We start from the raw sequence: 48,852 nt of genomic DNA on the forward strand, positions 1-48,852 counted from the left end.
GTCGCCGGGCTGGTGGCCGCGGGCGTGCAGATCGCCCAGGAACCGCCCCGCCAGCGCGTGGTCCACGCCGACGGTGACCGTCACCACCGGGCGCAGCTCCACCACGCCGACGGCGTCGAGGGCGCCGGAGACCGCCTGCCCGTAGGCGCGCACCAGGCCGCCCGCGCCGAGCTTCACCCCGCCGAAGTGGCGGGTGACGACCGCGGCGGTGCCGGTCAGCCCGCGCCGCACCAGCACCTCCAGCATCGGGATCCCCGCCGTCCCGGCCGGCTCGCCGTCGTCGCTGCTCTTGGTGATCTCGCCGTGCTCGCCGACGACGTAGGCGGTGCAGTTGTGGGTGGCGTCGCGGTGCGCCCGCCGGTGCCCGGCGATGAACGCGACCGCCTCGGCCTCGTCGGCGGCGCGGGCGAGCGTGCAGACGAACCGGGACCTGCGGACCTCCAGCTCCACCGAGCCGCCCCGTCTGATCGTGCGCATGGCGTCCGCGAGTCTACGGCCGGGCCCGGACGCCGGTCAGACGAGCTCGATGAGGTCGGCGATGGACGCCACGACGCGGTGCGGGCGGAACGGGAACCGGGCGATCTCGTCCTTGCGGGTGACGCCGGTCAGCACCAGGATCGTCTCCAGCCCGGCCTCCACCCCCGCGACGATGTCGGTGTCCATGCGGTCGCCGATCATCGCGGTGCTCTCGCTGTGCCCGCCGACCACGTTCAGCGCCGTGCGCATCATCAGCGGGTTCGGCTTGCCGACGAAGTAGGGCTCCACGCCCGTCGCCCGGGTGATCATCGCGGCGACGGCGCCGCACGCCGGCAGCGAGCCCTCCGGAGACGGGCCGATCGGGTCGGGGTTGGTCGCCACGAACCGGGCGCCGCCCTCGATCAGCCGGATCGCGCGGGTGATCTGGGAGAAGCTGTAGGTGCGGGTCTCGCCGAGCACCACGTAGTCGGGGTCGATGTCGGTGAGGACGAAGTCCGCCTCGTGCAGCGCCGTCGTCAGTCCCGCCTCGCCGATCACGTAGGCCGAGCCCTCGGGCCGCTGGTCGGCCAGGAAGCGGGCGGTGGCCAGCGCCGAGGTCCAGATCGACTCGGCCGGGACGGCCAGGCCGGCCGCCGCCAGGCGCGCCGACAGGTCCCGCCGGGTGTAGATCGAGTTGTTGGTCAGGATGAGGAACGGCTTTCCGGACGCCGCCAGGCGGCGGACGAACTCCTCGGCGCCGGGGACGGGACGGCCCTCGTGCACGAGGACGCCGTCCATGTCCGACAGCCAGTACTCGATCGGCTTGCGCTCGGTCATGCCCCCATTGTCGCAGGCAGGGATCTTCCCTGGGACCGTCCGCCCGGACCGGTCTCCCCGGGGGCCCGCGGCGCCGGGGCGTTGACCTGCGTGTGACGCGGACCATACATTTTCGGACACGGCGCACCGAATCATGTTCGGCGGACGGGCCGCCCGGCGGTGCGCCCCCACCCCGCGGGAGGCGCGACGTGCAGGACCGGAACGTGCAGGACACCGGGCGGCGGCCGGCGAGCATCGCCGAGGTCAGAGCCGCGATGACGGCGCCGGGGCAGCTGTTCGAGATGGCCGAGGCGCGCATCCGCGGCGTGCGGACCCGCGTGTGGAAGAACGCCCCGGCCACCCTGCGCGACGTCCTGGAGATCTCCCGCCTCCACGGCGACAAGGACTTCCTGGTCTACGGGGACGACCGGCTCACCTTCGCCGAGCACCACGCGCGGGCGGCCGCGTTCGCGCGGCGGCTCGTCGAGCGGTACGGGATCGCCAAGGGCGACCGGGTCGCGATCGCCATGCGCAACTACCCCGAGTGGTCGGTGGCGTTCTTCGGCGCCGCCGTCGCCGGAGCCGTCGTGGTCCCGCTCAACGCCTGGTGGAGCGCGGGGGAACTGGAGTACGGGCTGGCCGACAGCGGCGCCAAGGTCCTGGTCGCCGACGACGAACGCGCCGAGCGGCTCGCCGGCGTGCTGCCGGGCCTGGGCGTGGCGTGCCTGGTCGCGCGGGCGGGCGGCGCCGCGCCCGCGGGCACGGAGGTGTTCGAGGACGTCATCGGCGATCCGACCTCCGCGTCCGCTTCCGAGGCGTCCCCACCCGAGGTGCCGCTGCCCGACGTGCCGCTCGACCCGGAGGACGAGGCCACGATCTTCTACACCTCCGGCACCACCGGACGGCCCAAGGGCGCCCTCGGCACGCACCGCAACATCGCCGGCAACCCCGTCAGCCTCGCCTACGGGATCATGTCGGCCGGGGTGCGCGCCGGCCGCACGGTCGAGGAGCTCGCGGCGCCGCAGCCGCGCGTGACGCTGCTGAGCGTCCCGTTCTTCCACGCCACCGGCTGCCACTCGGTGCTGGTGTCCAGCGCCCTGCAGGGCGGCACCGTGGTGCTGATGTACAAGTGGGACGTCCGCACGGCGCTGGAGCTGATCGAGCGGGAGGGGGTCACCGGGTTCGGCGGCGTCCCGACGATGGCCTGGCAGGTCCTGACCTCCCCCGACTTCGGCGAGTTCGACACCTCCAGCCTCACCGGCGTCAGCTACGGCGGCGCGCCGGCCGCGCCCGCCCTCGTCGACAAGATCAAGGAGCGGCTGCCCGAGCGGATGCCCGGCAACGGCTACGGCCTCACCGAGACCTCCTCGGTCACCACCTACAACGGCGGCGTGAACTACCTGGAGCGGCCCGAGAGCGTCGGCCCGCCCGTCGCGGTCTGCGACGTCAGGGTCGTGGGGCCCGCCGGGGAGGAGCTGCCGACCGGCGAGGTCGGCGAGCTGCTCATCAAGGGGCCCAACGTCATCAAGGGCTACTGGAACAAGCCCGACGCGACCGCCGCGGCGTTCGTGGACGGCTGGTTCCACAGCGGCGATCTGGCCCGCCTGGACGCCGACGGGTTCGTCTACATCGTCGACCGCGCCAAGGACATGCTGATCCGCGGCGGCGAGAACATCTACTGCGCCGAGGTCGAGTCCGCCCTCTACGAGCATCCCGCCGTCGCCGACTGCGCCGTGATCGGCGTCCCCCACCAGGTGCTCGGCGAGGAGGTCGGCGCGGTGGTCGTGCCGCGCCCCGGCGCCGCGGTGTCCGGGCGCGAGCTCCGCGAGTTCCTGGCCGGGCGGATCGCCGCGTTCAAGGTGCCCGCGCACGTGTGGTTCCGGGAGCAGGGCCTGCCCCGCAACCCCGGCGGCAAGATCCTCAAGACCCGGCTGCGCGAGGAGCTGCTCGACCGCCCGCCGGTATCGTGATCTTGTGACGAGCGACGAACCGCGCCCCGCCCACCGCCAGATCGACGCGCCGGGCCTGGCGCCCGGCCCCGGTTACAGCCATGCCGTCTCCGTCGACGTGCCCGGCCGGCTGGTGGTGATCAGCGGCCAGATCCCGCTGGACTCGGCCGGGAACCTGGTCGGCCCCGGTGATCTGGAGGCCCAGACCCGGCAGGTGTTCGCCAATCTGGAGACCGCGCTCACCGCCGCCGGCGCCCGCTGGGAGCACGTCGTGCGGCTCGGCTACTTCCTGCGGGACGCCGGCGGCGCCCCGGTCGTGCGCGCCGTGCGCGCCGAGTTCGTCCCCGAGAAGGTCGCGCCGGCCGCGTCGCTGGTCGAGGTGTCGCGCCTGGTCCGCGACGACCTGCTGGTGGAGATCGAGGCCCTCGCGGTCGTCCCCGCCGGCTGACGGCACCCGGTTCCCGGGCCGGACGCGCGACGGGGCGCCCCCGCCGATGGGGGCGCCCCGTCCACGTGCGGAGAGCGTCAGACGTTCACCCCGAAGTCGGAGGCGATGCCCGACAGGCCCGAGGCGTAGCCCTGGCCCACCGCGCGGAACTTCCACTCGGCACCGTTGCGGTACAGCTCGCCGAACACCATCGCGGTCTCGGTCGAGGCGTCCTCCGACAGGTCATAGCGCGCGATCTCACTGTTGTCGGCCTGGTTCACCACGCGGATGAAGGCGTTGCGGACCTGCCCGAAGCTCTGCTGCCGGTTGTCGGCGTCGTAGATCGACACCGGGAACACGATCTTGGCGATCTCGGCGGGGACCCCGCTCAGGTTCACCTTGATCGCCTCGTCGTCGCCCTCGCCCTCACCGGTGAGGTTGTCGCCGGTGTGCTCGACCGAACCGTCGGGGCTCTTGAGGTTGTTGAAGAACACGAAGTGCTGATCCGACAGGACCTTGTTCTCCGCCGAGCACAGCAGGGCGCTGGCGTCCAGGTCGAAGTCGGTACCGGTCGTGGTCCGCACGTCCCATCCCAGACCAACCACGACGGCGGTCAGTCCGGGGGCCTCCTTGGTCAGCGAGACGTTGCCGCCCTTGCTCAGACTGACTCCCACTGTGTCTACCTCCGTATCGGCTGCGGGCGCCATCACCCGCGTGCGGTCTGTCTAACGAGAACGGTAGTCACCTTGCGCGGGTTCCCCCGCCTCCTTGGCGAATTCGCGGCGTGGCGTGCCGTTTCTTCCCGCGCGCAAGGCCTCAGGCCAGGAACGCGGTGGGCGCGGTGACGGGGGCGGGCAGGTCGAAGGCGGCGGCCAGCTCCGCCGCGCGGGGCGCCAGCTCGTCGCACGTGCGGCGCCGCGCGGCCCACAGCTCGTCCAGGATCCCCGGCGGGACGACCCCCTCGTTGAGCAGGACGGCGGCGCGGCGCTCCAGCCGGTCCAGCGCGTGCAGGCGCAGGACGGGCCCGAGCGCCCGCGGCCCGGCGCCGGCGGCCGCGGCGAGGATCTCCAGGATGATCCGGTCGGCGCAGGCGGTGGCGGTCCGCTCGGCCAGCGCCAGGTTGCCGTTCCAGGCGGTGAAGGCGTCCTGCCCGTCGCGCAGGGCGGCCTCGACCCGTCCGGCGAGCCGGTCGCGCATCCGGCGCTCGGCGTCGCGCGCCAGGAACAGCCACACGCGCGGGGAGTCCAGGTCGCCGTCGTCGGGCGGCCCGAGCTCCGGCTCGGGCGGGACGTAGCGGTCGCGGTCGGCCATCGCGCGCGCGGTGTCGTAGAGGATGAGCTCGTTGTCGCCGCCGGCGTTCTGGTAGGCGTGCGTCAGGCCCCGGTAGGCGTTGAGGCGCTCGACGGCGGCGAACCCGGGGGCTCCGCTGTGCACCCGGCACGCCGACACCGTCTCCTGCGCCTGGACGGTCGCGGCGGCCTTCAGCAGCGCCAGGTCCCGGTCGACCGCCGACCACGGCGCCCACGCGGTCGCCGGACCGCCCGCCGCGTCCGCCGACCCGTTCGGGTCCTCGCCCGCGGCCTCGCCGGGGGGACGCGGGGTGGTGACGTGCGCGGCGACGGCGGTGAGGGCGTAGGCGGACGCCAGCGCGCCCAGCACCGCCTCCTGCTGGTTGCGGTAGTCGGTCAGCGGGCGGCGCGGCGCCAGCCGGCCGAGGGTGGAGCGGCCCGCCGAGTGGGCCAGCAGCATCCCGGCGGACGCCCGGGTGATCGCGGCGGAGGCCGACACGACCGCCCGCCACACCGGCGGGGCGATGCCCATCGACCGGGTGAGCCGCGCCGCCGCGGGTCCGTGCGGGTCGTGGAAGGCCCCGTCGGCGCCGATACCCGCGCCGTCGCGCAGCCACGCCTCGTAGGGGACGCGGACGTCCTCCAGCAGGACGGCGGCGTAGTCGATCTGCAGTCCGGTGGTCTCGGGGGCCGGGACGATCCGCACGCCGGGCGGGACGGCGCCGCCGGGCCCGCGCAGCGGCACTGCGAACACGAAGACGCCGCGCTCCTGGCCGCCGTGGACGAGGGTGGCGTAGACGGCGGCGGTCTTGGGCAGGTCCGGATGGGCGGTGTTGGTGGGGAACTTGGCGGCCTGGACGTCCGGGGTGCTGAGCACGAACCCGCCCGTGGCGGGGTCGTGGCGGGCGACGGTGCGGGGCGACAGGTGGCTGTTGCTGCGTCCCACCTCGGTCATCAGCAGCGTGCCGAACGAGGCCATCGACTCCAGCGACTCGCGCAGCGGCAACGTCTCCCGCTGCCCGGCGCCGAACCGCACGATCGGGCCGAGCGCGAGCGTGTAGTGCAGCAGCATCATGTGGAACAGCGGCGGGTCGGCGATCGCGGCGCGCTCCAGCAGCGCGCACAGCGCCGGCGGGTCGGCCAGCAGCTCGCCGGCCGGCGGCGCCGCCAGCCCGGCGCGGCGGAGCCGCTCGTAGGTGAGCGCGTGCCGGTCGGGCGCGGTGAGCCCGCCGGGGACGGTGAAGAACTCCTCGGGGACGGCCTCCTCCAGCCGCGCGCGTGTCTTGGCGTCGAGAGAAGAGCCGTGCACGAACTGCCGCAGAGCGTCGGCGTCGGTGGTCACGAGGGGTCCTTTCGTTCGCCGGAGGGGGTGACGCCCGGGGCGGCCTTGCCGGTCAGCCCGTGGCGGGGGCGGTCGCGCAGCGGCGCCATCGTCCGCGCGTCCGGCAGGGTCAGCCGCGCGCACTGGCACAGCGCGTTCCCCGCGCCGGCCTCGGTGAACACCGTGGCCCCCGCCGCGTGCACGGCGCGCAGGGCCTCCGGCAGCCGGACGGGTTTGACGATGCAGTCGGCCATGGCGCGGTGCAGGTCGTCGTCGTCGCGGTAGGCGCGGCCGCGGACCGGCGAGTGGACCGTCAATTCCAGGGGCCGCTGCGGGAAGCCGCGGATCATGGCGTACCACTCCTCGTCGGCGCCGGCCATCACGGGATGGTGGGACAGGTAGGGCACCGCGAGCCGCACGGCGTTCACCCCCTCGCCGCGTGCGGCGTCCAGAACGGCGTCCAAGGGCCCGTCGGGTCCGGAGACGACCGTGACCTGCGGGGCGTTCAGGCACGCGACGACCACCTCCGGTTCGCCGGCGGCCTCGATGCAGGCGCGGGTGCGGTCCTCGCCGGCCTCCAGCAGCCCCATGCCGCCGCCTCCGCCGTGACGGGCCAGGACGCCGACGGCGGACACGCCCATGCGTGCGCCGTCGGCGATGGAGAACGCGCCCGCGCACACCAGGGCGGCGATCTCTCCGAAGCTCTGCCCGACCGCGAAGCGGGGATGGACGCCGTGCGCGCGCAGGGCGCGGTCGACGGCGACGGACGCGGCGTAGCCGGCGAGCTGGGCGACGCCGGGGGTGCGTGCCGCCTCCCGGTAGCCTCCCGGATCGTCCATGAGGATCGAGCGCAGGCGCGGCCATCCGTTGGGGGGCAGGCCCTCCTGCACGGCGTCCAGGACGTCGGCGACGGCGCGGGCGGCGCCGGGTCCGGTGCGGGCGAGGGCGGGCAGGTCGGGAACTCCCGCCGAGCCGGTGCCGGGGAACAGGAAGGCGCAGATGTCGTCGGGTTCGAGCTCTTCGGCCGGGAGGAATCGGGGTGCGGGCACGCGGGGTCTCCTTACCTTGAAGGAAGGCTGCCTTTTCCTTTAAGACAACGGCCGCTTAGCTCTCAGTTATGGACCAAAACCCTGAAATGGGATTATTCACTTATGGGATGGGACTGACAACCGCCAGTCCGGTGATGGGGGGAGGACCCGCATGACCGTGCCCGACACGCACCGGCCGGCCCGGGCGGACGACAGCGGAGCGGCGCGGGACGGCGGGCGGGGATGGGCCGTCCGCGGCACCGGCGCCCACCTGCCCCGCGACGTCGTGCACAGCACCGACCTGTCCCGCTCGCTGGGCCTGGAACCGGACTGGATCGAGCGCCGCACCGGGATCCAGAGGCGGCACGTCGTCGCGCCCGGCGAGGCCGCCTCCGACCTGGCGGCGGCCGCCGCCGGCCGGGCGCTGCGCGCCGCCGGGCTCGACGCCGCCGACCTCGGCCTGATCGTGCTCGGCACCTCCACGCCCGACGTGATCGCCCCGTCCACCGCCTGCCGGGTGCAGACGATGCTGGGCGCCCGCCGCGCCGCCGCGTTCGACATCTCCGCCGCCTGCACCGGGTTCGTGTTCGGGCTGCAGACCGCGATCGGCTGGCTGGCCACCCAGCGCGGCGCGCCCCCCTACGCGCTGGTCATCGGCGTCGAGGTCTACTCGCGGTTCCTCGACCCCGACGACCGCGCCACCGCCGCCCTGTTCGGCGACGGCGCCGCCGCCGTGGTCGTCGGGCCCGCCCCGCCCGGGTACGGCATCGGCCCGATCACCCTCGGATCGGACGGCTCGGGCGCCGACGACGTGCTCATCCCCGCGGGCGGCAGCCGGCTGCCCGCCAGCGCCGAGACCCTCGCCGGGCTCGGCCACACCATCCACATGGACGGCCGCGCCGTCCGCGACTTCATCACCGCGATCTTCCCGCGGCTGGTGGCAGAGGCGACCGAGGCCGCCGGTGTCAAGCCCGCCGACCTGGCCCTGGTCGTCCCGCACCAGCCCAACCCGCGGCTGGTCGCCGCGCTCGCCGGGGACGCCGGGCTCGATCCGGAACAGCTGGCGATCGTCGGGTACGAGGTCGGCAACATCGGCGCCGCCAGCATCCCCTACGCCCTGGACCGCGCCGTGCGGACGCAGCGGATCGGCCCCGGCGACCTGGTGCTGCTCGCCGGCTTCGGCGCGGGCCTGACCTGGGGGCACACCCTCATCACCTGGCCACCGCCCTGACCTTTCACACGCCCTGACCCTTCACACGCCCCGGCCGCAGGCGGGCGCGTGACGGCGGACGGCCCGCGAGCCGCAGGGCTCGCGGGCCGTCCGCCGCGCGCGGGCGCCCGGTCAGCGCTTCGGCAGGCGCAGCACCTGGCGGGACTCGGCGCGGCGGTCCCAGGCGACGGCGGCGAACACGACCGCGAACCCGACGGGCAGCAGCGCCCACGCCGGCTCCAGCACGAGCAGCTGGGTGAGGACGGCGCCGCCCATCAGGCCGATCAGCCCGGCCGCGGCGAGCCCCGCCAGCCGCGGGACGACCAGCCCGATCGCGCCGGCGGCCTCGACGGCCCCGGTCACGTACCGCAGCCACTGGCCCCAGCCGATCTCCTCGAACGTCCTGACGGCATCGGCCTGCCCGGCGAACTTCGGCAGTGCCGAGGCGATGAGCAGGAACGCGGCGATCAGGATCTGCGCGCCCCACAGCACTTTGCGCAGCGTGCGGTGGCCCCTGGCGGAGGCGTGGGCACCGGTCGTGCGGGGAGCGGTGGCGGTGGCGCGGGTGGCGGTGGGGGTCTGGGCGCTCATGGCGGCGGTCCTTTCGTGCGCTGTCTCATCGGCCTTCACTGACGCGTCGCACGGCCGGGCGCCGGATCGACATCCCGCCCCAGATTTCTCCAGAGGTTTTTCGCAGTGGTGTCAGCGCAGGTGGGAGGCGGTGGACGCGGCGGCGACGGCGGCCGTGGAGCGCACGAACGCCGCCAGGGCCCGGGACCGAGACGCCTCGGCCCAGGCGAGCACGAGCGTGGTCGGTTCGGCGTCGCGGACCGGTACCGCCGTCAGGTCCTCGCGCAGCAGCCCGCGCATCGACTCGGGCAGCACCGCGACCATCCGGCCGAGCGCGATGAGCTGCATCAGCTGTCCGCCGTCACCGATCACGGGCCCGTCGCCGGGGCCCGCCGCGTGCGGGCGCCGCGGCAGGACCTCGCCCTCCAGGTCGGCCATCGAGACCTCGGCGCGGCCCGCCAGGCGGTGCCCTCTGGCCACCACGACCACCTGCCGCTCCTCCATCAGCTCCTCGGTGGCCAGGCCGGTGACGTCCTGGCGCGGCGCGTACAGGAGCGCGGCGTCGGCGCGGCCGTCGCGCAACGCGTCCGCCGCCCCGTACCCGAACAGCATCTCCACCGGCAGCGCCTCCGGCTCGCGCTCGTAGGCGGCCAGGATCTCCGGCAGGAGGCCGCCGCCGTCCCCGCCTGGCTTCATCGCCAGGACCAGCCGGGGCCCGGCGGCGCCGGCGCGCCGCGTCCGGCGGACCGCCGCGGCGACGGCGTCCAGCGCGGCGCCGCCCTCGGCCAGCAGGGTCTCCCCCGCCGGAGTGAGCGTCACCCGGCGGCTCGTGCGCTCCAGCAGCCGCACGCCCAGGCGCCGCTCCAGCCGGCCGATCGCCCGCGACAGCGGCGGCTGCGCGATGCCGAGCCCCTCGGCCGCCCGGCCGAAGTGCAGCTCCCGCGCCACCGCCAGGAAGTAGGCCAGCTCCCGCGTCTCCACCACGTCCATACCTCCAGGGTATTGATGGCGGCGCGATCGGTGTTGGCCCCCGCGCCCCCGCCGGTGGTGGGCTTCAGAACATGAGCGCCAGTCCTGACCGCACCACTTCCCACCAGACCACGTCCCACCAGACCAATTCCCACCGCACCACTTCTCACGGCACCAGGACCGCCCTGGTGACCGGGGCCAACAAGGGCATCGGCCGCGCCATCGCCGAAGGCCTCGCCGAACGCGGCATGACCGTGCTGATCGGGGCCCGCGACCCCGGCCTTGGCGAGAAGGCGGCCGCGTCGCTGCGCGAGGCCGGGCACGATGCCCGCGCCGTCGCCCTCGACGTCTCCGACCCGGCCGCGGTCGAGGCGGCGGCCCGCGCGATCGCCGCGTCCCCCGGCCGCCTGGACGTGCTGGTCAACAACGCCGGCATCTCCGGCGGCGCGCTGCACCTCCCGGACGAGGCCGACATGGACGCCGTGCGCCGCGTGTTCGACACCAACCTGTTCGGCGTAATGCGGGTGACCAACGCGATGCTGCCGCTGCTGCGCCGGGCGCCCGCGGCGCGGATCGTCAACATCTCCAGCGGCACGTCCTCGATGGCCGCCATGACCGACCCGGGCCACTACTTCTGGGACGTGCCGGGCTCGGCCGCCTACCCGGCGTCCAAGGCGGCGCTGAACATGCTGACGATCCAGTACGCCAAGCGGCTGCGGCAGGAGGGGATCCTGGTCAACGCCGCCGCGCCCGGTGCGTGCGCGACCGACTTCGCCGTGGACTTCACCCGCGCGAGCGGCCGGACCATCACCCGCACCGCCGCGCAGGGCGCCGCCGTCGCGATCCGGCTCGCCACCCTGGACGGCGACGGCCCCACCGGCGGGTTCTTCGACGACGACGGCCCCGTCCCCTGGTGACGAGCCGGGCGCTACGGCGGATGGGGCCTCAGGCGTCGCGGGGGTGGCGGGCGCGCACGGCGTCGACGCACCGGTCCCGTGACACCGGTCCCGCGAACCGCAGGCGGTCGTAGGCGGTGAACGGCGGCTCCAGCGCGTCGAGCTCGTCGACCAGGGCGTGCAGTCGCCGCGTCCACGCCGGTGTGCCGGCGTCCGGCTCGGTCGGCGCCGCCTCGATCGCGGTGACCAGGGCGTCCTTGCACTGGATGTTGCGGGGCGTCACCGAGCGCAGGCACACGTACTGCCCGTCCAGGTAGGCGGCCCACTCCTCCCTGGCGGTGGTCTGGTCGTCCCAGTGAGCCAGGAACCAGCCCTCCAGCGCGTCGGGGCCTCCGGCCTGCTCGGCGAGGCCGAACAGGTCCGACGGCACCATCTCCACGCCGTCGGAGCGCAGGTAGCCGGGCAGGGGCAGCCTGCCCGCCAGCATCAGCCGCCGCACCTGGTCGGCGTCGCGGCCGGTGGCGCGGCACAGGGCCTCCAGGTCGGTGAACCAGGCGGTGACGTAGGCGTCGTCGTCGGCGGTCATCGGGTGGTCGCCGTTGACCTCCCGGAACCGCGCCGCCAGCCGCGCCTTCACTTCGGGGTCGCTCATGCGCGGACGCTAACCCGGGGTCGTTTCGGCATTCGCCGAAACATGACCGCACGGCGTCTACCAGGGGGACAGCACGAGCGCCTGCACGGCCAGCGCGGTCACCGCCTGCGCCGCCAGCCACGCCCGCACCCGGGGGCGGTCGACGGCGGCGGCGGCCGTCAGCCAGGCGGCGAACGGGACCCAGATCCGCTCGACCTCGCCGCGCGTGACGCCGGAGGCGTCCAGGACCAGCACGGCGAGCAGCGCCGCACCCGCCAGCACCGCCACCGCCGCCGCAGGCTCGACCGCACGGGACCGCGCCCCCCGCCCCGGCGCTTCCCGCCTCAGCACATCCCGCCACAGGGCGCCGCGGCCCAGTTGTGCCAGCGTGCGCGGCAGCGCGTGCGCCACCGCCGGGCCCGTCAGCAGGCCCAGCACCGCCAGGTTCGCGAACACGAAGTAGGCGTAGGAGCGCTGCGCGGATCCGCGGCTGAGCAGGTAGGTGTCCAGGGTGGCGCGGACGCCGTCGGGCCACCAGAACCCCAGCAGCGTGAACGCGGCCGGGATCACCACCAGCCCGGCGGCGGCGGCCGCGAGCACCCGCGCCCGGGGACGGCCCAGCATCACGACCGCGAGCGGCACCGCGAGCAGAGGCAGCAGCCCGTAGCTCAGATACGGCAGGCAGCCGAGCAGCAGCCCGCCCGCCGCAGCCTGGACGAGCGCCCGGTCGCCCGCGCCGCGCGCGGCGAGCGCGAGCAGGGCCGTGCCCCAGGCCGCGACGGCCAGGAAGAACGCGTCCATCGCCGTCGCGATCCACACCGCCAGCGGCGCCAGCGCCAGGAACGGCACCGCGGCCCGCGCCGTCCGCTCCCCCGCCAGGCACCGCACCGTCACCGCGATCGCCGCCGCCGCCGACGTCCCGGCCGCGATGATGAACGCCGCCGCCCACCCGGTGCCGCCCAGACCGGCCTTCTCCAGCGCCCACAGCACCAGCATCGGCAGCGGCGGATGCCCCCGCACGTGCGTGGTGTAGCCGCCGAGCCGCTCGGTGAAGGTCTGCAGCCAGGCCAGCGGATCGGGGCGCACCTGCGCCAGGCCAGCCGGGTACTCGGTCGGGGCGTCCAGCGGCCGGGCGAGCGCGTCCCATCCGTCGGAGACGGCCAGGGCCACCGTCCACGCGGCGGCGGCCGCCCACGCGACCGGCGGCAGCGCCCGCCACGGCAGCCGGGCCGCGAGCGCGGGCAGCGCCGCCACGGCCAGGGCCGCCACGGCGGCGGCGGGCAGGAGCCGCCACGTCGGCGGCCACCCCCGCGCCCGCGCGTGGAGCGGCGGCAGCGGGTCCTCGGTGGCCAGACCGGCGCGCCGCAGGTACCAGCCCACGGCGAACGCCGCCGCGATCCCGGCCGCCCACACCGCGACGGCGACCCACCCCGGCCATCCGCGTCGCGCCGGCCTCCCGGCCGCCTTCTCCCGGCCGTGCGCCTCGGTGAGCGTCACCGCCGCGCCTCCTTCCGGGAGTGGCGCGGGGCGCGCGTCGCCCCACCGCGCCCGGATGCGCGCCCGGCCCCGCGGCGTGCGGTGACCGCGCGGACCACGAGGGCGCAGGCCGCCGCGGCGGCGATGACGCCCAGCACGATCCCCAGGTTGCGGCCGTAGGGCAGCGGAAGCCGCGACGGCTCGTCGGCGCGGCGCCCATAGCCCAGCACGACGGGGATGGCGACCACGGTCACGCAGGCGCCGATGACCAGGGCGGCGCGCACGATGCGCCGGCCGGCGGGCACGAGGCCGGTGAGCGTCCCCGCGGCGAGCACCGCCGGGACCAGGACGGCGTCGTGCAGGACGGCCGCCCCGGCGAACCACTTCGCCCACTGGGCGAGGGGGACCTGGTCCACGATCCCGCGCAGCCCGACGGCGATGAGCGCCAGGCCGGCCGTGTACGCCGCCGCCTTCGAGGCGGTCCCGGCGTTCACGACACCACCAGCCCTTGGATCCACTTGGTCTGCATGACTCCGGGCCGGTTCGGGGCGATGAGGCGGCAGGGGTAGCCGTGGTCGAGGGCGAGAGGCGCCCCGTTCATGCCGAGGGCCAGCAGCGTCAGCGGGTCGTGCCAGTGCGGCGGGGCGACCTGCGAGGTCCGGTAGAGGCCCTGGCGTTCCAGCGACTCGACCCGCACCTGCGCGTCGTCGTCGACACCGGCCAGGCGCAGGACGTCGCGCAGCCGCACGCCCCGCCAGGACGCCTCCACGCTCCAGCCCTCCACGCAGGAGATGGGCAGCCGCGCGGTGTGCTGCGGCAGCGCGCGCAGGTCGGCCAGGGACAGGGTGACCTCCCGCGCGACCCGGCCGGTGACGGTGAGGCGCCAGCGGGGGTCCTGGGCCTGGACGGTGACGCCGGTCGCGGCGGCCGACTTGTTGACCGGGACGTCCTGCGGCCCGGTGCCGGGGCGGCGGGGCGCCAGCACCGCCAGCGGCGCCAGCGGTGTGACCGCCTCCCCCACCGTGGTGAGCGCGACGACGCCGCTCGCGCCGGCGACGGTGAGCAGGAAGCCGCGGCGTCCGACGCCGTCCTGGGGGCGGGTCATCACGGTGCGGCGCGCCTTGGCCCACTGGTCGGCGATGTGGATGACCAGCGCGCCGACCAGGATGTAGGCCGTCCAGTAGTGCGCGGTGGTGAAGTAGAACCGGAACGCGTACCAGTAGGCGACGTTCAGCACCCCGGTGACGAACTGGAACAGCGCCGCGCCGACCAGGACGAACACCAGCAGCCGCTGGGCGCCGTGGACGAGCGAGCGGACCGGAGGCCACTGCCACAGCCGCGGGTAGACCGTCCACAGCTTGGCGAGCAGCAGCGGGACGGTCGCCAGCCCGCCGATGACGTGCACGCCCTGGGTGACCCGGTACAGGTTCACCGGCCGCGACGGCCACAGCATCCACCCGGCGGGCTGTTGCATGAAGTGGCTCACCAGTCCGGTCCCGAAGGAGACCAGGACGCTGACGCCCAGGGCGATGCCGAGCCAGGAGGCGACCCGCTCGTCGTGCAGGCGGCTGGTGAACCGTCCCGGGATCCCGCGCAGCACGGCGGTGGGCGCGGGCGGCCTGTACCGGTCGAGTGCGGGTCTCATGGGCGCGCGTCCCCGGAACGCAGGGTGACGAACCACCGGTCGGCGTCCTCCCAGGACTCGGTGACGGTCGCGGCGCACCTGGCGGCCAGCCCGGCGACGGCGTCGGCGGACACGTGCGCCCAGGCGAACCATTCGCCGACCGACCGGTCCGAGCGCAGCCGCAGCCGCAGCGGCTCGACCCGGGAGGACGAGCCGGGCGGCCCGACCTCCGCGAGCACCTGCCCGCCGGGCGCCAGCAGCGCCAGGACGCGGCGCAGCAGTACGGCGGGGTCGCCGCCGATGCCGATGTTGCCGTCGGCGAGCAGCACGGTGCGCCAGCGCCCGGCGCCGGGCACGCGGCCGAACACGTCGCGGCACAGGGCCGGACCGCCCGCCGCGACGGTCAGCGCGACCGCGGAGGGGGCCAGGTCGATGCCGAGCACCGGCAGGCCGCGGCGGGCCAGCGCCACCGTCAGCCGGCCCGGTCCCGAGCCGACGTCCAGGGTGGCGCCGGCGCAGCGGTCCAGCAGCCCGCCGTCGCCGGGCCGCACGGCCAGCCAGTCGTGCACCGGCAGCGGCCGGCGGCGCCCGTCGGCGTGCTCGATCTCCACCGGGGCGCGTCCCCGCAGCGCCTCCTCGTACAGTTCGCCGATCATGCCGGGACGGTCCGGTGACCGAGGGCCCCTACGGCGGCGGCGAACAGGCCGCCCGGCGCGGCCGCGGCGACGGCCGCGGCGTCGGCGGGGGTGTCGACGTCGGTGAGTTCGGGCAGCGTCGCGATCCGCAGGCCGGCGGCGCGCAGCCGCGCGAGCTGGACCGCGCCGGTGTCGGGGCGCGACATCGGGACGCCGCGCAGCAGCGCCGCGGCGGGGCGGCGCAGCCCGAGCAGCCAGAACCCGCCGTCGCGGGCGGGTCCGAACACCGCGTCGCGGCGGCCGAGCGCACGCCGGGCGCGGTCGAGGAGCGCGGGGGTGACCTGGGGGGTGTCCATGCCGATCAGGACCAGCGGGCGGCCCGTGTAGGCGTCGGCGAAGGCGTGGGCGAGGCGTTCGTCCAGGCCGCCGCCGCGCTGGGCGATGACGGTGAAGCCGTCCGGCAGCCACGGCCCGGGGTCGCCGGCGAGCGCGAGGATCCGCCGGCGGGCCGGTGCGGCGGCGACGGCGGCGAGGGTGTCGCGCAGGGACGCCTCGGCGAGCACGGCGGCCTCGGCGGGGGTGTAGGCGGGCGTCAGGCGGGTCTTGACCCGCCCGGGGACGGGCTGCTTGGCGATGACGAGGAGGTCGGCGTCACCGGGCGTGGGTGCGCCGGTCATCGGGCGACCTCCGCCAGGACGCGGCGCATGTCGCGGACGGCGCGGACCGTCCCGCCGAGGGTCCCGGTCACCTTCGAGGCGCCGGTGCGCGGCCGGTAGGGCACGTCGATCTCTCCGATCCGCCACCCGCCGCGGGCGGCGTGCAGCACCATTTCCAGGGGGTAGCCGAACCGGCGGTCCCGCAGGCCGAGGCCGAGCAGGGCGTCGCGGCGGGCGGCGCGCATCGGCCCGAGGTCGCGCAGCCGGGTCCCGGCGCGCCGGTTCAGCGACCGGGCCAGCACGGCGTTGCCCAGCCGGGCGTGCGGCGGCCACGCGCCCGGCCCGGTCGGCCGCCGCCGCCCCAGCACCAGACCCGGCGGCGACGGGCTCGGCGGCGACAGGCTCCGGCCGCCGGATTCCAGGTCGCCGAGGGCGGCGACCAGGCGGGGCAGGTCGGCGGGGTCCAGCGAGGCGTCGGCGTCCATCACGCACACCACCTCGGTCCGGGCGGCCTGCAGCCCGGCATGGCAGGCGGCGCCGAAGCCGCGCTGCGGCGCCGCGACGACGCGGGCGCCGTGCTCGGCGGCCACGCGCGCGGAGCCGTCGGTGGAGGCGTTGTCGACCACCAGGGCCCGGAACCCCTCGGGCATCCGGTCCAGCACCCAGGGCAACGCCTCGGCCTCGTTCAGGCACGGGAGAACCACATCGATCACAGCTCAGACGCTACTTTCGGTGACAGGGCGGCGACCCTTACGAACTGGTGACGTGCGGCCGGGCGAACTCGGCCATGCCCTCGGCGAACGGCACCGCCGGGCGGAAACCGAGCTCGCGCCGGGCGCGGTCGGGCCGGGCGACGATGTGGCGGACGTCCCCGAGCCGGTAGTCCCCGGTGACGCGGGGCCGGGGGCCGCCGAACGCGTCGGCGAGGGCGCCGGCCATCTCGCCGATGGTGCGGGGATCGCCGCTGGCGATGTTGTAGGCGCGCAGGCCGCCGGGCTCGGGCGGCCCGTCCGCGGCCCGCTCCAGCGCCAGCACGCCGGCGCGGGCGACGTCGCGGACGTGGACGAAGTCGCGGCGCTGCGCGCCGTCCTCGAACACCAGCGGCGCCCGCCCGTCCATCAACCGGGACCGGAAGATCGCCGCGACGCCGGCGTAGGGGGTGTCGCGCGGCATCCGCGGTCCGTAGACGTTGTGGTAGCGCAGCGCGGCGACGGTCCCGCCGGCCGCGCGCGCCCAGGACGCGGCCAGGTGCTCCTGGGCGAGCTTGGTGTCGGCGTAGGCGTTGCGGGGGCCGGGCGGGGTCTCCTCGCCGACGGCGCCGGGGGCGAGCGGCTCCCCGCACGCCGGGCACGGCGGCTCGAACCGCCCGGCGCGCAGCGCGTCCTCCGGCCGGGGCCCGGGGCGGACGAGGCCGTGGACGGCGCAGGTGTAGGCGCCCTCGCCGTAGACGACCATCGAGGAGGCCAGTACCAGGACGCCGACGCCGGCGCGCGCCATCTCGGCCAGCAGCACGGCGGTGCCCTGCACGTTGACGGAGGTGTAGTCGGGCAGGTCGGACACGTCCACGCCGAGGCCGACCTTGGCGGCCTGGTGGCAGACGGCGTCGACGCCCTCCAGCCGGCGCGCGACCGCGGCGGCGTCGCGGACGTCGGCGGGCGGGTCGCCGAGCCCGTCGGGGCGCGTGTCGAGCCCGCGTACGCGGTGGCCGGCGGAGGTCAGTGCCTCGGCGATGTGCGAGCCGATGAACCCGGCCGACCCGGTGAGCAGTACGTTCATGCGCACGAACGTAGGGCGCGCGGTGCGGCCGGGACCGCCCGGACGGGCCGGTCAAGATACCTTGTTCGAACCTTGTAAGAACTTCACCCGGCGGCGGGGACGAGCGGGGCGAGCAGCCCGACGGCCTTGTCGACGTCGGCCTCGGTGGTGCTGAGGTGGAACGCGCAGCGCAGCCGCCCGGCGCGCACGGTGGCGACGACGCCGTTGCGGCGCAGCAGGTCGGCGGCGCCGTCCGGGACGGGCACCGACACGATGGCCGAGTCGCCCTGGGGGAGGCCGAGCCCGGCGGCGAACCGGCGCGCCAGCGCGACGTCGTGGTCGTGGATCGCGGGGATCCCGACCTGTTCCAGCAGGTCCAGTGCGGGGGCCTGCGCGACCCAGCACTGCCACGCCGGGGACAGGTCCAGGCGGCGGGCGCCGTCGGCCAGTCGCAGCGGCAGCCCGTAGATGGAGTCCCAGATGTCGGCGCCGGCGTACCAGCCGGCGCCGATGGCGGGCAGGGTGTCCAGGGCCTCGCGGGTGCCGGTCAGGAAGCAGGTCCCGCGCGGGCCGAGCAGCCATTTGTAGCCGCCGGCGACCAGCCAGTCGACGCGGTCGGCGGGCAGCGGCAGCCATCCGGCGGCCTGGGTGGCGTCCAGCAGGACGCGGGCCCCGTGCGCGCGGGCCGCTTCGATGATCTCCTCCATGGGGGCGATGCGGCCGTCGGCGGACTGCACCGCCGACACCGCGACCAGCCCGGTGCCCGCGCCGATGCGCTCGGCGATCCGCTCCAGCGGCACCGACCGGACGCTCAGGTCCGGGCGGGCGGCGAACGGGAACAGCAGCGAGGTGAAGTCGCCGTCGGCGACGACCACCTCGGCGCCGGCGGGCAGTGATGCCGCGACCAGCCCGGTGAAGTAGGACACCTGCGGGCCGCACGCGACCCGATCCGCCGGGACGCCGAGCAGCCGCGCGAACGCCTCCCGGGACCGGGTGACCGCCGCGTCCAGGTCGCCGCGTTCCAGCAGCCCGGCGGCCCGGTCGTGCTCGGCGGCGAGCATCGCCTCGTGCGCGGCGCGCGGCGGCAGCCCGTAGGTGGCGGTGTTGAGGAAGGCGACGCCGGCGCCGAACTCGCGCTGCGCCTCTGGCAGGGAAAGGGTCATGCCCCCGATCGTGGAGCACCGGCGCGCCATAGCACAAAGTACTGATTTCTTGGCGTCCCATCAGCAGCGTTGATACCTTGCGGCGATGCTGGACCTGCACCGGGGCCGGATCCTGCGCGAGGTGGCGCGGCTCGGGTCGATGACCGCCGCCGCCCGCTCCCTGGCCTACACCCAGCCCGCGGTGTCGCATCACATCGCCCGCCTGGAGGCCGAGGTCGGCACCCCTCTGGTGGTCCGGCACGGCCGGGGCGTGCGGCTGACCGAGGCGGGCCGGGTCCTGGTCGAGCACGTCGAGGACGTGCTGGCCCGCATGGGCGACGCCGAGGAGCGGATCGCCGCGATCGCCGGGCTGCGCGCCGGCCGGGTGCGGGCCGCGGTGTTCCCCACGGCGGCGGGCGGGCTGATGCCCGACGCCCTGGCCCGGCTGCGGGCCCGCGCGCCGGGGGTGTCGGTGACGCTGGTGGACGCCGAGCCGCCCGAGGCGCTGGCGCTGCTGCGGGCCGGGGAGGCCGACGTCGCGGTGGTGTTCCGGCACGTGTCCATGCCGCCCGAGACCGACGCGCGGTTCCGGGAGGTCGTGCTGTGCGAGGACCCGTTGCGGCTGCTGGTTCCGGCGGCGCATCCGCTGGCGTCGGCGGAGCCGCCGCGGCTGGAGGACCTGGCCGGGGAGACGTGGGCGTCGGGCTGCGCGCGGTGCCGCGACCATCTGCGGTGGGCGTGCGCGCGCGCCGGGTTCGTCCCCGACATCGCGTTCGCCACCGAGGACCATGTCGCGATCCAGCGCCTGGTCGCGCGGGGCCTGGCCGTGACGACGCTGCCGGGGCTGGCGCTCGGCCTGCACACCGAGCCTGGCGTGGCGTTCCCCGACGTGCGCGACGTCGGCAGCCGCCGCATCAGTGCGGTCGTCGCGGCGGGTCCGCGGCCGCCCGCGGTGGCGGCGCTGCTGGACGAACTGGCCGCCGCCCCCGGCGCAACGGGTTAGGGCGGGCGAAGGCTGGGACGGGGCGGGGGCGGCTGGGAGAGGTGGCGGTGCGGGTCGGTGAGGCGGCTCGCGGCGGCCGGCACGGCCTCGGCCAGGGCGGGCATCCGGTCGTCGCCGAACCGCACCGAGGGGCCCTGCAGCGCGACGGCCGCGAACACGCGCCCTCCGCCGTCGCGGATCGGCGCGGCCACGGTGGGGGGCGTGCGATAGTGGGGCGCGTGGCCCCCGACACCCCGGTACGCGCGCCCCGTCCCCGCAAGGCCCGAACGGCGGGCGGGAAGGTGCGGGGCCCCTCGCCGTCGCTGACGGTCCGGCACGGGATCGGGTTCACGCGGAACCCGTGCGCGAGCCTGCTGCGCCTGCACGCCGAGGCGGGCCCGGTCGCGGTCGTCGGGACGCGCCGGATGCCGTTCGTGCACCTGTTCGGCCCCGACGCCAACGCGTTCGTGTTCGCCAACTCGGGCCTGTTCCGCTGGCGGGAGGCGTTCGACCTGCTGGTGCCGGTGAACGGGGAGACCGCGCTGATCGTCAGCGACGGCGCCGACCACCGGCGGCGGCGCCGGCTCGTCCAGCCGGCCTTCCATCACCGGCGCGTCGCCGGGTACGTGGCGCGGATGGCGGCCAACACCGACGCGGCGCTGGAGTCCTGGCGCCCCGGCCGGACGCTGGACGCCTACGCCGAGCTGCGCGGGGTGATCCGCCGCAGCACGGTGGAGGTGCTGTTCGGCGACCGGCTCGCCGCCGACAGCGAGGTGATCGGGCGGCGCCTGCAGGTCGCGCTCGCGGCCGTCGACCGCAACTTCGTGCTGCAGATGGTGCTGCGGTCGGTGCCCAACCCCTACATGCGGCGCGTCGCGGAGTCGCGCGCGCTCGTCACCCGGCGGGTGGACGAGGAGATCGAACGGCGGCTGCGCGAGGGCGGCGAGTACGACGACGTGCTGGGCATGCTGCTGGCCTCGCGCGACGAGGACGGCGCGGGCCTGACCCGCCAGGAGCTCCAGGACCAGGTCATCAGCCTCATCTCGGCCGGCTACGACACCACCAGCGCCGCGATGGCGTGGGCGGTGCACGCGCTGCTGGCCCATCCGGAGGCCGAGGAGCGGGCGCGGCGGGAGGTGGCCGAGGTGGTCGGCGACCGGCCGGTCGAGGCCGCCGACCTGCCCGCGCTGGAGTACCTGGACGGGGTGGTGAACGAGACGCTGCGGCTGTTCCCGCCGGCCGTGCTCAGCGCCCGCGTCCCCGTCGAGGACTTCTCCTACGGCGGGTACCGGGTCCCGGCGGGGGCGATGGTGTTCTACTCGCCGTTCGTCACCCACCGGATGCCGGAGGTGTGGCCGCAGGCGGGGCGGTTCCGGCCCGAGCGGTGGGACCGGTCCTCGGCGCTGTACCGTCCCACCACGCCCGCGACGTACCTGCCGTTCGGCGGCGGCCCGCACCGCTGCATCGGCTCGACGCTGGCGACGGTGGAGATCAAGACGATGCTGGCGTGCCTGCTGCGCCGCACGCGGCTGTCCCTGGTCTCCCCCGCCGCCACGCCGACGAGCGTGACCGCGATGCGCCCGCGCGGCGGCGTGCCGGTGCGGGTGCTCGGCTAGTGCGGCGCCCGGCTAGTTCTGGCGGAGGCAGACGCAGAAGGGGTGCCCGGCCGGGTCGGTCAGGACGCGCCAGCGGTCGCCGCCGGGCTGGAAGTCGGGCCTGGCGCCGCCGAGGCCGGTGACGGTCTCCTCGGCCTTGTCCAGGTCGTCGACGTAGAAGTCGAGGTGGAACTGCTGGGGGCGCTCCCCCTCGGGCCAGGTGGGCGGCCGGTGCCCGGCGACGCCCTGGAAGTAGACGTCCAGGCCGTTGGACAGCTTGACGGCGGAGGCCTCGGGCGTGTCGTAGGTGACCTCGCCTCCGGTCACCGCCGCGTAGAACGCGGCGAGCACGGGGGGTTCCGGGCAGTCGAGGGTGACGGCGACGAACTCGGCGATTCCGGGCATCTATCGGCTCCTTCGTGATCGGTGTGCCCCCAGGTTCCCAGGGGAAGCTGACATCTTCTGTCAGGTACCGGAGAACGCGTCGGCATTGCGCTCGCACCAGGCGGCGAAGGTACGGGGCGGGCGGCCGAGCAGCCGCTCCACGGTGTCGGTGCGGATGGCGGCGTCGCCGGCGCGCATGCGCGCGTACCAGTCGACGAGGCCGTCGGCGAGCGCGGGGGGCGCGCCACCGGGGAAGCGGGCCCGCACGGCCTCCTCCGGGGTCCGCGCCGGGCGGGCCTCGATCCCGCGCCCGGCGGCCGCGGCGATCATCTCGACCTGCTCGGCGACCGTGAGCAGCTCGCCGCCGGTGAGGGCGTAGGTCCGGCCCTGGTGGCCGTCCTCGGTGAGGACGGCGGCGGCGACGGCCGCGAGGTCGGCGGTGTCGACCGGCGCGAACCGCCCCGGGCCGGTCGGGTCCAGGACGTACCCGCCGCCCCGGACGGTCGCCGCCCACTCCAGCGCGTTGGCCATGAAGGCGCCGGCCCGCAGGATCGTGAAGGGGATGCCGGACGCGCGGACGACCTCCTCCCGCTCGTGGTGCCAGCGGCCCATGGCGGGCACCGGGTCGCCGACCACGGTCAGGGACGACAGGTGCACGATGTGCCGGACCCCGGCGTCGCGGGCGGCGGCGACGGCGTTCGCGGTGTGCTCCAGGCCGATGCCGGTCGGGAGCAGGAACAGCCGGTCCGCGCCGGCGAACGCGGGCGGCAGCGTGGCGGCGTCGCCGAGGTCGGCGACGACCCGCTCGGCGGCGGGCAGGCCGGCGGCCCGCGCGGGGTCGCGGACGAGCAAGCGGAACCGCGCGCCGCGGCCGGCCAGCTCGCGGGCGAGGTCGCCTCCGATGTTCCCGGTGGCGCCGGTGACCAGTAGCATGAGCCCTCCATAATCGTTTGCCGTCTATCGATGTTCGCGGCTGAACGTTAGCCGGTAAATGATTAGCCGTCAATCGATCTGCTGCGAGGGACCCCGCGATGCCCGACTTCCTGGACCTGCACAGCCGGACGTCCAAGGCGCTGCGAGCCGCGGCGGAGAACGGGATGCGGCGGCACGGCCTGCACTACGGGCAGGACTTCCTGCTGCGCGCGCTGTGGGAGCGCGACGGCCGCACGCCCGGCGAGATCGCCGCGGCGCTGCACGTCACCACCCCGACCGTCGTCAAGGCCGCCACCCGGATGTCGGCCGCGGGCCTGCTCGTCCGCCGGCGGGACGAGCGGGACAACCGCCTGGTCCGGCTGTGGCTCACCGACGCCGGGCGCGCCCTGCGCGAACCGGTCGAGGCCGAGCGCCGCGCGCTGGAGGAGACCGTCACCGCCGGTCTCACCGCCGCCGAGCGCGCGCACCTGATGAGCGCCCTGGAGAAGATCCACCGCGCCGCGGCGGCACTGCCGGCCGACGAGACCTGACCGGGCCCCGGCCGGGCGGCCGGCGCCCGGGGGTCACCGGGCGGCGCGGGCCAGGCGGTCCGCCATGGCCGCCACGCGGTCGCGCAGCTCGGCCGGCTCGCGGATCTCGAAGTCGATGTCGAGGTAGGCGATGCGCAGCGCCGTCCACTCCAGGGAGTCGGCGGAGGTGCGCAGCACGCAGCTGCGGTCGTCGATCGGCTCGACCTCGACCTCGGTCACGCGGAACCGGTCGGCCAGTTCCCGCGCGGACGCGTGCACGAGCAGCACCGCCCGCGTCGCCGGCCGCGATCCCGCCATGAAGCGGGTGACGAACTCGGCCGTGTCGGCGGCGGGCAGCTCGCGCGGCGGGCACCGCACGCCGGTCGGGAGCGGGCCCGACACGCGGTCGACGCGGAAGATCCGCCAGTCGTCGCGGACGGCGTCGAACGCGACCAGGTACCAGCGCCGCCCCGCCGACACCAGGCCGTGCGGCTCGACCAGGCGCCGGGTCTCCTCGTCGCCGGCGTCGCGGTAGGCGAAGCGGACGCGCTCGTGGTCGCGGCACGCCGCGGCCAGCACCGTCAGGGTCTCGGGGGCGGCGACCGGCCCGGCCGGCGGGGAGCCCAGGGTGGTGGTCGCGGCGTGCAGGGCGGTGACGCGGCGCCGCAGCCGCGCGGGCAGGACCTGTTCGAGTTTGGCCAGCGCGCGCACGGACGCCTCGGCGATGCCCTCGACCGCTCCCCCGGTGGCGGCGCGCAGCCCGACGGCGATCGCGACGGCCTCCTCGTCGTCCAGCAGCAGCGGCGGCATCGCGGCCCCGGCCTCCAGGACGTAGCCGCCAGCCGCGCCGAGCGTGGCGTGCACCGGGTAGCCGAGGCCGCGCAGCCGCTCGATGTCGCGGCGGACGGTCCGGGGGCTGACGGCCAGGCGCGCGCACAGTTCCGGCCCGCTCCACTCCCGGCGGGTTTGCAGCAGCGACAGCAGCCGCAGCAGGCGTTCGGACGACATGCTCCCAGTATGCGGCCAATGCGGCCAGAATCTGGCCTCTTTGCCGCCTAGCGTTGCGGCCATGAACGGGGACCACATCGTCATCACCGGCGCCAGGAACAACAACCTCAAGGACGTCTCGCTGCGCATCCCCAAGAACCGGCTCGTGGTGTTCACCGGGGTGTCGGGGTCGGGCAAGTCGTCGATCGTGTTCGGGACGGTCGCGGCGGAGTCGCAGCGGCAGCTGAACGAGACGCTCAGCTGGTTCGCCCGCGACCGGATGCCCCGCCACGAGCGGCCCGACGCCGACGTCATCGACCGCCTCGCGCCCGCGGTCGTGGTCGACCAGCGGCCGATCGGCGGCAACGCCCGCTCCACGGTCGGCACCATCACCGACATCTCCCCCGTCCTGCGGCTCATGTTCTCCCGGCACGGCACGCCCAGCGCCGGGGAGGCCGCCGCCTACTCCTTCAACGACCCGCGCGGCATGTGCCCCGAATGCGACGGCCTCGGGCACGTCGCGCGCGTGGACCTTGACCGGTTCCTGGACACCGGGCGGTCGCTGAACGAGGGCGCGGTCGACTTCCCGCCGTTCGGCGTGGGGACGTTCGTGTGGCAGCTGTACGCCGAGTCGGGCCTGTTCGACCCGGACAAGCCGCTGCGGGACTTCACCTCCGAGGAGTGGGACCTGCTCCTGCACGGCAAGGGGTTCCGGGTGCAGCGCCGCAACCGGACCGGGTCGATGGGCCACAACGCCTACGAGGGCATGATCGAGCGGTTCCACCGCCTCTACCTCAGGCGGGACCTGGCGTCCCTGCCGCCCAAGGTGCGTGACGCGGCCCGCCGCGTGGTGCGCGAGGACACCTGCCCGGCCTGCGCAGGCGCGCGGCTCAACGAGGCGGCGCTGGCCTCGCGCATCGGCGGGCGCGGCATCGCTGAGATGTCCCGGATGGAGATCGGCGACCTGGTCGCCGCGCTCGCTGAGATCACCGACCCGGTCGCCGAGCGGGTCGCCGGGGAGGCCGTCGCGCGGCTGCGGCGGGTGGCGGACATCGGCCTGTCCTACCTGTCCCTGGACCGGCCGACCCGGACGCTGTCGGGCGGGGAGGCGCAGCGGCTCAAGGTCGTCCGGCACCTGGGGTCCAGCCTGACCGGGATGACCTACATCTTCGACGAGCCCAGCGCGGGCCTGCACCCCCGCGACGTCGACCGGCTGAACGGCCTGCTGCTGCGGCTGCGCGACAAGGGCAACACCGTGCTGGTGGTCGAGCACGACCCGGCCGTGATCGCCGTCGCCGACCACGTGGTCGACATGGGGCCCGGCGCGGGCGTGCGCGGCGGCGAGGTCGTGTTCACCGGGACGGTCGCGGGGCTGCGCGCGGCCGCGACGCCGACCGGGCGGGCGCTGGGCCGCACGGCGCCGGTCAAGGCCGCGTTCCGGGAGCCGGGCGGATGGCTGTCGGTGACCGGCGCACGCACCCACAACCTCAAGGACGTGACGGTGCGGTTCCCCACGGGCGTGCTCACGGCGGTCACCGGTGTGGCCGGGTCGGGCAAGAGCACCCTGGTCATGGAGGAGTTCGCCGCCCGGAACCCCGGCGCGGTCGTGGTGGACCAGTCGGCGATCGCGGCGTCGCGCCGCTCCAGCCCCGCCACCTTCGTCGGCGTGATGGACCCGCTGCGCCGGCTGTTCGCGCGGGTGAGCGGCGCCGGCGCCGCGCTGTTCAGCCACAACTCCAAGGGCGCGTGCCCCGGATGCGACGGCAACGGCGTCATCGTCACCGACCTGGCGTTCATGGACCCGGTCACCACCACGTGCGAGGCGTGCCGGGGCGGCCGCTACCGTCCGGAGGTCCTCGCGCACACCCTGCGCGGCCGCACGATCGTGGACGTCCTGGCGATGACCGCCGAGGAGGCCCTGGCCTTCTTCGCCGAGCCCGCCGGCTCGACCGGTACCGCCTGCGAGGACGCCGACCCGGCCGGACGCGCGATCGCCGCGCGGTTGCGCGCCCTCAACGACGTGGGGCTCGGCTACATGACGCTCGGGCGGCCGCTGGGCTCGCTGTCGGGCGGTGAGCGCCAGCGCATCAAGCTGGCGACCCGGCTGCACCGCGCCGGCACGGTCTACGTGCTGGACGAGCCCACGACGGGCCTGCACATGTCCGACGTCGGCTCGCTGCTGGCGCTGCTGGACCGGCTGGTGGACGACGGCGGGACCGTCATCGTCGTCGAGCACGACCCGCAGGTCGTCAAGCACGCCGACTGGGTGGTCGACCTCGGACCCGGCGGGGGCCGGCACGGCGGCGAGGTCGTGTTCGCCGGCACTCCCGCCGAGCTGCTGGAGTCGCCGGCCTCTGTCACGGCGGAGTTCCTGCGCCGCGGCCTGCCCGAGCCGGCCGCGGCCCGCCGCTAGTTGTCGGGGGCCAGGCGGGCGGGGAACCCGCCGGTCGCGATCGGCCCCCACCGCTCGACGGTGACGCGGATCAGGGACTTGTCCTGGCGGCGCATCGCCTCCCGGTACTCGTCCCAGTCGGGGTGCTCCCCGGCGATGCAGCGGTAGTAGTCGACGAGCGCGTCGGCGGCCTCGGGCATGTCGATGACCTCGGCGGTGCCGTCGACCTGCACGTAGGGGCCGTTGAAGTCGTCGGACAGCACGCACACCGACACCCGCGGGTCGCGGCGGGCGTTGCGTGCCTTGACCCGCTCGGGGTAGGTGGAGATGACGATGCGGCCCTGGCCGTCGACGCCGCAGGTCACCGGCGACATCTGGGGCCGGCCGTCGGCGCGGGCGGTGGACAGCAGAGCGTGGTGGCGGGGACGCAGGAACTCCAGCAGTTCGGAGCGGTCGACGCGGTTCGCGGTGGCGATCGAAGGAGCCATGGACGCAACTCTAGGAACCGGGCACCGATGAGTTCCCCGCCGCCACGCCGTCCACCCCTGCGGATGCTTCCGCAGGGCGGTTCACGAAGGAGGGGTGACGATGAGCGACCGCGATCCCGTCGAGGCGCGCGACCTCGACATCTACGGCGCCGGCGAGCTGGCGTGGGACGGCGTGCGCGACGCGCTGAGGGCGGCGCTGCCGAAGGCCGGGACGCCGGTGTTCCTCGGCACGGTCCGCCCGGACGGGCGCCCGCACTCGGCGGGCGTCGGCGCGCTGTGGCACGACGGGGACCTGTACGTCGTCAGCGGGCCCGGTACGCGCAAGTCCCGCAACCTGGCGGCGAACCCGGCGTGCACGGTGTCGGTCCGCACCCCGGTCGGGGACGTGGTGCTGGAGGGCGAGGCGGAGCGCGTCACCGACCCGCCGGTCCTGGAGGCGGTCGCGGCCGGGTACCGGGACGGCGGATGGCCCGCGCAGGTGGAGGGTGAGGCGTTCACCGCGCCCTACAGCGCGCAGAGCGCGGGGCCGCCGCCGTGGCACGTCTACCGGATCACCTTCCACACGGTGTTCACGGTGGGGACGGTGGAGCCGTACGGCGCGATGCGGTGGAGTTTCGCGCACTGACCACCCGCGCCGATCGAGCGGTGCGCGGACGGTCGGGGCCTGTGCCGACTTTGGTCTACGGGCGGTGGCCGTTCGGGCGTCGATCTCCGGTGTGGCCGCCGGTGAGACTGGCGGCATGTCAGGGGGTATATCGCTGAGCGGCGCGCCCGTCGGCCGCTGGAGGCTCGTCCACGGCGGCCGCAGGCTGGAGGTCGAGACCGAGCGTGCGGGCTGGGACCACGCGGCGCGCCTGTACGCCGATGGTGAGCGGCTGGCGGAGGCGACGGGGTTCCCGAAGGTCACACTGCCCTTCGGGGAACTGGAGGTGGTGGCCGCGTTCGACGCCATGGGCCTGGTGACCGGGCAGGCCGCCCGCTGTGTGCTGCGCGTGCCCGAGGCGGGCGAGGACGCAGAGGAGGCCGAAGAGAGGACCTCCGGGGAGACGGCGGCGGTCAGGGAGCCGGTGGCGTTCGAGCCTCCGGCGGGGACGCGGGCGGCGAGGCGGGAGGCGTTCGCGCAGGCGCATCCGGAGCTGTACGCCTCCCGCCATATCGCGGCGGCGGTGGGCAGGGTGCTGTTCCCGCTCCTGGGGTTGGGCGTCCTGGTGAAGCTGCTGCTGGCGCTGGTCCCGTGGCCGAAGGTGGCGCTTCCCGACGTGGATCTGCCGTCGGCGCCCTGGCCGGACGTCCCGTGGCCGGACGTCCCATGGCCCGATCTGCCGGAGGTGTCGGCGCCGTCGTGGGCGCGCACGCTGCTGGCGGCGGCGAAGGTCGCGGTGCCGGTCCTGATCGCGGTGGGCGTGGCGGCCAAGGAGGTCGAGCGGCGCAAGCGGTCAGCCGCTCAGCAGGGCGAACAGGCCGGCGCAGGTGAGCGCGACCATGACGGCCGCGATGGGCGGCTGCCCCCGCGCGGCCGGGCCGGGGCCGCGCAGGGCGAGGTCGTGCGCGGCGATGGTGCCGGCGATGTGGCCGAGGACGATGGCGTTGACCTGGACCTGCGCGATGAGGGTGGGTCCGGCGAGGTCGTAGTCGACACGGTTGCCGGTGGAGCCGAGCAGGTCCAGTCCCGTCCCGAAGGGGTCGCTGGCGAGGATGAACGTGGTCTGGCCCTCCAGGACGAAGAACGAGAAGTAGTGGGCGAGGGTGTAGCCGAGGGCGATCGGCAGCAGGGTCGCGGCGAACCGCGCGGGCCCGGACCGGGTGTGCGGGGCGGCGGGGTCCTGGCCGGTCAGCCGTGCGCTGAGCCGCAGCGCCGCGACGTACAGCAGCGCGACGGCGCCGACGGCGGCGGCCAGGCCTAGGGTGCCGGCGGGGACGCTGGAGGGGTCGACGTTGTCGCGCCAGTAGGTGGTGCGGGTGATGCCGTCGAATCCGGTGGAGCCGATCAGGACGCAGGCGGTCGCGGTGAGGCCGGGTTCGGGGTCGCCCTTCATCAGGCCGGTGAGCGGGGTGCGCAGGACGAGGGCGCCGTCGCCGCGCCGCCCGATCGGGCACAGGCGGGCCAGGAGGCTGGAGTAGGCCTCGAAGCCGTCCCCGCGGGTGAACCAGTCGCGGCCGAACCACCAGGCCGGGGCCAGGTTGAAGGCGGCGTAGGCGAGGATGAGGGCGCCGACCAGGCGCGGGTCGGAGCGGTGCGGGGCGACCAGTTCCAGCCAGACGAACCCGGTGAGCCAGGCGGCGGCGGGCCAGTAGCCGAGCCGGGCGGGCAGGGCGCTCCGCCCCGACGGCGGCGTGCGGGTGGCGCGGCAGAGCGCGGCGTGCAGGGTCCGCAGCGGGTTGACGCGCCGCCACACGGGCCCGAGCAGGACGCTGGCGGGGACCAGTCCCACCCAGAACGTCACGAACAGCGCCCACGGCGCGAGGTTGCGGGCGTCGGAGCCGGGTCCGCCGAACGCGACGGCGACGACCAGGGCGGCCGCGGCCAGCGCGAGGGCGCGTCCCGCCGTGGTGAGGGCGGGCGCGTCCAGCGCGCGGGCGAGGGCGGGGGGCAGCGGACGCCCGGCGTCCGGGTGGAGCCGGGGCCGTTTCCACGCGGCGGTGAGGGCGAGGAAGGAGGCCGCGACGGCGAGGCCGCCGCCGGCGATGGCGGCGACGGCGTCCAGCGGCAGGTCGGTGCGGCCGCCGAGCCCGTGGGCGAGCACGTGCACGGGTCACCCGACCTGGAGTTCGAGCACGCGGGCGCCGGAGTGGTGCAGCTCGGCCTCGAACACGCCCGGGGTGTCGGCGGTGAACCGCAGGGTGGCCGCCTTCCCGGGCCGAAGCTCCAGCTCGCGGTCGTAGCCGTGCAGGTGGAACTCGTCGGCGGTGTCGCCGGTGACGGTGATCTCGACGGCGGCGCCGCGCGGGACCTTCACGCGGCGGTGCGCGGTGTGCGCCTTCCCGCCGGTCACGGTCACGGCGATCCGGACGGCGGAGGGCCCGGACGCGGCCGGTGCGCTTCCCCGCGCGGGGGGCGGGGCGCTGGACTGCGCGCCCGGCGGGGTCCTGGACGCGGGCTCGCCGCAGGCGGCCGCCGCGGTCAGCGCCGTCGTGGCGGTGATCAGCGCCGCGATCGTTCTCGTTCGTGTCCGCCGCCGCATGTCTCCCCTTCCGTTCCGGTGGTGCACACCACAAATTGTGACACTAGACAATGACACATTGGGAAGTGGCATACTCCGGGGAGGGGTTCGTCCCCGTCGATACAGGGACGTCCCGGTTCGTGCGTCAAGGGAGCAGCGGTGTTGGAGCACGTGACGGGCATGAGCGCGACGATCAGCGGCGCGGGCGTCGCGGCGCGGCTCGCCGAGGCGCCGGCCAAGCCGGCGGGCGGCGCGGCGCTCGACCAGATCCTCATCGCCTCAGGTGCCGCCGCCGTGCTGACGGCGGCGCTGCTGGTGCTCGGTTGGGGGCACCGCAGCGGCCGCGTCGCGGTGCTGGCGCGGGCGGCGGGCCTGGCGACGCGCGGCCCGGGCCGCGGCACCCCGGGGTGGGCGGCGCTGCCGATCCCGGTCGCGATGGTGTCGCTGCTGGTCGCGCTCCTCGGAATGTACTGGGACATCTCGCTGCACATCTCGCACGGCCGGGACGAGGGGCCGCTGGCCAACATCGCCCACTACCCCATCCTGATCGGGCTGTTCGGCATCTTCACCGCCGGGGTCCTGGCCGTCGTGCTGCCCAAGGGGGAGCACCCCGGGCCCGCGTCGGTGCGGATCACCCGGGACTGGCACGCCCCGGCGGGCGGCGTGCTGCTGGCCGGCGCCGGCTTCTACGCGCTGCTGGGGTTCCCCCTCGACGACGTGTGGCACCGCATCTTCGGGCAGGACGTGACGCTGTGGGGGCCGACGCACCTGATGCTGATCGGCGGGGCGGGGCTGTCGCTGGTGGCGATGATGGTGCTGGAGCGGGAGGGCCGCCGGGCCTGCGGGGACGCCGGGCAGCCGCCGGGGTGGCTGAGGTACGTGCGGCGCTGCATGCACGCGGGCGGGCTGCTGATCGGGCTGTCGGTGTTCCAGGCCGAGTACGACTTCGGGGTGCCGCAGTTCCGGCTCGTCCACCAGCCGCTGCTGATCGCGCTGGCGGCGGGCTGCGCGCTGGTCGCGGCGCGGCTGTGGGCCGGGCGCGGCGGCGCGGTGTTCGCCGTGGTGTTCTACATGGTGGTGCGCGGTGGGGTGTCGGTCCTGGTCGGCGGGGTGATCGGGGAGCTGTGGGCGGCGGTGCCGCTGTACTTCGCCGAGGCGGTGTGCGTGGAGGTCGCGGCGCTGGTGCTGGCGCGGCGGCCGCTGGCGCTGGGCGCGGTGTCGGGGGTGCTGATCGGCACGGTCGGGTTCGGCGCCGAGTACGCCTACGGGCAGGTGGCGTTCCGGCTGCCGTGGACGCCGGACATCGTGGCCGAGGGCATGGCGATGGCCGTGGTGGGCGGTGTCGCGGGCGGCGTGTGCGGGGCGCTGCTGGCCGAGGGGCTGCACGGGCGGACACCGCGCCCGGCGGTGGCGCGCGGGCTCTTCGCGGCGGCGATCCTGGCGGTGGCGGCGGCGGTCGCCAACGGCCTGGTCGTCTCGGTCCCGCAGGGCCGCACGGCGACGGTCACCCTCACCGGCGTCCGCGGCGACGCCGCGCACCGCACCGCCGACGCGCGCGTCGAGTTCTCCCCCGCGACCGCCGTCGACGGCCCGGCCTGGGTGACGGTGACGGGCTGGCAGGGGCAGGGCCTGCACGTCGACCGCCTGGTGAAGGTGCGCGAGGGCGTCTACCGGACGAGCGAGCCGATGCCGCTGCACGGCGAGTGGAAGACGCTGGTGCGCGTCCATGACGGGCGGACGCTGGCGGGCGTCCCGGTCTACCTGCCCGAGGACCCGGCGATCGGCGCGAAGGAGCTGCCCGCCCCGCCGCGCTTCACCCGGGACCTGCGGGGCGAGCGGACGATCCTGCAGCGGGAGCTGAAGACCGACGTGCCGGGCTGGCTGTGGGCGGCGTGCTCGGCGGTGGTGCTGCTGTGCACGCTGGCGCTGGTGCTGTCGCTGGGCTGGGGCGTGGCGCGGATCGCGCGGCGGCTCCCGGACCGTCCCGGGCCTGCCGGGGCCGCCCGGGACGGGTCGCGCGCGAAGGCGGGCGCATGACGGCGCAGGGGGTGCTGGCGTCCCATCCGATCATCACGGCGGTGCCGTTCTTCGTGCCGACGTTCGTGGTGGTCGCGGTGATCGTCTTCGTGGTGTGGCGGGACCGCCGCCGCGGCGGGGACCCGCCGGAGGACCCGCCGGACGCCCCGTAGACTCTGCGGTCATGAGCGACCGTCCGTCTCCCGTCCCGTACCTGTCCGAGCTGTTCTCGTTGGAGGGCAGGGTCGCGGTGGTGACGGGCGGCAGTTCGGGGATCGGCCGGGCGATCGCCGGGGCGCTCGCGCGGGCCGGGGCCTCGGTGGTGGTCGTGGCGCGGCGGGAGGCCGAGCTGGCGGCGACCGTCGGGGAGCTGGAGGGGCACGGCTGCCGGGCCGCGCGGGTGAGCGCCGACCTGGGGTCGCGCGAGGCGGTGGCCGAGGCCGCCGAGGCCGCGGCGGCGGCGTTCGGCGAGCCCGACATCCTGGTGAACGCGGCGGGGGTGAACCTGCGGCCGCCGATGGACGAGCTCGGCACCGACGTGTGGGACACCACGATGGCGGTGAACCTGGAGGCGCCGTTCCTGCTCGGGCAGCGGTTCGGGCCGGGGATGGCCGAGCGCGGCTTCGGCCGGCTGATCCACATCGCCTCGCAGCAGGCGTTCCGGGCGTCGGTGACCAGCGGCGCCTACGGGGTGTCCAAGGCGGGGCTGGTGGCGCTGGCCCGCTCGCAGGCCGAGGCGTGGTCGAGCCGCGGCGTCACCGCCAACGCGCTGGTGCCGGGTTTCGTGATGACGCCGCTGAACGCGCGCCTGTCGTCGGACCCGGCGAAGGTGCGGGCGCTCGCCGAGCGGACGCTGGCCGGCCGCAACGGCCTGGCCGAGGACTTCGCCGGCGCGGCGGTGTTCCTGGCGTCGCCGTCGTCGGCCTACGTCACCGGCCAGTCGATCTTCGTCGACGGCGGGTTCTCCGCCCACTAGGGCGCGTGCCAGACCGGTTCGGGGCTCTCCCGGACGCGGCCGTCGGCGTGGAAGACCAGGTAGCGGTCGAAGTCGGCGGCGAACCAGCGGTCGTGGGTGACGGCCAGCACGGTGCCGGCGTAGCCGTCCAGGGCGTCCTGCAGGGCTTGGGCGCCGGCCAGGTCGAGGTTGTCTGTGGGCTCGTCCAGGAGCAGCAGCGTGCAGCCCGACAGTTCCAGCAGCAGGATCTGCAGGCGGGCCTGCTGGCCGCCGGACAGGGTGTGGAACGGGCGGCGCCCGGCGGGTGCGAGTTCGTAGCGGGCCAGGGCGCGCATGGCGTCGTTGAGGGTGCACGCGTGCTCGGTCATGATGATCTCGGCGGGGGTGCGGCCGTGCAGGTCGGGGCGGGCGTGGGTCTGGACGAAGAGGCCGGGGACGACGCGGGCGCCGAGCCGGGCCCGGCCGCGGTGGGGCACCTGCGGTGCGGGCGGCCCGGCGAGCAGGCGCAGGAACTGGGACTTGCCGGAGCCGTTGGAGCCGAGCACCGCGACCCGCTCCCCGTACCGGACCTCCAGGTCGAACGGGTGCATCAGCCCGGTCAGTTCGAGGCCCTCGCAGACGAGGGCGCGTTTGCCGGTCCGGCCGCCGCGCAGCCGCATCCGGACGCGCTGCTCGGGCGGCGCGCTCGGCGGCGGCCCGGCCTGCTCGAAGCGGGCCAGCCGGGTGCGCGCCGCCTGGTAGGAGGAGGCCACGGCGTCGTTGTTCGCCGATCTCTGCCGGAGCGTGTGCACGAGGCGCCGCAGGCGGGCGTGCTCCTCGTCCCAGCGGCGGCGGCGTTCGTCGAGGCGGGCGGCCCGGTCGCGGCGCGCGGCGGCGTAGGCGGCGAACCCGCCGCCGTGCACCCAGGCGGTGCGGGCCTCGACGGTGATGACGCGGTCGGCCGCCCGGGCCAGCAGCCACCGGTCGTGGGAGACCAGCAGCACCGTCTTGGCGGTGGCCCGCAGTCGTTCCTCCAGCCACTCCTTGCCCGGGACGTCCAGGTAGTTGTCCGGCTCGTCCAGGAGCAGGACCTGGTCGGGGCCGCGCAGCAGCGCCTCCAGCATCAGCCGCTTCTGCTCCCCGCCCGACAGGGTGGCGGCCCCGCGGTCGCGGACCCGGTCGTAGGGCAGGCCGAGCGCCGCGGTGGTGCAGGCGTCCCACACGACCTCGATGTCGTATCCGCCCGCGTCGGTGTAGTCGTTGATCGCCTCGGCGTAGGCGAGCTGGCCGGCCTCGTCCCGTCCGAGCGCCTCTTCGGCCGCCGCCAGGGCCGCGGCGGCCGCGCGGACCCGGCCCGGGGCCACCGACAGCAGCAGTTCGGTGACGGTGCGGTCGCCGGGGATGAACTGCCGCATCACGCCGAGCCCGCCGGAGTGGGCGACGGTGCCGGCGGACGGCGGGATCTCTCCCGCGATGAGGCGCAGAAGGGTGCTCTTGCCCGCTCCGTTCGGGCCGACGAGGGCCGCCTTCGCGCCCTCCCCGACGCGGAAGGAGACCCCGTCGAGCAGGGGCCTCCCGTCCGGCAGGGCGTAGGTCACCTCGCTCACCTCGATATGGCCCATGGCCGTCCCTCCCGAACGTCGACCCGGTACCGGATCAATGGTCTAGTACTCGAACAACGTACTAGACTGGTCGGCATGGGATCGACTGACGCCGAACGCATCTGGTTCCGGGACTCCAGGCCCCGTCGCGAGGGGCCCCCGCTGAGCCGGGAGCGCATCGTGGCCGAGGCGGTGTCCCTGCTGGACGAGGAGGGCATCGGCCGGCTGACGATGCGGCGTCTGGCCGACCGGCTGGGCACCGGCTCCACGACGCTGTACTGGCATGTGCGGACCAAGGACGACGTGCTCGACCTGGCGCTGGACACGGTGTTCGGGGAGGCCCGGCTACCGGGCGCCCCGTCCGGGGACTGGCGCGCGGACGTCACCGCGCTGATCGGCGGGTGGCGGGCGGCGATGCTGCGCCACCCGTGGGCGGCCGCCCTTCTGGGCCGTCCGCTGATGGGCCCGAACGTGCTGGAGCGCACCGAGTTCCTGCACGCGGCGCTCGTCAGGGCGGGGCTGACCGGGCCGGAACTGACCGCGGCCGCCTACGGCGTGGCCAATTACGTCATCGGGTCGTCGATGATGCAGGCCGCGTGGCAGGGGCGCGACGAGGCGGCCGTCCGGCGGGCCGCCGACGACCACCTGAAGCAGCGGAGCGACCGGTACCCGGTCCTGGCCGAGCACGGCCATGTCAGCGGCAACGACTGGGACGCCACCTTCGCCCACGGCCTGGCCTACCTGCTGGACGGCATCGCCGCCCGGCTGCGCGACTCGCGTCCGTGAGCGCCCGGCGCCCCTCGCCGTGCCGAAGCCGCGGCTTCGCGGGCCCGGGTCCGGGTGCGGATGCGGGGCGCGGGGGTCAGGGCCACAGGCCGGTGGCGTGGACGGCGGCGGCGGGGTCGGCGGCATGCACGATGCCGCCGACGGGCCGTCCGTCCTCGTCGTGGACGCGCCAGCCGCCGAGCTGCACGACGGGGACGCGGCCCGCGCGCATGGCCAGGGCGATCTCCGACAGGGTCCCCCAGGAGCCGCCGACGGCGATGACGGCGTCGGCGGCGTTGACGATGACGTTGTTGCGGGCCTGGCCGAGGCCGGTGGGGACGGCGGCGGTGAGGTCGGGGCCGGCGGCGGCGCGGTCGGCGGCGGGCAGGATCCCGACCACGATGCCGCCGGCGGTGCGGGCACCCGCGGCCGCGGCGGCCATCACGCCGCCGTGCCCGCCGCACACGACCACCGCGCCGCGCCCGGCGAGGATCCGGCCGGTCTCGTAGGCGAGGTCCCACTGGCGTTCGGTGCACTCGCCCGGCCCGCACACCGCCACCTGCACGGCCATCGCGGCGCTACCCGGCGCCGTGCCGGGCGGCGATCCGGTCGATCGTCGCGGCGAGGTCGAAGTCCTTGCCGGTGAGGCCGCCGGCGCTGTGGGTGGACAGGGCGAAGGTCAGGGTGCGCCAGCGGATGTCGATGTCGGGGTGGTGGTCGGCGTCCTCGGCGGCGCGGGCGACGTCGGCGACCACCTCGATCCCGGCCGGGAACGAGGGCGCGGTGACCTGCCTGCGGATCTGGTCGCCGTCCCGGCTCCAGGCGGGCAGGCCGCGCAGGCGGTCGGCGACTTCGGCGGCGTCGAGCGTGTCGGCCATCGGGTCACTCCCTGTTCGCTGGTGCCGTTCTCCTCCTTCCCTTCCCGCCGCGGGGCGCCCGGTCACCCCGCGGCGGGGGTCAGGTCGTACAGGACGGTGCCGCCGACGGTGGCGGGGGTGTAGTGCGCGGCGACCCATGCGCTGATCTGCTGGGCGGCGTCGCTGCCGCTTCCGGCACTGCGTCCCCGGCCGCCTCCCTGGCCGCGGTCTCCGCCGACGAAGTAGTGGATCTCGCCTTGGCGGGCGAGGCGCTGGAACTCGGCGAGGGTGGGGGCGGGGTCGGTGCCGTTGAACCCGCCGACGGCCATCACGGGCCGGCCGGTGGCGAGCTGGTAGCCGGCGGCGGTGTTGGATCCGACGGCGGCGGCGGCCCAGGTGTGGGAGGCGGAGCCGGTGGTGAGGGCGGAGGTGACGGCGGCGTCGGGGGTTCCGGCGTTCAGGAGCCCGCCCGGTCCCCCGCCCGGTCCTGCGCCCCCTGGTCCCCCGCCGCCTCCGGGACCGCCGGGCATGCGTCCGGTGGTGCCGGGGCCCTGGGGCGGGGGCCCGCCGGGACCGCGGGTCCAGCCGCCGGGTCCGGCGCGTCCGGGACGCCGGCCAGGGCCGCCGCGTCCGGGGCCGAACCCGGTGGAGGTGGCGGGGCCGGCGGTGACGATGGCGCCGGTGTGCGGGGTGCGGGCGGTCTCGGCGGCGTAGGCGGCGGGCCCGGCGAGGCAGGCCAGGACCGCCAGGGCGGCGACCCCGGCCAGGACGGGGCCGCGCAGCAGCCGCACGGCCGCCAGTCCCGCGGCGGCCAGGAGCCCGGCGGCCGCTACCGCGGGCGCGAGCCAGGGATGCCAGTCCGGCGACCGGCCGAGCAGCACGTAGGCCCACAGGGCGGTGAGGGCGACGGTCGCCGCCAGGACCGCGGCGGCGCCGGGGGCCCGGCGGCGTTCCCACAGCAGCGCTGCCCCCATGCCGGTGAGCGCGGCGATCGCGGGTGCGAGCGCGACGGTGTAGTACTCGTGGAAGATGCCCTGCATCCAGCTGAAGACCGCGGCGGTGAGCAGGAGCCATCCGCCCCACAGCGCCAGGGCGGCGCGGGCGGGGTCGGTGCGGGGCGCGCGCCGCGTGGCCCACAGCCCGGCGGCGAGCAGGACGAGCGCGGCGGGCAGCAGCCAGGAGATCTGGCCGCCGATGACGGGCCCGAACATGCGGCCCCATCCGGCGTCCTGGTCGAGGTTGCCGAGGCCGCCGGTCTCCTCGCCGTTGAGGCGTCCGAGCCCGTTGTAGCCGAGGGCCAGTTCCAGGACGGAGTCGTGCTGCGACCCGCCGATGTAGGGGCGGGCGGAGGCGGGCACCAGCGCGACGGCCGCGACCCACCACCCGGCCGAGGCCAGCAGCACTCCCCCGGCGGCGGCCAGCTGCCACAGCCGCCGCCGCCGGGGCGTGGGTGCGGCGAGCAGGTAGACCAGCGCGAACACCGGGACGACCAGGAACGCCTGGAGCATCTTGGCCAGGAACCCGGTCCCGGTGCAGGCGGCGGCGAGCAGCAGCCAGGGGGTGCTCGCGCTCTCCTGGGCGCGCAGCGCGGCGTAGGCGCCGAGGGTCAGCAGCAGCACGAGCAGGGCGTCGGGGTTGTTGAACCGGAACATCAGCGCGGCCACCGGCGTCAGCGCGAGCGCGGCGCCGGCGAGCAGGGCCGCCCAGGCGGGGAAGCGGCGGCGGACGGCCGCGTGCAGGACCGCGACGGTCGCCACGCCCATGAGCGCCTGCGGGACGAGGATGCTCCAGGTGTTGACGCCGAACACGCGGGCGGCCAGGGCCATCGGCCACAGCGCGGCGGGGGGTTTGTCGACGGTGATGGCGTTGGCGGCGTCGGAGGAGCCGAAGAAGAACGCCTTCCAGCTGGTGGCGCCGGCCTGGACGGCGGCGGAGTAGAACGCGTTGGCCCATCCGGACGCGCCGAGTCCCCAGAGGTAGGCGACGCCGGTGGCGGTGAGCAGGGCCAGCAGCGCGGGCCGGGCCCAGGCGGGGTCGGTGGCGGGGCCGCGCAGCAGCCGCCGCGGGAGACCGCCCCACCGACGCGGGGTGCGGGGCGCGGGCGGGGCGGTCGGGATCGTGGTGGTCATGTGCGTGTTCCCTGTTCAGCCGAGCTTGTACAGCCGGGCGCCGGTGGAGCCTCCGGCGGCGGTGCCGGTGGGGCCGCCGTAGGCGCTCGCGTCGACGGGGGTCGCGTTCTTCTGGACCCAGGCGGTGACGGCGGTGTCGCCGCCGCCGGGGCCCATGCGGCCGCCGAGCAGGATGTAGCGGAGCCTGCCCTCCTTGACGTACTGCTGGAGCTTGGCGACGGTCATGGCGGGGTCGCTGCCGGTGAAGCCGCCCATGGCGATGACGGGGCGACCGGTCCGCAGGATGATCGAGGAGGCCTCCTGGGCGCTGGAGACGGCGAGCAGCCAGGTGGCGCCGCCCTGGTTCTTCTCCAGGTAGGCGATCATCTGGGTGTCGACGCCGCCGCCGGGCCCGCCGCCGAATCCGCCGCGCGCGCCGGCCCCGCCGGGTCGCTGCTGCCCGCGTCCGCCCGCGGCCCGTCCGTCCGGGGCCTGCCCGTTCTGGCCGCCGGCCTGCCACGGCGGCATCTGCCCTCCGGGCGCCTGCCCTCCGGGCGTTTGGCCAGTGGGCGCTTGTCCGCCGGGGGCCTGGCCGCCGGACATGGCGGGGGGTGTGCCGCGGCCGCCGGGGAAGGCGCCGGGCGGGCCGAAGCCGCCGCCGGACGCGGGCCCGGCCAGGGGGTTGGTGCCGTTGGAGGTGGTGGAGGCGGCCGAGACGGCGTAGGCGCCGGGGCCCGCCAGGCCCGCGGTCACGGCGAGGGCCAGGCCCGCGATGGTGGCGCGCGTCCCGGCACGGCCGGAGATCTGTCCCGCGATCAGGGTGGCGACCGCCAGGACGGTGGCGGCGGCGACGGCCCACCGCAGCCACGGGTTCCAGGACGGGGTGCGGTCCAGCAGGACGAACGCCCACGCGCCGGTGACGGCGACGCCTGCGGGCAGCGCCCACGCCCAGGCCCGCGACCTGCGGTGGGCGCCGGTCAGCAGGACGGCTCCGGCGCCGGTGAGCGCGGCGATCGCGGGGGCCATGGCGGTGGAGTAGTAGGGGTGGAAGGTGCCCTGGGCGAAGCTGAACACCACGTAGTGGACGGCGAGCCATCCGCCCCACAGCAGCAGCGCCGCGCGGGCGGTGTCGGTGCGGGGGCGGCGGCGCAGCAGGACGAGGCCGGCGGCCAGGGCGAGGACGGCGAACGGGATGAGCCAGGAGATCTGGCCGCCGAGGATGTCGTTGAACAGCCGCCCGGCGCCGGACCGGCCGCCGAAGCCGCCGCCTCCTCCGGGGCCGCCGCGCCCGCCGGGGCCGTCGCCCTGGCCGAGGATGCGGCCGAGGCCGTTGTAGCCGACGACCAGGTCCCAGGCGGTGCCGTCGGTGCTGCCGCCGATGTAGGGGCGGGAGCGGGCGGGGATGGCGTCGACCAGCAGCGTCCACCAGAGGGAGGACGCGGCCAGGACGGCCCCGGCGGCGAGCAGGTGCCCGACGCGGCGCGCCAGGCCGGGCCGCGCGGCGACCAGGTAGGCCAGGGCCAGCGCGGGGACGACCAGGAACGCCTGCAGCATCTTGGTGTTGAAGCCGCATCCGACGAGGAACGCCGAGAGCAGCAGGGGCCGCAGCCGGCCGGTGTCGACGGCGCGCTGGCAGGCCCAGGCGGCGGCGACCAGGAACAGCATCAGGAGGGTGTCGGGGTTGTTGTCGCGGTTGATCGCGACGGTGATCGGGGTGAGGGCCAGGACGGCGGCGGCGGTGAGCGCGGCGGCGTGCCCGAAGGCGCGGCGGACCGTCGCGTGCAGCACGGCGACGGCGGCGACGCCGGCGGCGACCTGCGGGAGCAGCAGGCTCCAGGTCCCGAATCCGAGGACGCGGGCGGACAGGCCCATGGCCCACAGCGCCATGGGCGGTTTGTCGACGGTGATGTAGGAGCCGGCGTCCAGGGAGCCGAAGAAGAAAGCCTTCCAGCTCTGGGTGCCGCTCTTGACGGCGGCGGAGTAGTAGGCGTTGGCGTCGCCGGCGGCCGACAGCCCCCACGCGTACAGGGCGGCGGCGGCGATCAGGACGGCCCACAGGGCGGGGCGCGCCCAGCGGGGGTCGCCGTCCGCGCCGAGGAGCAGCCGGCGGGCGCGGCCGCGGGGCGCGGCGTGCCCGGTGTCGGGCGGCGGGGCGAGGGTGGAGGTCATGCCGTGGTCCCTCCGGTGCGGTCGGCGGCGGATGCGGGTGCGGCGGCGGGCCCCGGGGCGGGTCCTGCGGCGGTTTGGGCGGGGTGGTGGTCGAGGCGGCGCGGGTGGAAGATCCAGGCGCGCATGAGCAGGAACCGCACGAGGGTGGCCAGGGCGTTGGCGGTGACGAGCGCGGCGACCTCGACGGCGCGTCCGGCGCCGGGCGCGGCGGTGTGCAGCAGCGCCAGGCCGCCGGTGCTGAGGGCCAGGCCGAGCAGGAACGCGGCGCCGCCTTCGAGTTGCTGGCGCAGCGCGCGGCGGTTGCCGGTGACGCCGAAGGTGAAGCGGCGGTTGGCGGCGGTGTTGCCGACGGTGGTGATCACCAGGGAGAGCGCGTTGGCCCACAGCGGCCCGAGGAAGAGGCGCAGCAGGACGAACAGGATGAGCTGGGCGAGGGTGCTGAGGACGCCGATGACGGCGAAGGCGGGCAGCTGGCGGGCCATGCCGGCGGGGAGCGCTTCGGCGGCCCGGCCCGTGGCCGCGGCGGGGCCGGGGCGTCCGCCGACGGGGGCGCGGAACGCGCCGGTGAGCATGCGGCGGGCGACGCGGGCCATGCCGCGCAGGTCGTCGCGGGCGGTGCGCAGGACGTCGACGCGGCTGTCGGGGTCGTCGACCCAGTCGACGGGGACCTCGTGGATGCGCAGCCCGTTGCGTTCGGCGAGCAGCAGCAGCTCGGTGTCGAAGAACCACTCCTCGTCCTCGACCGAGGGCAGCAGCGCCTGCACGATCTCGGTGCGGGCGGCCTTGAAGCCGCACTGGGCGTCGGTGAAGCGGGCGGCCAGGGCGGTGCGCAGCAGCAGGTTGTAGCAGCGGGAGATGATCTCGCGGCGGGGGCCGCGCACGACGGCGGAGCCGCGGGTCAGGCGGGAGCCGATGGCCAGGTCGCTGTGCCCGGAGATGAGGGGGGCGACCAGCGGCAGGAACGCGTCCAGGTCGGTGGACAGGTCGACGTCCATGTAGGCGACGACGTCGGCGTCGCTGGTCCCCCACACGTGGCGCAGGGCCCGGCCGCGGCCCTTGTCGCGGAGGCGGACGGCGCGGACGCGGGGGTGGCGGGCGGCCAGGTCGCGGGCGATCGGCCAGGTGGCGTCGGTGCTGGCGTTGTCGGCGACGGTGATGCGGAAGGGGTAGGGGAGGGTGTCGGCGAGGTAGGCGTGCAGGCGTTCGACGCTGGCGGACAGGACGCGTTCCTCGTTGTGGACGGGGACGACCACCTCGACGAGCCGTCCCCGTCCGCCGTGGTCGTGCGGCGGCGGGGGCGGCGCGGCGGGCGTGCCCGGTTCGGTGATGAGGTGACTCATGGAACCGAGGTTCGGGCGCCGGTGTGGGAGGGCGGTGAGCCGTGTCTTAACGCCGCATGAGAAACCCGCCGGGCCCCGCCGGGAGGGGCGTTCAGTCGCCGGGGGCGGGGGCGCCGGGCAGGTGGACGCGGGCGAGGGTGCCGCCGCCGGGGGCGGGTCGCAGGGCGACGCTTCCGCCGCATTCGGCGACGACGCGCGCGACGATGGACAGCCCGAGCCCGGAGCCGGGCAGGCTGCGGGCCGACGGGGAGCGCCAGAACCGTTCGAACACGTGCGGCAGGTCGGCGGCGGGGATGCCGGGTCCGTGGTCGCGGACGGTGAGCTCGCCGCCGTCGAGGGCGACGGTGACGGTGCCGCCGGGCGGGCTGAACTTCACGGCGTTGTCCAGGAGGTTGACGATGGCGCGTTCCAGTGAGGCGGGGTCGCCGTGGACGTGCCAGGGCCGGGCGTCGCAGGTGATGGTGAGGCCGGGGCCGCGCAGGCGGGCGCGTTCGACGGCGCGGTCGAGGACCTCGTGCAGGGCGACGGTCTCGCGGACGGGCGCGGTGTCGGCGGGCCGGGCGAGCTCCAGCAGGTCGCCGACGAGGCTGGACAGTTCCCGCATCTGCGCCCTGACGCTGGCCAGCAGGTTGCGGCGGGTCTCCTCGGGCAGGTCGCGGCCGGCGGCCTCGGCGCGCAGCAGCAGGTCGATGTTGGTGCGCAGGCTGGTGAGGGGGGTGCGCAGCTCGTGCCCGGCGTCGGCGATGAGCTGCTGCTGGCGTTCGCGGGAGGCGGCCAGGGCGGCGGTCATGGTGTTGAAGGAGCGGCTGAGCCGGGCGATCTCGTCGGTGCCCTCCTCGGGGATGCGGGTGTCCAGGTCCTCGGTGCGGGCGATGTGCTCGACGGCGCCGGTGAGCTCGTCCACGGGCCGCAGCGACGCGCGGGCGATCATGAGGCCGGCGGCGGCGGACACCAGGACGCCGAGGGCGGTGACGGCGGTGAGCAGCAGCGCCAGGTTGTCCAGGGGGCCCTGGACCTCGTCGAGGGAGATGGCGTAGGACACGGCGGCGGGGGTGCCGTCGGGCAGCCGGAACGAGCGGGTGAGGATCCGGACGTCGTCCTCGGTCCCGGAGGCGGTGACTCCGGTGCCGTCGTGGTAGGCGTGGTCGCGTTCGCCGCGGGCGACCTGCACGTCCTCGGCGGTTACCTTCAGCGCGCCGGCGCCGGGGACGGTGCAGCGCCGCCCGTCGGCGCGGACCAGCTGCATGATCTCGTAGGGGCCTGGCGGCGGGTTCTGGGCACCGGTGCCGGTGGGCTCGGACGGGCAGGCGGCCAGGATCGCCTCGGGGCGGCGCGGCAGGCGGGGGCCGTGGAAGGGCGGCTGCCCGTCGCGGTAGCCGTCCCGGGCGCCGGGCGGGCCGCCCGACACCGCGCCGAGGCGGCGGTCCAGCTCGCGGTACAGCTGGTTGCGGGTCAGCAGCCAGCCGGCGCTGGCGCAGGCGGCGACGGCGAGCGCGACGGCCGCGGCGGTGAGCAGCGCCATGCGGGCGCGCAGCGTGAGCCGCCGGGTGAGCCGCCGCGCGACCGGCGCGCGGGTGCTCACGGGGACGCCGCCGGGCGCAGCACGTACCCGACGCCGCGGACGGTGTGCACCAGCCGCGGCAGCCCGCCCGCCTCGGTCTTGCGCCGCAGGTACATCACGTACACGTCCAGGGAGTTGGAGGCGGGTTCGAAGTCGAATCCCCAGACGGTCTCCAGGATCTGCTCGCGGGTGAGGACCTGGCGGGGGTGGGTGAGGAACATCTCCAGCAGCATGTACTCGGTGCGGGTCAGTTCCAGGGGGCGTCCGGCGCGGGCGACCTCGCGGGTGAGGGTGTTCATGCGCAGGTCGTCGAAGGTCAGGACCTCGCCGGGGACGTCGCCGGGGCCGCCGGGGTGGGCGGCGGGGGCGGCCATGGCGGCGCGGCGCAGCAGGGCGCGGACGCGGGCGAGCAGTTCGTCGAGGTCGAACGGTTTGGCGAGGTAGTCGTCGGCGCCGGCGTCCAGTCCGGTGACGCGGTCGCCGACCATGTCGCGGGCGGTGAGCATGAGCACCGGCATGGTGGCGCCGAGGGCGCGCAGCCGCCGGCAGGTGGTCAGGCCGTCCATGCGGGGCATGAGCACGTCCAGCACGACCAGGTCGGGGGTCTCGCGCTCGACCTGGTCCAGGGCGGTGACGCCGTCGGCGGCGCCGGTGACGCGGTAGCCCTCGAACTCCAGGCTGCTGGTCAGCGACTCGCGGACGGCCGGTTCGTCGTCGACCACGAGGATCCGCGGGGGCGGTGTGTCCTGCGCGCCGGGTTCCATGTACTCACGGTAAACAGCCCCGGTGGGCGGCCCGGCCACCGGTGGCGGTTTCTCATGGTTCTTTCAGAATCTTCTGAGGGGCGGTTCAGCGTTCGCGGTCGGAGGGCGCGCCGCCGGTCTCTGCGGTGTCAACGTTGTCCGGGGTGTCGTCGGTGGCCTCGGCCCACGCGTCACCGGCGCCGGCGGGCCCGGCGGCCCCGGCGGCCCCGGCGGCCCCGGCGGGCCCGGTGGGCCCGGTGGGCTCGGTGGGCTCGGTGGGCTCGGTGGCGGGCTCGACGGTGGCCTCGATGACGACGGCGGCCGGGTCGGCGGGGCCGGACGGGGCGGGGCGGGTGGCGGTGGTCCAGGTGGTCTTGGCAACGTCGACGACGACGTCGCGGGACACCTCGACGATGAGGCCGCGCAGGGTGTCGCGCAGGGCGAGCTTGAGGGCGTCGCGGAGCAGTTCGCGAAGGACGGCCTCGACGGCGGCGGTGGCGGCGCGGGCGGCCAGGTCGCGGGCGGTGCGGGCCAGGGCGCTGCCGGCGGCGGCGGTGAGCAGGCCGGCGGCGGTGCGGGCGGCGCCGCGCACGGCGGGGTCGCGGCCGGCGCGGGCGGCCAGGTCCGCCAGCGGTGCCAGGTCGGCGGCGGCGCCGGTGGTCCCGGCGGCGTCGCGGGCGGTGTCGCGCAGGGCGGCGGCCAGGTCGCGGGCGGCCTGCTCGGCGGTCTGGCGGACGACGCGGGCGACGACGTCGCGGCCGGCGGCCATGAGGGCGTCCACGGCGGCGTCGGCGACGGTGTCGACGGCGGCGTCCACGACCATCCGGGTGGCGGCCTGCACGACGGGAGCCGCGGCGGTGCGGCCGGCGACGTCCAGGGCGGTGGCGGTGGCGGCGCGGGCGAGGGGGCTCTGGGCGGCCAGGCGGCGCGCGGCGGCGGCCATGGGGTGGCGGGCGGCCTGCTCGGCGAGGGTCATCGCGGCGGTGGCGGCCTCGAACGCGCCGGCGGTGGCGGGGTTGGCCGCGGCGGCGGCGCGGGCCTCGGTGACGGCGCGTTCGGCGGCGGCTCGGGCGGCCTTGACGGCGGCGTCCCGCGCGGCCTGCTCGGCGGCCCTCATCACCGGCGTCCCCGACACCTGCGCCAGGATGCGGTCGGCGGCGAGCGCCGCCGCGCCGCGGGCGGCGTCGCGGACCGGTTCGCTCGCGGTGGCGATCCGCGCGGCGGCCGGGGCCAGGCCGTCCCAGATCTCCTGCACCCGCCGGGCGGCGGCCCGGTCGACGCGGTCGAGCCCGGTCGGCCGTTCGTCGTTGTCGTCCACGGTCACGCCCCCTCATCGCGGTCCCGCCCCCAAATCACCATAACTGCCGAACAGTGCCGCCAGTTCCGGCCACCGCGCCGCGATCCGCCGCCGCCCCGGGCAGGGGCGCGCCCCGGGCGGTGCGGTCAGCGGCCGCAGGACGGGCAGGGGGTGCGGGTGCGACGGGCGTAGGCGCGTGCGGCGGCGGCCATCCCGGCGCCCCAGGCGAAGTAGGCGGGGACGGCGACCCAGAAGAACGCCTCGGGCAGGTCGAGGCCCCCTTCGGGCGGGAACGGGTTGCGGCCGTGGAGCCGCTCCCAGGCCATCTGCAGCAGCATCAGCCCGAAGTAGACGACCAGGCCGCCGGAGATCGCGGCGCCGGGCCACAGCACCAGCCGCCGGGGAACGCCGCGCCCGGACAGGCCGGGGACCCGGCGCGGCCAGGTCCGTCCGAAGGGGTGGACCAGGGCGAGGGGCAGCAGGCAGCCGCCGAGCACGAACCCGGCCTCGAACAGCACCGCCGAGGCGCCGCCCGACAGCGGCGACTCGGCGAACCCGACGACGGCCTGGGCGGCGATGCGGGTGAGGCATCCGGCGACGGCGAGGTAGGCGGCCCCGTACGCCCAGGCGGGCGTGCGGGGCAGGGCGCCGGCCGCGGCCGCGGGACGCGCGCAGGCGGCGCAGGCCGGTCCGGTGCGGGTGCGGGCGGTGTGGGCGCGGGCGGACAGGGCCGTCAGGACCCCGGCGGTGACGGCCGCGGCCCGCGACAGCGCGCCGAGCGGGTAGAACCCCAGGCCCAGGCCGGGCAGGACCGCGCCGACCACGTCCAGCAGGAGCATCGCGCCGGAGCCGACCAGGCACGCCGCGGCGGTCCAGGCGGCGCCCGCCAGCGCCAGGCGCGGGATGCGGGCGAGGCGGTCGGCGCGCGGGAGGACGAGGGCGGCCAGGGCGAGCGCGGCGGCCCCGCACAGTCCGGCGCCCGCCCATCCGGTGAAGACGACGAGGTCGGTGCCGATGGGCGACATGTCGTGCGGCCGGTGCCCTGAGGCCCAGTACGCGCGCAGGGCGCCGTAGGCGGTGACCCAGGCGAGCGCGGCCGCGGGGAGGCGGCGTCCCAGGGCGTGCGGCGAGAGGCGGGCGGCGAGCGTGGTGGCCATGGCCACGATCGTGGCCGGGCCGGTGCGGGCGGGCCTCCCCGCCGCGGCCGAGGCCGCTCCCCCGCGCGGGTGAGAAACCGGTTGGCCGGGCGTGGGCGGGCCGGTAGAGTCCCGGATGGAACCGGAAGGGGGATGAGGACCTATGGCCGTCGCAGTGATGGCTGCTGCCCGCAGCAGCACTCAGCCTGTCCTCGTTCCCCGGGCCTCCGGCTGATCGACTCACTGCGCGCCGCCTGCGGCGCCGTCACGCCGGGGCCCCTTCACGCAAGGGTTCCGATCCGTTGTCTTCCTCTTTCACGGGGTCGTCTCCTCTGGCCGCCTACGGCTGGGACGACGCCCTGGAGCATGAGTTCACCTCTCACCGCGCGGCGGGGCTGATCCCCGCGCGGGTGGCCGCGGTCGACCGCGGCCTGTGCGATGTGGTCACCGAGAACGGCCCGGCACGGGCCTCCACCGGGTCCGGCCTGTCCACCGGGTCCGGTGGAGATCCGGCGGCGGCGCCGTGCACGGGCGACTGGGCGGCGCTGCGCGCCGGCGGCCCGGACGGGCGGCCGGCGGTGGCGGCGCTGCTGCCGCGCCGGACCGCGATCGTGCGGTCGTCGGCGTCGCGTGATTCGCGCGGCCAGGTCCTGGCCGCCAACGTCGACACCGTCGCGGTCGCGGTGTCGCTGGCCGTCCCGCTGGATCTCGGGCGGATCGAGCGGCTGCTGGCGCTGGCCTGGGAGAGCGGGGCGCGGCCGGTGGTCGTGCTCACCAAGGCCGACCGTGTTCCCGGCGCCGCCGGGGAACGCGCCGAGGTCGCCGCCGCCGCGCCGGGCGTGGACGTGGTGGCCTGCAGCGCCGCGACCGGTGAGGGCGTGGAGGCCGTCCGCGCCGTCCTGTCGGGGACGGTGGTGCTGGTCGGGCCGTCGGGCGCGGGCAAGTCCACACTGGGCAACGCGCTGCTGGGCGCCGAGTCGCTGGCCACGGGCGCGGTCCGGGAGGCCGACGGCAAGGGCCGGCACACCACGGTGCGGCGGGATCTGCTGCCGCTGCCGGGCGGCGGCGTCCTGATCGACACGCCGGGGCTGCGCGGCGTGGGCCTTTTCGAGGCGACGCAGGGGCTGGAGCGCACCTTCGCCGACGTCGAGGAGCTGGCCGCGCGGTGCCGGTTCGGCGACTGCGCGCACGGCTCCGAGCCGGGCTGCGCCGTCCTGGAGGCGGTCGAGGACGGGACGCTGCCGCGCCGCCGCCTCGACAGCTACCGCAAGCTGCTGCGCGAGAACGCGTGGGCGGCCTCGCGCACCGACCAGCGGCTGCGCGCCGAGCGGGAGAACCGAACCAAGGCGATCAGCAGGTGGCAGCGGCAGATGTACAAGGAGCGGGGGCGGGACCGGTGAGCTGGACGACCAGGCCGGAGGCGGCGGGCGATCAGGGCGCGGTCCGCGCGGTGGTGCGGGCCGCGTTCCCGACCGTCCACGAGGCGGATCTGGTGGACGCGCTGCGCCGCGACGCGGCGTGGGTGCCGGAGCTGTCGGTGGTGGCCGAGGGCGAGGACGGCCGGGTCGCCGGGTACGCGCTGGCGACGCGGTGCGCGGTCGGCGGGGCGGGCGCTCTGGCGCTGGCGCCGGTGGCGGTCCTGCCGGAGGCGCAGGGGCGCGGCGCGGGCGGCGCGGCCGTCCGGGCGGTGCTGGAGACGGCGGCGGTCCGCGCGGCGGCCGGTGGCGAGCGGCTGGTGGTGGTGCTCGGTCATCCGGGGTACTACCCGCGGTTCGGTTTCGTGCGGGCGTCGCCGCTGGGCGTCGGGGTGGCGTTCGAGGTGCCCGACGAGGCGCTGATGGCGCTGGTGCTGGACGGGCCGGGCCCGGTGCCGTCGGGGACGGTGCGGTACCCGGCGCCGTTCGGCGTCTGACCCGCCGCGTGCGCTGACCTGCTGAACCCCGGTCGGCCGGGCCCCGTGCCCGGACCTGGTCCGGCGGCTGGCGGACCTGCCCCACGTCGCCGCGATCAAGGACAGCACCGGCGACTGGCTGCGGATGCTCGC

Annotated in this window: 48 protein-coding genes (1 of these 48 cut by a window edge); 15 read left to right on the forward strand and 33 right to left on the reverse strand. The window is 76.1% G+C overall.

Annotated features, from left to right (window positions below; genetic code table 11):
* Both AB0H37_RS24345 and AB0H37_RS24350 read right to left on the reverse strand, forming a co-directional pair.
* Window positions 1-477, reverse strand: the 5' portion of a protein-coding gene (locus tag AB0H37_RS24345) for a YigZ family protein (RefSeq protein ID WP_179835051.1). It extends 147 nt beyond the left edge of the window; 477 of the gene's 624 nt are visible here — the first part of the coding sequence; its start codon is at window positions 475-477; its stop codon lies off the left edge, out of view.
* 36 nt (window positions 478-513) lie between these two features.
* Complete coding sequence (locus tag AB0H37_RS24350) at window positions 514-1,293, reverse strand: HAD-IIA family hydrolase (RefSeq protein WP_089313137.1); 780 nt, start codon at window positions 1,291-1,293, stop codon at window positions 514-516.
* Between the two features lie 188 nt (window positions 1,294-1,481).
* Here AB0H37_RS24350 and AB0H37_RS24355 point away from each other — a divergent pair, with 188 nt between their 5' ends.
* Together AB0H37_RS24355 and AB0H37_RS24360 are read left to right on the forward strand one after the other, a co-directional pair.
* Complete coding sequence (locus AB0H37_RS24355) at window positions 1,482-3,242, forward strand: class I adenylate-forming enzyme family protein (RefSeq protein WP_360615356.1); 1,761 nt, start codon at window positions 1,482-1,484, stop codon at window positions 3,240-3,242.
* A gap of 4 nt (window positions 3,243-3,246) precedes the next feature.
* The gene (locus tag AB0H37_RS24360; protein ID WP_329090496.1) at window positions 3,247-3,669 is read left to right on the forward strand and encodes a RidA family protein; all 423 of its coding nucleotides are present in this window, start codon (window positions 3,247-3,249) and stop codon (window positions 3,667-3,669) included.
* Between the two features lie 77 nt (window positions 3,670-3,746).
* Here AB0H37_RS24360 and AB0H37_RS24365 read toward each other — a convergent pair whose 3' ends face one another.
* From AB0H37_RS24365 to AB0H37_RS24375, 3 genes are all read right to left on the reverse strand, one after another.
* Entirely contained in the window at window positions 3,747-4,322 is a 576-nt protein-coding gene (locus AB0H37_RS24365) for a TerD family protein (RefSeq protein ID WP_089313140.1), read from the reverse strand.
* Between the two features lie 142 nt (window positions 4,323-4,464).
* Entirely contained in the window at window positions 4,465-6,279 is a 1,815-nt protein-coding gene (locus AB0H37_RS24370) for an acyl-CoA dehydrogenase (protein WP_329090493.1), read from the reverse strand.
* Window positions 6,276-7,307 carry an acyltransferase domain-containing protein gene (locus tag AB0H37_RS24375; RefSeq protein ID WP_329090492.1) on the reverse strand — a complete coding sequence of 344 codons (1,032 nt, stop codon included), beginning with the start codon at window positions 7,305-7,307 and terminating at the stop codon, window positions 6,276-6,278. Before AB0H37_RS24375 ends, AB0H37_RS24370 begins: the two co-directional genes overlap by 4 nt.
* Before the next feature lie 151 nt (window positions 7,308-7,458).
* On the opposite strand from AB0H37_RS24375, the gene AB0H37_RS24380 reads away from it, so the two are divergent.
* Window positions 7,459-8,517 (forward strand): beta-ketoacyl-ACP synthase 3, encoded by a 1,059-nt coding sequence (locus tag AB0H37_RS24380; RefSeq protein ID WP_360615359.1) that lies wholly within the window; start codon window positions 7,459-7,461, stop codon window positions 8,515-8,517.
* Window positions 8,518-8,628: 111 nt separating this feature from the next.
* Here the strand turns inward: AB0H37_RS24380 and AB0H37_RS24385 are convergent, their stop codons facing one another.
* Complete coding sequence (locus AB0H37_RS24385; protein ID WP_360615361.1) at window positions 8,629-9,087, reverse strand: DoxX family protein; 459 nt, start codon at window positions 9,085-9,087, stop codon at window positions 8,629-8,631.
* A gap of 111 nt (window positions 9,088-9,198) precedes the next feature.
* A complete protein-coding gene (locus AB0H37_RS24390) occupies window positions 9,199-10,056 on the reverse strand; it encodes a LysR family transcriptional regulator (protein ID WP_360615363.1) in 858 nt (285 codons plus the stop codon).
* Window positions 10,057-10,127: 71 nt separating this feature from the next.
* Here AB0H37_RS24390 and AB0H37_RS24395 point away from each other — a divergent pair, with 71 nt between their 5' ends.
* Entirely contained in the window at window positions 10,128-10,952 is an 825-nt protein-coding gene (locus tag AB0H37_RS24395; protein ID WP_360615365.1) for an SDR family oxidoreductase, read from the forward strand.
* A gap of 28 nt (window positions 10,953-10,980) precedes the next feature.
* Here the strand turns inward: AB0H37_RS24395 and AB0H37_RS24400 are convergent, their stop codons facing one another.
* The 9 genes from AB0H37_RS24400 to AB0H37_RS24440 form a co-directional block, all read right to left on the reverse strand.
* Window positions 10,981-11,583 (reverse strand): DUF6058 family natural product biosynthesis protein, encoded by a 603-nt coding sequence (locus tag AB0H37_RS24400; RefSeq protein ID WP_360615367.1) that lies wholly within the window; start codon window positions 11,581-11,583, stop codon window positions 10,981-10,983.
* 57 nt (window positions 11,584-11,640) lie between these two features.
* Entirely contained in the window at window positions 11,641-13,059 is a 1,419-nt protein-coding gene (locus AB0H37_RS24405; protein WP_360615369.1) for a hypothetical protein, read from the reverse strand.
* The gene (locus tag AB0H37_RS24410; protein ID WP_360615371.1) at window positions 13,056-13,532 is read right to left on the reverse strand and encodes a hypothetical protein; all 477 of its coding nucleotides are present in this window, start codon (window positions 13,530-13,532) and stop codon (window positions 13,056-13,058) included. The genes AB0H37_RS24405 and AB0H37_RS24410 overlap by 4 nt, the downstream gene beginning before the upstream one ends.
* Window positions 13,529-14,683: a molybdopterin-dependent oxidoreductase gene (locus AB0H37_RS24415; protein ID WP_360615373.1), complete on the reverse strand. Its 1,155-nt coding sequence runs from the start codon at window positions 14,681-14,683 to the stop codon at window positions 13,529-13,531. Before AB0H37_RS24415 ends, AB0H37_RS24410 begins: the two co-directional genes overlap by 4 nt.
* A complete protein-coding gene (locus AB0H37_RS24420; protein WP_329090475.1) occupies window positions 14,680-15,318 on the reverse strand; it encodes a class I SAM-dependent methyltransferase in 639 nt (212 codons plus the stop codon). Before AB0H37_RS24420 ends, AB0H37_RS24415 begins: the two co-directional genes overlap by 4 nt.
* Window positions 15,315-15,974 (reverse strand): TIGR04282 family arsenosugar biosynthesis glycosyltransferase, encoded by a 660-nt coding sequence (locus AB0H37_RS24425; protein WP_360615375.1) that lies wholly within the window; start codon window positions 15,972-15,974, stop codon window positions 15,315-15,317. Before AB0H37_RS24425 ends, AB0H37_RS24420 begins: the two co-directional genes overlap by 4 nt.
* Window positions 15,971-16,666 (reverse strand): glycosyltransferase family 2 protein, encoded by a 696-nt coding sequence (locus tag AB0H37_RS24430; RefSeq protein ID WP_360615377.1) that lies wholly within the window; start codon window positions 16,664-16,666, stop codon window positions 15,971-15,973. Before AB0H37_RS24430 ends, AB0H37_RS24425 begins: the two co-directional genes overlap by 4 nt.
* A 37-nt stretch (window positions 16,667-16,703) precedes the next feature.
* The gene (locus AB0H37_RS24435) at window positions 16,704-17,729 is read right to left on the reverse strand and encodes an NAD-dependent epimerase/dehydratase family protein (RefSeq protein WP_329090470.1); all 1,026 of its coding nucleotides are present in this window, start codon (window positions 17,727-17,729) and stop codon (window positions 16,704-16,706) included.
* Between the two features lie 83 nt (window positions 17,730-17,812).
* On the reverse strand, window positions 17,813-18,871 hold the full coding sequence (locus tag AB0H37_RS24440) for an aminotransferase class V-fold PLP-dependent enzyme (protein WP_360615379.1): 1,059 nt from the start codon (window positions 18,869-18,871) through the stop codon (window positions 17,813-17,815).
* Window positions 18,872-18,956: 85 nt separating this feature from the next.
* On the opposite strand from AB0H37_RS24440, the gene AB0H37_RS24445 reads away from it, so the two are divergent.
* Entirely contained in the window at window positions 18,957-19,853 is an 897-nt protein-coding gene (locus AB0H37_RS24445; RefSeq protein WP_329090466.1) for a LysR family transcriptional regulator, read from the forward strand.
* Here the strand turns inward: AB0H37_RS24445 and AB0H37_RS24450 are convergent.
* Complete coding sequence (locus AB0H37_RS24450; protein ID WP_360615381.1) at window positions 19,850-20,044, reverse strand: IclR family transcriptional regulator C-terminal domain-containing protein; 195 nt, start codon at window positions 20,042-20,044, stop codon at window positions 19,850-19,852. The genes AB0H37_RS24445 and AB0H37_RS24450 overlap by 4 nt on opposite strands.
* A gap of 27 nt (window positions 20,045-20,071) precedes the next feature.
* Between AB0H37_RS24450 and AB0H37_RS24455 the strand changes: the two genes are divergently transcribed.
* On the forward strand, window positions 20,072-21,448 hold the full coding sequence (locus tag AB0H37_RS24455; RefSeq protein ID WP_229810644.1) for a cytochrome P450: 1,377 nt from the start codon (window positions 20,072-20,074) through the stop codon (window positions 21,446-21,448).
* Between the two features lie 12 nt (window positions 21,449-21,460).
* On the opposite strand, the gene AB0H37_RS24460 is transcribed toward AB0H37_RS24455, so the two are convergent.
* Together AB0H37_RS24460 and AB0H37_RS24465 are read right to left on the reverse strand one after the other, a co-directional pair.
* Complete coding sequence (locus AB0H37_RS24460; RefSeq protein ID WP_329090460.1) at window positions 21,461-21,832, reverse strand: VOC family protein; 372 nt, start codon at window positions 21,830-21,832, stop codon at window positions 21,461-21,463.
* A 60-nt stretch (window positions 21,833-21,892) separates the two neighbouring features.
* Window positions 21,893-22,744 carry an NAD(P)H-binding protein gene (locus tag AB0H37_RS24465; protein WP_360615384.1) on the reverse strand — a complete coding sequence of 284 codons (852 nt, stop codon included), beginning with the start codon at window positions 22,742-22,744 and terminating at the stop codon, window positions 21,893-21,895.
* Window positions 22,745-22,842: 98 nt separating this feature from the next.
* On the opposite strand from AB0H37_RS24465, the gene AB0H37_RS24470 reads away from it, so the two are divergent.
* The gene (locus tag AB0H37_RS24470; protein ID WP_179835070.1) at window positions 22,843-23,274 is read left to right on the forward strand and encodes a MarR family transcriptional regulator; all 432 of its coding nucleotides are present in this window, start codon (window positions 22,843-22,845) and stop codon (window positions 23,272-23,274) included.
* Window positions 23,275-23,307: 33 nt separating this feature from the next.
* Here the strand turns inward: AB0H37_RS24470 and AB0H37_RS24475 are convergent, their stop codons facing one another.
* Window positions 23,308-24,261, reverse strand: coding sequence for a YafY family protein (locus tag AB0H37_RS24475; RefSeq protein ID WP_329090455.1), 954 nt, complete (start codon window positions 24,259-24,261; stop codon window positions 23,308-23,310).
* A 61-nt stretch (window positions 24,262-24,322) separates the two neighbouring features.
* On the opposite strand from AB0H37_RS24475, the gene AB0H37_RS24480 reads away from it, so the two are divergent.
* On the forward strand, window positions 24,323-26,653 hold the full coding sequence (locus AB0H37_RS24480) for an excinuclease ABC subunit UvrA (RefSeq protein WP_360615385.1): 2,331 nt from the start codon (window positions 24,323-24,325) through the stop codon (window positions 26,651-26,653).
* Here the strand turns inward: AB0H37_RS24480 and AB0H37_RS24485 are convergent.
* Window positions 26,650-27,120, reverse strand: a complete 471-nt coding sequence (locus tag AB0H37_RS24485) for a PPOX class F420-dependent oxidoreductase (RefSeq protein WP_179835073.1) — start codon at window positions 27,118-27,120, stop codon at window positions 26,650-26,652. The genes AB0H37_RS24480 and AB0H37_RS24485 overlap by 4 nt on opposite strands.
* 100 nt (window positions 27,121-27,220) lie before the next feature.
* Between AB0H37_RS24485 and AB0H37_RS24490 the strand changes: the two genes are divergently transcribed.
* A complete protein-coding gene (locus AB0H37_RS24490; protein ID WP_329090449.1) occupies window positions 27,221-27,745 on the forward strand; it encodes a pyridoxamine 5'-phosphate oxidase family protein in 525 nt (174 codons plus the stop codon).
* 811 nt (window positions 27,746-28,556) lie between these two features.
* On the opposite strand, the gene AB0H37_RS24495 is transcribed toward AB0H37_RS24490, so the two are convergent.
* On the reverse strand, window positions 28,557-29,870 hold the full coding sequence (locus AB0H37_RS24495; protein WP_360615388.1) for a hypothetical protein: 1,314 nt from the start codon (window positions 29,868-29,870) through the stop codon (window positions 28,557-28,559).
* A gap of 3 nt (window positions 29,871-29,873) precedes the next feature.
* Window positions 29,874-30,302, reverse strand: a complete 429-nt coding sequence (locus tag AB0H37_RS24500; RefSeq protein WP_360615390.1) for a hypothetical protein — start codon at window positions 30,300-30,302, stop codon at window positions 29,874-29,876.
* 138 nt (window positions 30,303-30,440) lie between these two features.
* On the opposite strand from AB0H37_RS24500, the gene AB0H37_RS24505 reads away from it, so the two are divergent.
* Genes AB0H37_RS24505 through AB0H37_RS24515 form a run of 3 tightly spaced genes read left to right on the forward strand, consistent with a single transcriptional unit; the run spans window position 30,441 to window position 33,273 of the window.
* A complete protein-coding gene (locus AB0H37_RS24505; protein WP_360615392.1) occupies window positions 30,441-32,318 on the forward strand; it encodes a hypothetical protein in 1,878 nt (625 codons plus the stop codon).
* Window positions 32,315-32,470 carry a hypothetical protein gene (locus AB0H37_RS24510; protein ID WP_179835077.1) on the forward strand — a complete coding sequence of 52 codons (156 nt, stop codon included), beginning with the start codon at window positions 32,315-32,317 and terminating at the stop codon, window positions 32,468-32,470. Before AB0H37_RS24505 ends, AB0H37_RS24510 begins: the two co-directional genes overlap by 4 nt.
* Before the next feature lie 11 nt (window positions 32,471-32,481).
* Window positions 32,482-33,273: an SDR family oxidoreductase gene (locus AB0H37_RS24515; protein WP_360615393.1), complete on the forward strand. Its 792-nt coding sequence runs from the start codon at window positions 32,482-32,484 to the stop codon at window positions 33,271-33,273.
* On the opposite strand, the gene AB0H37_RS24520 is transcribed toward AB0H37_RS24515, so the two are convergent.
* Window positions 33,270-34,853 (reverse strand): ATP-binding cassette domain-containing protein, encoded by a 1,584-nt coding sequence (locus AB0H37_RS24520; protein ID WP_360615395.1) that lies wholly within the window; start codon window positions 34,851-34,853, stop codon window positions 33,270-33,272. The genes AB0H37_RS24515 and AB0H37_RS24520 overlap by 4 nt on opposite strands.
* A gap of 75 nt (window positions 34,854-34,928) precedes the next feature.
* Between AB0H37_RS24520 and AB0H37_RS24525 the strand changes: the two genes are divergently transcribed.
* Window positions 34,929-35,618 (forward strand): TetR/AcrR family transcriptional regulator, encoded by a 690-nt coding sequence (locus AB0H37_RS24525; protein ID WP_360615396.1) that lies wholly within the window; start codon window positions 34,929-34,931, stop codon window positions 35,616-35,618.
* Between the two features lie 76 nt (window positions 35,619-35,694).
* On the opposite strand, the gene AB0H37_RS24530 is transcribed toward AB0H37_RS24525, so the two are convergent.
* The 9 genes from AB0H37_RS24530 to AB0H37_RS24570 all read right to left on the reverse strand — a co-directional run bounded on the left by AB0H37_RS24530 (window position 35,695) and on the right by AB0H37_RS24570 (window position 46,829).
* The gene (locus AB0H37_RS24530; protein ID WP_179835081.1) at window positions 35,695-36,168 is read right to left on the reverse strand and encodes a TIGR00725 family protein; all 474 of its coding nucleotides are present in this window, start codon (window positions 36,166-36,168) and stop codon (window positions 35,695-35,697) included.
* 7 nt (window positions 36,169-36,175) lie between these two features.
* On the reverse strand, window positions 36,176-36,475 hold the full coding sequence (locus AB0H37_RS24535; protein WP_179835082.1) for a 4a-hydroxytetrahydrobiopterin dehydratase: 300 nt from the start codon (window positions 36,473-36,475) through the stop codon (window positions 36,176-36,178).
* A gap of 62 nt (window positions 36,476-36,537) precedes the next feature.
* Window positions 36,538-38,583, reverse strand: coding sequence for a glycosyltransferase family 39 protein (locus AB0H37_RS24540; protein WP_360615399.1), 2,046 nt, complete (start codon window positions 38,581-38,583; stop codon window positions 36,538-36,540).
* Window positions 38,584-38,598: 15 nt separating this feature from the next.
* Window positions 38,599-40,731 (reverse strand): glycosyltransferase family 39 protein, encoded by a 2,133-nt coding sequence (locus tag AB0H37_RS24545; protein ID WP_360615400.1) that lies wholly within the window; start codon window positions 40,729-40,731, stop codon window positions 38,599-38,601.
* A complete protein-coding gene (locus tag AB0H37_RS24550) occupies window positions 40,728-42,071 on the reverse strand; it encodes a bifunctional glycosyltransferase family 2/GtrA family protein (protein ID WP_360615402.1) in 1,344 nt (447 codons plus the stop codon). The genes AB0H37_RS24545 and AB0H37_RS24550 overlap by 4 nt, the downstream gene beginning before the upstream one ends.
* A 91-nt stretch (window positions 42,072-42,162) precedes the next feature.
* Window positions 42,163-43,653, reverse strand: coding sequence for a HAMP domain-containing sensor histidine kinase (locus tag AB0H37_RS24555; RefSeq protein WP_329090425.1), 1,491 nt, complete (start codon window positions 43,651-43,653; stop codon window positions 42,163-42,165).
* Window positions 43,650-44,396, reverse strand: coding sequence for a response regulator transcription factor (locus AB0H37_RS24560; RefSeq protein WP_329090423.1), 747 nt, complete (start codon window positions 44,394-44,396; stop codon window positions 43,650-43,652). The genes AB0H37_RS24555 and AB0H37_RS24560 overlap by 4 nt, the downstream gene beginning before the upstream one ends.
* A gap of 85 nt (window positions 44,397-44,481) precedes the next feature.
* Entirely contained in the window at window positions 44,482-45,699 is a 1,218-nt protein-coding gene (locus tag AB0H37_RS24565) for a hypothetical protein (protein ID WP_360615404.1), read from the reverse strand.
* Window positions 45,700-45,818: 119 nt separating this feature from the next.
* A complete protein-coding gene (locus AB0H37_RS24570) occupies window positions 45,819-46,829 on the reverse strand; it encodes a hypothetical protein (RefSeq protein WP_360615406.1) in 1,011 nt (336 codons plus the stop codon).
* Window positions 46,830-47,110: 281 nt separating this feature from the next.
* Here AB0H37_RS24570 and rsgA point away from each other — a divergent pair, with 281 nt between their 5' ends.
* Together rsgA and AB0H37_RS24580 are read left to right on the forward strand one after the other, a co-directional pair.
* Complete coding sequence (gene rsgA / locus AB0H37_RS24575) at window positions 47,111-48,208, forward strand: ribosome small subunit-dependent GTPase A (protein WP_360615408.1); 1,098 nt, start codon at window positions 47,111-47,113, stop codon at window positions 48,206-48,208.
* Window positions 48,205-48,720: an N-acetyltransferase gene (locus AB0H37_RS24580; protein ID WP_329090416.1), complete on the forward strand. Its 516-nt coding sequence runs from the start codon at window positions 48,205-48,207 to the stop codon at window positions 48,718-48,720. The genes rsgA and AB0H37_RS24580 overlap by 4 nt, the downstream gene beginning before the upstream one ends.
* Window positions 48,721-48,852: the final 132 nt, after the last annotated feature.

The organism is Actinomadura sp. NPDC023710 (assembly GCF_040639875.1).
Lineage (GTDB): Bacteria > Actinomycetota > Actinomycetes > Streptosporangiales > Streptosporangiaceae > Spirillospora > Spirillospora citrea.

Excerpts from the sequence above, each read along its gene's own strand:
- AB0H37_RS24545 (WP_360615400.1), bottom strand. The coding sequence starts at position 40,731 with ATGACCTCCACCCTCGCCCCGCCGCCCGACACCGGGCACGCCGCGCCC.
- AB0H37_RS24485 (WP_179835073.1), bottom strand. The coding sequence starts at position 27,120 with ATGGCTCCTTCGATCGCCACCGCGAACCGCGTCGACCGCTCCGAACTG.
- AB0H37_RS24350 (WP_089313137.1), bottom strand. The coding sequence starts at position 1,293 with ATGACCGAGCGCAAGCCGATCGAGTACTGGCTGTCGGACATGGACGGC.
- AB0H37_RS24540 (WP_360615399.1), bottom strand. The coding sequence starts at position 38,583 with ATGACCACCACGATCCCGACCGCCCCGCCCGCGCCCCGCACCCCGCGT.
- AB0H37_RS24475 (WP_329090455.1), bottom strand. The coding sequence starts at position 24,261 with ATGTCGTCCGAACGCCTGCTGCGGCTGCTGTCGCTGCTGCAAACCCGC.
- AB0H37_RS24385 (WP_360615361.1), bottom strand. The coding sequence starts at position 9,087 with ATGAGCGCCCAGACCCCCACCGCCACCCGCGCCACCGCCACCGCTCCC.
- AB0H37_RS24445 (WP_329090466.1), top strand. The coding sequence starts at position 18,957 with ATGCTGGACCTGCACCGGGGCCGGATCCTGCGCGAGGTGGCGCGGCTC.
- AB0H37_RS24470 (WP_179835070.1), top strand. The coding sequence starts at position 22,843 with ATGCCCGACTTCCTGGACCTGCACAGCCGGACGTCCAAGGCGCTGCGA.
- AB0H37_RS24510 (WP_179835077.1), top strand. The coding sequence starts at position 32,315 with ATGACGGCGCAGGGGGTGCTGGCGTCCCATCCGATCATCACGGCGGTG.
- AB0H37_RS24550 (WP_360615402.1), bottom strand. The coding sequence starts at position 42,071 with ATGAGTCACCTCATCACCGAACCGGGCACGCCCGCCGCGCCGCCCCCG.
- AB0H37_RS24390 (WP_360615363.1), bottom strand. The coding sequence starts at position 10,056 with ATGGACGTGGTGGAGACGCGGGAGCTGGCCTACTTCCTGGCGGTGGCG.
- AB0H37_RS24460 (WP_329090460.1), bottom strand. The coding sequence starts at position 21,832 with ATGCCCGGAATCGCCGAGTTCGTCGCCGTCACCCTCGACTGCCCGGAA.
- AB0H37_RS24435 (WP_329090470.1), bottom strand. The coding sequence starts at position 17,729 with ATGAACGTACTGCTCACCGGGTCGGCCGGGTTCATCGGCTCGCACATC.
- AB0H37_RS24380 (WP_360615359.1), top strand. The coding sequence starts at position 7,459 with ATGACCGTGCCCGACACGCACCGGCCGGCCCGGGCGGACGACAGCGGA.
- AB0H37_RS24480 (WP_360615385.1), top strand. The coding sequence starts at position 24,323 with ATGAACGGGGACCACATCGTCATCACCGGCGCCAGGAACAACAACCTC.
- AB0H37_RS24530 (WP_179835081.1), bottom strand. The coding sequence starts at position 36,168 with ATGGCCGTGCAGGTGGCGGTGTGCGGGCCGGGCGAGTGCACCGAACGC.
- AB0H37_RS24440 (WP_360615379.1), bottom strand. The coding sequence starts at position 18,871 with ATGACCCTTTCCCTGCCAGAGGCGCAGCGCGAGTTCGGCGCCGGCGTC.
- AB0H37_RS24570 (WP_360615406.1), bottom strand. The coding sequence starts at position 46,829 with ATGGCCACCACGCTCGCCGCCCGCCTCTCGCCGCACGCCCTGGGACGC.
- AB0H37_RS24400 (WP_360615367.1), bottom strand. The coding sequence starts at position 11,583 with ATGAGCGACCCCGAAGTGAAGGCGCGGCTGGCGGCGCGGTTCCGGGAG.
- AB0H37_RS24520 (WP_360615395.1), bottom strand. The coding sequence starts at position 34,853 with ATGGGCCATATCGAGGTGAGCGAGGTGACCTACGCCCTGCCGGACGGG.
- AB0H37_RS24425 (WP_360615375.1), bottom strand. The coding sequence starts at position 15,974 with ATGACCGGCGCACCCACGCCCGGTGACGCCGACCTCCTCGTCATCGCC.
- AB0H37_RS24525 (WP_360615396.1), top strand. The coding sequence starts at position 34,929 with ATGGGATCGACTGACGCCGAACGCATCTGGTTCCGGGACTCCAGGCCC.
- AB0H37_RS24490 (WP_329090449.1), top strand. The coding sequence starts at position 27,221 with ATGAGCGACCGCGATCCCGTCGAGGCGCGCGACCTCGACATCTACGGC.
- AB0H37_RS24415 (WP_360615373.1), bottom strand. The coding sequence starts at position 14,683 with ATGAGACCCGCACTCGACCGGTACAGGCCGCCCGCGCCCACCGCCGTG.
- AB0H37_RS24515 (WP_360615393.1), top strand. The coding sequence starts at position 32,482 with ATGAGCGACCGTCCGTCTCCCGTCCCGTACCTGTCCGAGCTGTTCTCG.
- AB0H37_RS24535 (WP_179835082.1), bottom strand. The coding sequence starts at position 36,475 with ATGGCCGACACGCTCGACGCCGCCGAAGTCGCCGACCGCCTGCGCGGC.
- AB0H37_RS24560 (WP_329090423.1), bottom strand. The coding sequence starts at position 44,396 with ATGGAACCCGGCGCGCAGGACACACCGCCCCCGCGGATCCTCGTGGTC.
- AB0H37_RS24420 (WP_329090475.1), bottom strand. The coding sequence starts at position 15,318 with ATGATCGGCGAACTGTACGAGGAGGCGCTGCGGGGACGCGCCCCGGTG.
- AB0H37_RS24500 (WP_360615390.1), bottom strand. The coding sequence starts at position 30,302 with ATGCGGCGGCGGACACGAACGAGAACGATCGCGGCGCTGATCACCGCC.
- AB0H37_RS24465 (WP_360615384.1), bottom strand. The coding sequence starts at position 22,744 with ATGCTACTGGTCACCGGCGCCACCGGGAACATCGGAGGCGACCTCGCC.
- AB0H37_RS24395 (WP_360615365.1), top strand. The coding sequence starts at position 10,128 with ATGAGCGCCAGTCCTGACCGCACCACTTCCCACCAGACCACGTCCCAC.